We start from the raw sequence: 57,671 nt of genomic DNA, 5'->3' as shown, positions 1-57,671 counted from the left end.
GGCCGCGGGCCCGCCGCTCGCTGCGCGAGTGCCAGCCGATGTGCAGCTCGAACAGCAGGATGCCGACCGCGGCCGGGGCCGCGAACATGATCGACGCCTCGATGCCGTAGCCCTTGCCCGCCGCGTGCTCCCAGTTCAGGTACACGCTGCCCGCCAGCAGCGCGAGCAGGGCGAAGCGCGGGCCCGCGCCGGAGTACGGCGAGAGCGCGTAGCGGTGCGCCAGCCCGGCCACGATCAGCGCGGACGCGTCGAACACCAGCGACACGACGGCGGCCAGCGGCGTCGGGATGCTGAACGCGCGGGCGTACTCGAACAGCGACCACCAGGAGATGCCCATGGCCGCGACCAGCACCACGATCCAGGCCATGTTCGCCGACCAGGACAGCACCGTCGGCACCTGCGTGGTCAGCGGCGCGGCGGGTTCCACCAGCGGCGACTGCACCCGCTCGGCGCGCGCCTCGACGTAGTCGACCGGCTGCACGGCGGGCGCCTGCCCGGCCACCACGATCGCGTTGGACGCGGTCGGCTGCGCGGGTTCGGGGGTGGCCTCGGCGGGCGCCGGGTCCGGAGCGGTGTCCGCGGCCGGAGTCGTCACGGTGACGGATGCCGCCTGCGCCTCGGTCGCCACCGGCCGCACGTCGGCGGTCGGGTCCGCGGCCTGCTCGACGGCGGTCTCGGCAGGCGCGGCGGGCACAGTGTCGTCGGTGTCGACGGCGTCGGTGACGGTCAGGCGGGCCGGGTTGCTCATGGTCGCCGTGGCGGTCGCGGCGGCCGCCTGGTCGAGCGTGTCGGTTCTGTCGGTGTCCACGGTGTCCGAGTCGGGGTCGGGGCTGGCGCCACTGGGGATATCGGGGGTCGCGACCGCGGCCGGGCCGGTCGGCTCGGTGCTGGTCGACAGGTCGACGTCGGTGACCGGCTTGAGGTCGACCAGCGTCGGGTTCTCGTCCGCGGGGACCGGGTCGGCGGGCTCGTGCGAGCGCAGCGCGTCCAGCTCGGCCAGCAGCTCGGGGCTCATCGCCACCAGGTCCCCGGTGTCGCCGATCCGGTTCTCGCCGCGCCAGGTGTTGATGATGCCGGTGGCGTAGGCGCGGGTGATGGTGACCCCGTAGGCGGCCAGCCACTGCTTGACCCCGAGGGTGGTCGGCGGCTCGACGTGCCGGCAGGCGTAGCGGATCTTGTCGGCCAGGGAGAAGCGCTCGGCCAGCGCCACGGCGTGCTCGGGGTCTATGTCGATCTTCGGACTCACCTGCGCGGTCCTCCTCCGGCCGGTTGCGGATGAACGCGGTTCGCCTTCGTCGAGATGTGCGGATCGGGTGTCGAGGCGATATGGGGATCGGGTATGACGACTGAGTGTGTGCACTCTGTCGGACGGGCCGGGCGGACGTCCACCCGGGGGTGCCTTCGCGCGACGGCAGATCGACGATCTTCACCCAGTCGTGGCCGCGTTGTTATCGACGGCCCGGTCCGGCCCGGTTTGCGGGTCCACTGTGGACCTGTTCGCGGTGGTCAGCGACCCGCGCGCGGGGTGCGGACAAATACGGCATCCGGCCGCTCGCGTGATCGTGATCACGCCTCGGCTGCGTTCGGTCACCGACCGGGGTGTCGGTCGGGCCGGGTGGCGGGTTCTCGACGGGATCGTGCCCGAACGGCGGTAGAGGTCCGATCCGCGGTGCGCTACCGGCGCCCGCGGAGTCCTAAGAGGACCGCTCGACCGGCTCGACGGAGTCGAGCGCTGTGCCGGTCGCGGCAGTCTCGGTGGTCTCGGTGGACGCGCGGGCGATGCCGCGCTCGCGCAGGACCAGGAAGAGATCGGCCAGTCCGGGATCGAACTGGGTCCCCCGGCCGCGGCGGATCTCCGCGCGCGCCTCCGCTTCCGACAGTGCCGCCCGGTACGGCCGGTCCGACCGCATGGCCACCCACGCCACGCACACCGCGAGCACCCGTGCGGCCGGATGGATCATCTCCCCTTGTAGACCTTCCGGGTATCCGGTGCCGTCCCAGCGCTCCTGCTGCCGCCGGACCACCTCGGCCACGTCGGCGTGTCCCGGCACGACGGACACCATCCGCGCGCCGTGCTCGGGCAGCGCGCGCACCAGCTCCCACTCCGCCGGGCCGAGCCGGTCCGGTGTGGTCAGCACCGCGCGCGGCAGCACGATCCGGCCGATGTGGTGCAGCCGCCCGGCCAGCTCGGCGGTGCGCGCGGTCGCCGCGTCCGCGCCGGACTCGTCGGCCAGCAGTCGCGCCCAGCCCGCCACCGCGCGGCCGTGGTCCGGGTTCGCGGACAGCCCGTCCACCCGGTCGGCCACCAGGAACAGGTACTCCAGCCCGGACGGCGCGTCCGGGGCGCGGACATGGCCGACCACGACCCGGTCCCGGCCCGCGGCCTTGGCCGCGTAGAGCGCCCGGTCCGCGATCGACACCAGCTGGCCCGGATCGTCGTCGTGGTCCGGGTAGACGGCGGTGCCGATGGAGATCGTCACCGGGATGGTGCGCCGCGGCCCGACCACGATCGGCGTGCCAGCCACCCGCGCGCGCAGCCTGCCCGCGATCACCGGCAGGGTCTCCGCGTCCGCGTTCGGGATGATCAGCGCGAACTCCTCGCCGCCGTAGCGGGCCAGTACCTCGCCCGCGCGCACCGCCGCGCGCAGCCGCACCGCGATCTCCACCAGCACCTGGTCGCCCGCCGGGTGGCCGTGCCGGTCGTTGATCGTCTTGAAGTGGTCGACATCGGCGATCAGCACCGCAACCGTGCCGCCGGAGCGTTTCGCGCGGGCGATCTCCAGCGGCAGCTGCGCGGCGAAGAACCGGCGGGTGTGCAGGCCGGTCAGCGCGTCGGTGATGGCCAGCCTGCGCTGGTCGGACACCAGTCCGGCGAGCCGGGTGATGGTCAGCGCGAACAGCAGCGCGCACGCCCCGGCCACCACCGGCACGTCGCGGACCGAGCCGTCCGCCCACTCCACCAGCAGCACGCCCGGCGCCACCAGCGCGGCTGCCGACAGCCCGGCGATGCGCACCGGGTTCAGCGGCGCGTCCGGCACCGGGGACGGCTCGGCCAGCAGCCGCATGGTGGGGTGCAGCGCGCTCGCGCCCAGTGCCAGGTTGCCCGCCAGCCAGATGGCGTCCAGGAAGTTGCCCGCCTGGTAGGTGCCCGCCAGCTGTTGCAGCACGTAGATCGTGTCCGCGGTCATGATCGCCGCGAGCCAGCCGATGAACAGGAAGAACGCCCGGGGCCGGGAGCCGGAGCCGAGCACCAGCCCGAGCGCGACGGTCAGCAGCGCCAGGTCCATCACCGGGTAGCCCAGCGAGGCCAGCTTGACCAGCAGCGGGATCTCCAGCCGGGTCTGCGGGCCGATCACGTAGACCCAGGACATCATCGCCGCCACCACCGCGAGCGTCGCCGCGTCCAGCAGCCCGGCGAGGTCGCGGCCGGGGGTGCGGCGGCGGATCAGCAGCACGATGCCGACCACGGCGAGCGGGTAGTGCCCGAGGTAGAACAGGTCGGCCGGGGACGGGTAGGCGGTGAGGCCGAAGGCGTAGTGCGAGATGTAGAAGTAGCCGTCGGCGAGCGCGTAGACGAGCTGACCGGCCGCGATCATCACCCACGGCAGCCGGGGGCGCGGCCGGTTGCGCAGCACGCCGTAGCAGACCGCGACCGCCGCGGACGTGCTCACCAGGCAGTACAGCACCACGCGCAGCGGGAACCCGCCCGCGGTGACCGGGGCCAGGTAGTAGGCGACCACGGCCGCGGCGCCGACGACCAGGTACAGGACCCACATCCGCCCCGGACCGGCGGTCACCGGGCAGCCCCCGCGCGCACCGGTACCCGGGCCGGATATTCGCCTCGGGCGCGGGAAGAACGGGCGGATGCGGCGATGTCGACCACCCGGACAGAGTGGCACAGCGGGAATCCGACCCGGGACATGACCTTGCGATGACGGTTCGTTGAAATAAGAACGGCCCGGGTCGTCGGAACGGCGCTTCTCGACGACCCGGGCCGAACCCTGGGTCAGCAGCTCAGGTTGTCCCCGGGGACGACGCCGAGCAGCTGGGTGAACTTCTGGTAGGCGTTGATCCGGCTCTGCACCTGGGCGGGGTTGCCGCCGTTGCACTCCAGCGCGCCGTTGATGCTGCGGATGGTCTCGCCGAAGCCGCGGCCGTTGACGATGGCCTCGTGCGGGGTCATCGTGCCGGGGCCCTTCTGGGTGTTCCAGTACCAGAGTGCGGTCTTCCAGGCCACGGCCGGGTCCTGCTCGACCAGGAACGGGTTGCGCAGCAGGTCGATGCCGAGCGCGTCACCGGCGGCCTTGTAGTTGAAGTTCCAGCTCAGCTGGATCGGACCGCGCCCGTAGTACGCGGCCTGGCCCGCCGGGCAGCCGTAGGACTGGCTGGCGTCGCAGTAGTGCGGGTAGTTGGCGGTGTTGGTCTCCTTGATGTAGACCAACCCGCCGGTCTCGTGGTTGACGTTCGCCAGGAACGCCGCGGCCTCCTGGCGCTTCGTGGTCTCCGTGCCGGTGTTGGCGAACCCGGGGTAGGCGGCCAGCGCGTCGGTGAGGCCCTTGTAGGTGTAGAAGGTGTTCCGGCTGGGGAACATCTGGTTGAACTGCGCCTCGGACACGACGAAACCGCTGGTGTTGGGCGGTTGCGAGGTGGGCGGGGTGGTCGTCGTCGACGGGGGAGTGCCGCAGCTGGTGTAGGGGTCCCAGTACCAGGTGCTCACGACCGGGCTGTAGCCAGGGTTGTCGTGCTCGGCGATGTAGTAGTTGTTGTCGACGTAACGGACGATGTCGCCGGTCTTGTAGTCGCGGCCCTGCACCCAGTCCGGGTAGCTGCAGGTGCCGGGCGGCTGCGTGGTCGGCTTGGTCGTGGTGGTCGTCGGCGGGGTGCCACCGCCGCCACCGCAGGCGCCCGAGTCGGTCCAGACCTGTGCCTGTCCGGGCGTCTCGCCCTGGGTCCACCACTTGGCGGTCCAGTTGTGTCCGGTGTAGGACGCGGACTTTCCACCGGTGTAGACGGTACTGCTGCTCCACGGCGTGGCACAGTCGGCCGCCGCCTGCGCGGACACGGACGGCAGGATCAACGCCAGCCCGCCCGCCGCCGCCACCGCGGCCACCACCGCGACGATTCGGTTCCTCGACACGCGATCACTCCTCACAGGGTGCCGGTCCGGGACCAGACCGGCCGCAGGGTCATGGCCCATTCCCGCCGGGGACAGGCAGGATTGGACCGAAATTCACCTAAGCCGATCAGGCCAGTTCCCGTCAAGGTCTAGACCACTCGCCCGGCTGTCCGGAGATCTCTAGATGATCTAGTCTGACCGGGTCGACGCGGACGACCCAGGAGGCCCCGACATGACCCGATCGGCCAAGGAGCTGCTGGAGAAGGTGCAGCGCGAACTGCTCCCCGGCGAACACGACAACCGTTTCGTTCCGTTGGTCGCCTCGGGCGCGGCGCCACTGTCGGTCCTGGGTGCCTTGGCGGCCGAGCAACACCGCATCATCAACAGCGACTGGCGAACCTTCCTCACGTTGGCCGCGCAGGCGGTGGACCCGGCGGCGCGGGAGGTGTTCAGCAGCCTGGCCCAGGGGGAGGGGATCTCCCTGGTGAACCTGAAGGACTTCGCGGCGGCCTGCGGGCTGAGCGAGGACGACGTTCTGAACTACCAGCCGCAGCCCGGGTGCCAGGCGTATCCGGCGTACCTGGCCTGGTTGGCGTTGAACGGGAGTCCGCGGGACGCGTTGTTGGCCATCCTGGCGAACTTCGCGGCGTGGGGCGGGTATTGCGCGACGATCTCCGCCGGGCTGCGGGAGCACTACGGGTTCGACGAGAAGGGGACGGCCTTCTTCGACTTCTTCGCCGCGCCGGTGCCGGAGCTGGAGGAGTTGTACGTGGTGGCGTTGCAGCAGGCCTTGGATGACGGGTGGAAGCCGAAGACGTCGATCGGGTACGGACGGCTCCTGCAGGGATACGAGCTGATGTTCTGGAACACGCTGGCGGATCTCACCGTCTGACCGGGACCGCGTTCCAAGCGCAGGACGGGCCGCCGCCATGACGCGCGGAGGCCCGTCCGCTTGTGGTTATCGGGTGTCGTCCTCGTCGAAGATTCGCTGGGCCACCGAGAAGGCCGAGTTCGCGGCGGGCACGCCGACATAGGCACCGGAATGCAGCAGGATCTCGCCGATCTCCTCCCGCGTCAGCCCGTTCCGAATCGCCGCCCGAACGTGCAACGCCAACTCGTCGTGTGCCCGCAACCCCGTCAACAACGCGAGCGTCACCGCGCTCCGCGTCCGTCGGTCCAATCCCGGCCGGGTCCACAACGCGCCCCAGACCGATTCGGTGATGTATTCCTGGAATGGCCGGTTGAACTCGGTGACCCGGGTCCGGTCCACATGGGCGTCCCCCAACACCGACCGGCGCATCGCCTCCCCCCTGGCAGGCGGCAGCCCGGACAGGATCAGCCGGGCGAACTCCTCGGGCCGCTCCACGACCCCCAGGTGGGCGGCCCCGGCGACGACCTCGAACCGGGCCCCGGGGATCCCGGACGCGATCCGACGCCCGTGCTCCGCGGGCGTGGCCGGGTCCTCGGTCCCCGAGACGACCAGCGTCGGCGCCACGATCGAGGGCAGCTCGTCCACGAGGTACATCGACCCGATGGCCCCGCAGGCCCCCGCGTACCCCACCGCCGGAACCCGCAGCAGCATCTCCCGGAGCCGAGCGACATCCGCGTATGCCGGGGTGACCCACCGCCCCAACGACCGGTCGGCGATCGCCTCGACCCCCGATGCCAGCACCAGCTCGGCCCGGGAGCTCCAGTTCGCGGTGGGCCGCAGGTCGGCGGACGTGCAGCACAGGACCAGGTGCTGCACGCGGTCCGGTGCGTACCGGGCCATCCACATCCCCACCATGCCGCCCAGCGACACGCCCACGATCGACGCGCGCCGGATCCGCAGGTGGTCCAGCAGGGCGATCAGGTCGCCGCCCAGCTCGTCGAGCGTGTACGGGCCGGGGGGAACGGGCGAGCCGCCATGGCCCCGGTGGTCGAACCGCACGACCCGGTAGCCCGCCTCGACCAGGGCCGGGACCAGCGCGTCCCACATCGAGAGATCGGTGCCCAGGGAGTTGGCCAGGACGACCACCGGGGCGTTCGCACGGCCGGTCACCTCGTGGTGGAGTGGTATCGCGGACAACGGCCCTCCCGATTGGTCGCGCTCTTTCCCCGAACGCTACGTGAATGCGTTTCCCAGGCGCGGACCGGTTCCTTCCGGTGCCCCGACCCGTGCCCGCGATCGGTGGGGAACGAGCGGGCGGCGGGTGGTCCCATCGCGTGGTGTGCCGGGACCGGCTGACACGATCGCGATACGTACGCGATACGGAACACAGAGTGGTGATCACGGTCCGGCGCGGCCTTTCCGCTGCCGCGTCTCCGGTTTTCCGGCGCGTTTCCCAGGGGGCCGGTGCGTGTGAATGCGATCGATCTGCTGGTTTGTCCGTCCTGTGCCGGGACATCGCGCAGTTCGACGTGTTGTCCTCGCGCCATCGGGACACTTACACCGTGGGACTACTACAACGTGGGACAACCACACCGTCGGACAAGTCGAGAGCTGGTTCACACACAGCGGGTTCGCGCCGGTGCGCCGATACTGGTGGCCGGTGGGCGTGACCGGCAGACGTGACGCCCGACCGGGGTCCACATCGGAGCCTCGACCGGCCCGCGGCCGGGATTTCCGGAGTGGACACCGGCCGGGTCGCTCCGCGAGTGGTGCTTCGGGCTGCTAACTTCCACGCCAACCAGCAATTCACGCAACCCGTTGTGCAATGAGGTGCCGCATGGCTCAGAAGACCATCGTCCAGCTCTACGACGACCTCGACGGTTCGACCGGCGAAGACATCCGGTCGGTCGAGTTCAGCCTGGACGGCGTGACCTACGAGATCGACCTGACCGAGACCAATGCCGAGCGGCTGCGCGCCGACCTGGCCGACTTCGTGGCCGCTGCGCGGCGCACCGGCGGCCGGATCAAGCGGTCGGCCCCGGCCCGGCAGTCGGAGGCCCGCAGCAAGGAGCAGACCAAGGCCATCCGGGAATGGGCTCGGCGCAATGGCCACGACATCTCCGAGCGTGGTCGCATTCCCTCGGCCGTGGTCGAGGCGTTCGAGACCGCGCACGCCGAGCCGGAGCCCGAGCCCGCCCCGGCGAAGCCGAGGCGCGCGAGCAAGGCCCGCAAGGCGGCCTTCTCCGGCTGAGCCATTCGGCCGCCGATTCCGGTCGGTCTCGCACCGACCGGCCGCGCGCGGTCGAATCACCCGGACGTACCCACCGGCCCGCCCGCCCCCGCGAATCCAGCGGGCGCGCGCGGGCCGGTGGCGTTTCGCGCGTCTCCGAAAAGCGTTCACCACCCGAACCGGTCGAATCCTGGCGAGAATTCGTCGCGATCCCCGAAAAGTCACCGTTCGAGTGATGACGGGCATGTTCCGCTAACGCCGTCCTGGTGATCGAACGATCACCCAGGGGTAGGGGAAAGCGCACCGGGGAGGGAGTCCGGCGTGTCGTCCGTCCGTTCCGGGGATCGCGGCGCGCGTTCCCGGCTGGTCGACCGGGTCGGCGAGCGCCGTCCCGGGGCGATGGTCTGACATGGCCGCCACGGAACCCCGCGGGCAGTGCGCAGGCATGCTGTTCACCGACACCCCAGGCCTGCTCGACCTGGACGTCGTCGCCGGGATCACCGACCCCGGTGGGCACCGCGACCACAACGAGGACGCGATCGCCGTCGGCACGCTCGGTCCCGCCGCCGCGGCCGTGGTGTGCGACGGTGTGGCGTCCTCCCCGGGCTCGGGTGTCGCTGCCGCCGTGGCCGCCGAGGCGGGTTTGCGGACGCTGCTCGCCGCTGTCGCGCGCGGGGAGGAGCCGGTCGCCGCGATCACCGCGGGCATGGTCGCCGCCGCCGAGGTCGCGGCCGCCGTGACCGCGCCCGACCCGGACGACCCGCCGGGCTGCACGTACGTGTCCGCGTTGGTGGACGACACCGGCGTCACCGTCGGCTGGGTCGGCGACAGCCCCGCGTACTGGGCGGACCCCACGGGCACGCGCAGACTCACCGTCGACGACACGCCCGCGGGCGGACTCCTCGCCGACGGCGCCACCCCGGACGACCCGCGCCTGTCCGACCCCGCCGCCCACGCCCTGGCGCGCTGGCTCGGCGCCGACGCGGGCGACGCGCCCCCGCACGTGCACCGGTTCGTCCCGGACGGCCCCGGCCTGGTGGTCCTGTGCAGCGACGGCCTGTCCCGCTACCTCGACGCGGGCCTGATCGCCCCCGTCGACCACCAGGGCACCCCGGCGGACACGGCCAGGACCCTGCTCGACAGCGCGCTGGCCGCGGGCGGCCACGACAACGTCACCGTCGCGGTGATCGCGGCGAGCATTCCGGGAGAGGCGGCAGGCTGAGCCCTGCCCGTGCGTCCACGCAGGCGACTCCCGACCGTCCGGGACTCCGATGCCCGTCCACCACGTCTGGTCACCGGCCCGTCGTGCGGGATCGCTCCCGGGACCGGTCCGACCGGGAAGGGCGTCGACGAGCCGTACTCGCCTGTGGCGGCGCGCCTGTGGAGCGACCCGCGCGTGCCTTTTCCGCGCCAACGTGGTCTCCTGTGCCCGTGTGTGATGGCGAGGCGCGCCCCAGGCAGGGGCGGTTCCCGGTCCGGTTCGGCACGGCCGAGGTGCTGCGCGACCTCGACCGGTCGGACGGCTGGCTGCTCAGTGTGGACGGGGTGGCGCAGTCCTATGTGGATCTCGCGGACCCGACGCACCTGGAGTTCGACTACGTCCGGCGGATCGCCGATGTCGTGGACTGCGCGTGGCCCGCCGGTGCCGCCGTGGACGCCCTGCACATCGGGGGCGGTGCCTGCACCCTGCCGCACTACATCGCGGTGACCCGGCGCGGGTCCGCGCAGACCGTGGTGGACGCGGACCCGTTGCTGGTCTCGTTGGTGCGGGAGCAGTTCGGGGTGGACGCGGTGCCGGGGATGACGTTGCAGGTGGGGGACGGGCGCGCGCTGACCCGGTCGGTGGCGGACGCGTCCGTGGATCTCGTGGTGGTGGACGCGTACGAGAAGGGGGTGTTGTCCGGGGGGTTGTTCAGTGTGGAGTCGACTCGGGACCTGTCGCGGGTCCTGCGGGGGAACGGGGTCTATCTGGCCAACCTCTCGGATGGGCCAGGGTTGCGGTTCGCCGCTCGCGCGGTGGCCACGTTGTCGGCGGTGTTCGGGGTGGTGATGTTGGTGGCCGAGCCCGGGGTGCTGAAGGGACGGCGGTTCGGGAACATCGTGCTGGCCGCGTCGGCGGTGGAGCTGCCGGTGGCGGAGGTGGCCGCACGGGCTGCCGCGGCGGTGTTTCCTTCGCGGTGCGTGATGGCGGCGGAGCTGCGGGCGTTGGTGGGGCCTGCTCGGGTGCTGACGGATGTGGAGGGAGTGGACGTGCCTGTACCCCCCACCGACTCGTTCTGATCCGGCTGCCGACTCGGCCTGGGATCGGCAGCCGGTACGGCCGTCAAGCGAACAGGGACTCGCCCCAGTACGCCCCGGGCCTCAGGCCGGGCGGGCAGGCGAAGTGGCCAGACCCGGTGTGCTCCAGGTACTCCATCATCCGATCCTTGCCCGACAACGCCGTCTGCATGGGCACGAACTGCTTCCGGGTGTCCTTGTTGAAGCAGACGAAGAACAACCCGGCGTCCAGATGTCCGAACCCGTCCGACCCGTCCGTGAAGTTGTAACCCCGCCGCAGGATCCGGACCCCGCCGAGGTTCTCCGCGGAGGCCAACCGGATGTGCGAGTCCTCGGGGATCAACGGCACCCCGCCCGCGCCCCGGACATGCAGGTCCACCGCGTCGAACTCGGCGTCCTGCCCCAACGGCGCCCCGGTTCCCTTGGCCCGTCCCACGACCTCCTCCTGCTCCCGCAGTGAGGTCCGGTCCCAGATCTCGATGTGCATCCGGATCCGCCGTGCGACCAGGTAACTGCCCCCGACCATCCACTCGGGACCGTCGGCCACCCACACGTGATCCTGCAGGCCTGCAGGATCCTCGGCCTTCAGGTTGTTCGTCCCGTCCTTGAACCCGAACAGGTTCCGGGGCGTCGCCTGCGCGGTGGACGTGGACGAGGTCCGACCGAACCCGAGCTGGGACCACCGCACGGCCACCTTCCCGAACCCGATCCGCGCCAGGTTCCGGATCGCGTGCACGGCCACCTGCGGGTCGTTCGCGCACGCCTGGACGCAGATGTCGCCGCCGCTTCGCTTGGGGTCCAGGTCATCCCCGGGGAAGTGCGGCAGGTCGACCAACGCCTCCGGCCGTCGCGCGGCCAGGCCGAAGCGGTCGTCGAACAGGGACGGTCCGAAGCCGATCGTCAGCGTCAGGGCCGACGCGGGCAGGTCCAGTGCCTCCCCGGTGTCCGACGGCGGTGCCTCCGCGACACCGCCGACCGCGCCGCCCTCGGTCGCCTCGTGGCCCGCGGTCATGCGTTCGGCGGCCGCCGTCCAGTCCTTCAGGAGGTCGATCAGGTCCGCGCGGTCCCGGGTGGTCACGTCGAAGGCGACGAAGTGCATGCGGTCCTGGGCGGGGGTGATGATGCCCGCCTGGTGGTCGCCGCGGAAGGGGACGGGGGTGGCGGTGTCGGCGCGGGGGGCCGGGGCGGGTTGGTCGCCCGCGGCCAGTACCCCCGCGGCCGTGCCCACCCCGGCGACCGCGATGCCCGCGCCCGCCAGGCCGATGAGACCGCGTCGGGAGATCGTCACTTCTGGGCCACCACCTCGGCCACCTTGCTGATCGGCTCGCCCAGCGCGTCGACGGCCTCGGCGAAGGCCTTGACCTGGTCCTGGGACAGGTCGGTGTAGAGCTTGAAGCCGTCGGCGGTGCGCTGCTCGTCCAGCAGGCGGGTCACCGCGGCGAAGCGGTCGTCGATGGTCTTGGCCAGGGCGGCGTCGCGCTCCTGGACGACCGGCCGCAGCGCGGCGACGGCGGCCTGGGAGCCCTCCACGTTGGCCTGGAAGTCCCACAGGTCGGTGTGCGAGAAGGTGTCCTCCTCGCCGGTGATCTTGCCGGTGGCCACCTCGTCGAGCAGCTCCTTGGCGCCGTTGGCCAGCTGCAACGGGGTCAGCTGCACGGTCTTGGCGCGGGTGACGATCTCGGTGACGTCGGTCTGCAGCTGGTCGGCGATCTTGCCGCTGTCCGCCTGCAGGCCGGTGACCCACAGGTCCTTCTCCAGCCGGTGGAAGCCGCTGAACTCCTGGCCGGGCTCCAGGTCCGCCTCGCGCGCGTCGACCCGCGGGTCGAGGTCGCCGAAGCTCTCCGCGACCGGCTCGATCCGCTCCCAGTAGGTGCGCGCGACCGGGTACAGCTTCTTGGCCTCGTCGACCTTGCCCGCCTTGACCGCGGCCACGAACTCGCCGGTCTTGGTCTGCAACGGCTCGACCTGGTCGTTGACGTAGCGCTGGTAGCCCGCGGTGGCCTCGGCCAGCCTGGTGTCGGCGTCGACCTGCCGGGTGGCGCTGCCCTTGACGGTGAAGTCCGCGCGGATGCCGTCGCCGGTCATGCCGGGGCGGCAGGAGGTCTGGTACTTGCCGCCGTCGGGGACCTCGACGATCAGCTTTCGGGTCAGGCCGGGGGTGATGTTCTCGACCTCGCCCATGATCCGGTCGCCCTCGGCGTACAGGTAGAACTCGGTGACCCGGGTGCCCTTGTTGCTCACCTCGAAGGTGATCTTGCCCGCGTCCGCCTCGGCGCGGCCCACGCCGCAGCTGTCGTCCTTGGCCTCGACCGCGATGGGTCCGCCCGCGGCGGCCTGGGCGGTGTCGGCCTTGTCGCCGCTGCCGCAGGCGGCGAGGGCGGCCAGCGAGAGGGTCGCCAGTCCCGCGAGGCACGCGCGGGCGGTCACTGCGGTCACTGCTGTACTCCTTGGACGGTGGCGGGCCTGGCCGCGGGCTTGCGCGCGGGCCAGAGGAAGAGCGTGAGCACGACCACCACGTAGCCGAGCCAGGCGTAGCCCTGCAGCTTGGTGGTCTGCGCGGAGTAGTTGAAGATCCCCTTGAGCAGGGCGCCGTACCAGGAGTCCTCGGGCATCGGGCCGGACAGGTCGAAGGCCAGCGCGTCCAGGCCGGGCAGCACGCCGCCCTCCTGCAGGTCGTGCAGCCCGTAGCCGAGCACGCCCGCGGCGATGAAGACGAGCAGCACGCCGGTGACGGTGAAGAACCGGGTCAGGTTGATCTTCACCGCGCCCCGGTACATGGCCCAGCCCAGCGCCACCGCCAGCACGATGCCGATCAGGAAGCCGACCAGCGGGCCGAGGTTCTCGTGCGCGGACTCGGTGGTCGCGTAGAAGAAGACGGCGGTCTCCAGGCCCTCGCGGCCGACCGACAGGAAGGCGACCACGACCACGGCGAGCGGGCCGATGGCGATCGCGTCGGACAGCTTGCCGCGCAGCTCGCCGCTGATCTTGCGGGCGGTGCCGCGCATCCAGAAGATCATGCCGGTCACGAACGCGACCGCGACCAGCGACATCGCGCCGCCGAAGGTCTCCTGCGCCTTCCAGTCCAGCGTCGCGCTGGTGTAGGTGATCAGCGCGCCGACTGCGACGGACAGCACCACCGCGGCGGCCACCCCGGCCCAGACCCAGCGGAGGGACTCCCGGCGGCCGGTCTTGACCAGGTAGGCGAGCAGGATGGTGACCACCAGCGTCGCCTCCAGGCCCTCCCGGAGCCCGATCAGCGCGCTGCTGAACACGTATTCCACGGTCACCCTCTCGCGAGTTCGGTCAGCCTTACCTGGCAAACGTTAGGTAAGCCTCGCTTCAGATGTCCAGTGCGACGTGCGCGACACCGGCCGTTCACCCGGTCGATACATCCGTATTGTCCGGAATTTTCGTGATTTAGTCGGCACTCTCGCGGATAACGAATCGGTAGCCTGCCATGATCGGACGCGCGGCCACGTCAGCCCTGGTCACCCTGGGTGTGAACGACGTGCGCGGTCAGTGTCCGGGGGCGAACATGTCGGACAGGCCGGTGATGGCGAACACGCGCTCAAGGTTGGGGTCGAGCGCGGAGACCGACAATCTGCCGCCCAGGCCGACCATCCGCTTGTATGCGGCGAGCAGTGCGGACAGGCCGCTGGAGTCGCAGAAGGCCAGCTCGCCCAGGTCGAGGGTGAGGGTGGCGCCGTCGACGAGCGGCAGCGCGGCGACGGCGGCGGTGAGCTCCGGGGCGGTCGTGTAGTCCAGCTCGCCGCTCAGGGCCAGCGCGCCGTCGCCGAGACGTGTGATGGCCAGTGCGTGGGGATCGGTCTTCACCTGCTGGGGCTCCTCGTTTCGGGTGCGCGCCAGCGGAAGTACCCGTTTCCCGGGGTTGCCACACCTCGATGGGGTGGTGGCACGAAAGAGACCGAGCCGTCCGCTATCGGCCGCCGGGAGTGGTCGAAGGTTCACTGGTGTGGACGGTGTCATCGCCCTGGCGGAGCCATACCTCGGCGTGCTCGACCGGGTTCACCAGCCGGTCGCCACCGTCCTTGGTGTCGCCCTGGTGGACGACGAAGCCGACCTGGTGCGCGCCGGGCAGCAGCCGGATCGACGCCACCCGTCCGTATGGTGTCTCGCCTGCCAGCGGCAGCGGCGACTGCCACGACGTCGGCGACTCCACATCACCCCACACGTGCAGGCCCCAGCCCGCGTAGTCGCCCGCCGGGCGGTTGTAGTGGACGACCAGCCACTCCGGGGACGGCGGCAGCGGCGGGGCGGTCACCAGCGTCATCGCCGCGCCGTCCGCGCCCAGCCGGGACCCGTCGTCGGCGACCGCCCGGAGCTCGACCCGTTTGCCCGCCGCCGCTCCCGGAAGTCCGGCCACGTCGGCGAACACCCGGTACGGCGCCGCGTCGTCGGTGCCCAGCGGGGTCCACTCCCGACGGCCTTCGACCCGGGCGGCGAAGCTCACCCGGGCGAAGGCCGAGGTCACCCCGTCGGCGCGCAGTTCGACCCGGTTGTCCAGCACGGTCCCGGTGGGCGGGAGCGCCAGGGTCGGGGCGGGCGCGCTCGTGTCAAGCCGGTCGTCGGCGCGGTAGGCGGTCAGGGACAGTGGCGGCACGGTCACCCGTACGGTTCGATCATGGCCTGCCGTCGGCCCCGCGCTGTCCAGGGCGGTCGGGTCGGCGGTGGGGGCGGTGGACAACTCGGGGTGGAAACAGCGGGAGGACACCGGGATGTCCACTGTGGCCGGTCGGGTGCCCGCGTTGACGACCACGAGGTGCTCGCGGGCGTCGGCCCGGCTGAACGCCAGGACGTCGCCCTGGGCGTAGCGAAGCGTTTGCGCGCCCCGGCGCCACACGCCATCACGGTCCACAAAGGATGACAGGGACGCCAGCTGTCGGTACAGCGGATGGTCCGGGTCGAAGTTGTCCTGCGCCCCGGTCCGGTCCGCGCCGACGAACTTCTCGGCCGCGTACTCCGGGGTCCGGCTGGCGAACATGTCCTGCCGCGCGAGCTTGTCCCCGCCGCCACCGGCGAAGCCCTGCTCGTCGCCGTAGTACACCACGGGATTGCCCCGCCACAGGTACATCAGCGCGTTGCCCAGTTCCAGCCTGCGCAACAGTTCCGGCTCCGGGACGCCTCGGTCGCGCAGCATCCACGCGAGACGGCCCATGTCGTGGTTGCCCAGGAACGTCGGCAGCGAGTAGGCGTTGGAGTCCGCGTCGGTGTAGCGGTCGTCGTCGAGCAGGACCGACGCCAGGTGCGTGGACCCCTTGCCGGACAACAGGTCCAACGCGCCTGCCCGGAACGGGAAGTCCAGTGTGGCCTGCATCCGCCCGCGCGTGGTGTAGTTCGAGGTGACGGTCGGGTCGGCGTCGTAGACCTCGCCAAAGACGAAGAAGTCGGGCTTGCCGTGCGTTCGCGCGTACGCCTTCACATACGGCGACAGGGCCTGCCAGAACTCCAGGTTGACGTGCTTGACCGTGTCCACCCGGTAGCCGTCGATGTCCAGGGTGTCGATCCACGAGGTGAAGATGTCCTCCATGCCGCGCACGACCCGCGGATTCTCCGTCATCAGGTCGTCCAGGCCGGAGAAGTCCCCGTACTCCGTCGACTCGCCGGTGAAGGTCGAGTCGCCCCGGTTGTGGTAGAGCGTCGGGTCGTTCAGCCAGGCGGGGGACTTCGCGTGCGGGTCCGACACCACCGGCGTGTAGGGGAAGGCGGTGATCTCCGGGAAGTCCGCCCGGCCCGCCCGTTCCTTGACGTCCACCGGGCTCCCGGCCCGGTCCCGGTAGGGGAAGTCGCGCGTGTTGCGGTACTCATGGCTGTGTTCGGCGTAGTCGATCACGTCGGCGGTGTGGTTGGCGACGATGTCGAAGAACACCCGCATCCCCAGCCGGTGCGCGTCCGCGATCACCGCGCGCATGTCGTCGGTGGTGCCGAAGTGCGGGTCCAGCCGGGTGAAGTCGGTGGTCCAGTACCCGTGGTAGGCCGCGGAGACGTCCGTGCCGGAGCCCTGCACCCACTTGTTGGCGAACATCGGCGTCATCCAGATGGCCGTGGTGCCCATGCCCTTGAGGTAGCCGAGCCGCGCGCGCAGCCCCGCCAGGTCGCCGCCGTGGTAGAAGCCCTTGTCGGTCGGGTCGAACCCGGTCACCAGCCGATCGGTGCTGGGGGAGCCGCCCCGGTCGTTGCCGGGGTCGCCGTCGGCGAACCGGTCCGGCATCACGAAGTAGAACCGCTCCCCGCCCGGGTCGTCGCGCAGCGGCGGCCGGTCCAGCGCGTGATCACCCGGTCGGGTACCCGGCGCGATGTCGACGACCTCGCCCACCGCCAGCCGGGGTCCCGTCGCGGCCCGCGCGGGCTCCGTCAACGCGGTCAGCGTGCCTGCGAGCAAGAGCAGTACGAGGGCGAGCCGACCCATCCAGACCTCCCGCGGTCGTGTGGCGAAACCGGTCGGCCTCCGACCGAACCACGCCCGCGGTCGCGGCGGCTAGGGCCGACCGGAGGGGGCCGCGTCCCCGTCGTTCGACACCCGGCGCAGCCCCAGCCGGTGCAGCTCCAGGTCGGCCAACACCCGGATGGCCGCCGGGTCGCCCGTCCGCCAGCCGCCCGCGACCGGGCCGGTGTCCGCCAGCGTGCCCAGCGGCTGGGTGGCCAGCGCGCGCAGGGCCAGCACGTCGTGGCCCGCCGCGCCGAGCGCACGCAGCCGCAGCGCGCCGGTGGCCTGGCGGGCGTAGCGCACCCGCAGTGGCAGCCAGGTGGTCAGCACCAGCACCACCGGCACCGCGACCAGCACGAACGTCAGCCAGAACGCCAGGTTCTCCACCGCTGCGATCTGCCGCCACCCGGCGTCCATGATCCGGGTGCCCGCGTCCGAGCCCGGCCGCAGCGCCCGCGCCAACGCGTCGCCCACCAGCGGCAGCTCCTCGGCCTTGGCCGCGGCGGTGTCGAACGTGCCGCGCAGCGCGGTGCCCGCGTCGATCAGCCGGTCGCCGGGCGCGCGCAGGTCGAGCACGGTGTCGCGGACGTGCAGGGCGAGCCAGACCGACAGCACCACCACCAGCACCGCCGCGGCGTCGGCGAGCAGCTGCGCGCCCCGCCGCGCCGGGCGGTCGGCGTAGATCTTCATGCGGGCGACCCCTATCCGGCGAGGACCAGTCCCGTCCAGAATGCCGCGATCCCGCCCGCCACGGACACCCCGATGTTGACCAGTGCCCGCCGCCGGGACAGCAGCGTGGTCTCGTAGGCGAAGGTGGAGTACGTGGTCAGGGCGCCGCAGAAGCCGGTGCCCAGCAGCAGCCGCCACTGCGGGTCGGCGGTCGCGATCACCACGCCCAGCACGAAGCTGCCCAGCAGGTTGGCCACCAGCGTGCCCCACGGAGTGCGCAGCCTGCGGCCGATGACGTACCGCAGCGGCGCCCCCACGGCCGCGCCCAGCGCGACGACCAGCACGTTCACTCGACCACCCGGCGCGTCACGGCCGCCCCCAGCGCGGCGGCGGCCAGCGCGCCGACCAGCGTCAGCACCATATAGAGGCCGCCCTCGACCGAGCGCCCGGTCGCGAACAGGTGCTGTACGTCGCCGCAGTAGGTGGAGAAGGTGGTGAACCCGCCGAGCACGCCGGTGGCCAGGAACGGCCGCAGCCGCTCGGGCACCGCCACGATCACGCAGCCCATGACCAGGCAGCCCACCAGGTTGATCGCCACCGTGGCCCACGGGCCGGGCCAGGCCACGCCGATCCCGTACCTGGCCAGCGCGCCGAGCACGCCGCCCGCCGAGACGGCGGCGACGGTGCGTGCCGGGATCGGTTCGTTGCGCACCGGCATACCGTGCCACACGGCCTGCCAGGCGAAACCGTGCCCGTCCTGACCCGGGCGGGGTGTTCGATCGGGCAACAGGGTTGCCCGTGTCCACGTGGTGCCCGCCGCGGGCGGTCTGCTATACCTACGGTGCATACCGGCCGCCGCGCGCCGGTGCGGCCGGGTCGGGGCGGTTGCCCGCGGATTCGGCGCCCAATCCGCGCGGTCGGGACAATGCGGCGGGATCGTGGATCTTGCCCGGCAACAATGGCGGTCCGCGGCTTTCCCACGGCCGCCCCATGCCCTTGTGTGCCATTCCGCGCCCGCTCGTCGACAATCCCGATCCCCGGTGGATCTTGCCCGGGGGCGGCCACCGGTTCGGGTGAGGACATCTGATGTCCGACATTAATCGGCCGGAATCCGCCGCGGGCTGCCGGGAATGGCGTTCCGGGCGCCCGTCGACCGCTTCGGGTCGGCCGCGGTTACTTCTCCACATCGGAACACCATCGGGGGTCGGATCGTTGGAGAAGGCGGGGGAGCGGCGCGGACGGGGGTCCCGGAGCGCTCTCCGCCGACGAGCCGCTTTCCCTGGCTACGGAACGAAGTCGGGCGGGTCCCGCACGGTTGACAACGCCTCGGTGACAGCTCTGTTGCGATTGGACCGCGGCGCCCCGCCGGAGCCGCGCGCGACCGTTCCGGGAGCGTGTCCACCGAGAAGGATCCGACAAACCGGAACCGATCCGACCGACGGGTAACCGCGACCGAAACGGCATACTCTGGTGTCTTCCGACGACACCGTCAAGTGGCAAAATCACCCGATCCGGCACGCGGTGGTGCGTTGGAATCTGGCATGATCCAGTTCGGTATCAGTGCTGGCCAAGCGGATATCCCCGGAGTATGGTCTAGACCAAATCACCCATCTGTCCGATTGCCCGGCCAGGGGGGCCGCCCCGATAGTGGGCGGGCCTCGCGAACCGGTCGCGTGACGGTCGAAGGAGCCCCGAACATGTCCGCGCTACCGCAGAATCCCAGTCGCCGAACGATGCTCAAGGGGCTGGGGATGGCCGCGCTCGCGGCCGGTCCGCTGTCGGCCTGTGCCTTCGGGTCCTCGGACTCCGGCACCCCGTCCACCACCGCGCCCGCGGGCCCGGTCTCCGCGGAGAACCCGTTCGGTGTGAAGGCCGACGCCCCGCTTGAGGTCGTCATCTTCAAGGGCGGTCTCGGCGACGCCTACGCGACCGACGTGCACGAGCCGATGTACAAGAAGGCCTTCCCGCAGGCCACCATCAAGCACGTCCCGACCCAGCAGATCGCGCAGACCCAGCAGCCCCGCTTCGCGGGCGGCGACCTGCCGGACGTGATCGCCAACTCCGGCAGCGACCTGATGGACGCGGGCGCCCTGCAGTCCGAGAACCAGCTGCTCGACCTCTCCCAGCTGTTCGACGCCCCGGCGCTCGGCGGCTCCGGCAAGGTCCGCGACACGCTGATGCCGGGCACCATCGAGGCGGGCCTGATCGCGGGCAAGCCGTTCCAGATGAAGTACATCTACACCGCGTACGGCCTCTGGTACGACTCGGCGCTGTTCGCCAAGAACAACTGGACCCCGGCCACCACCTTCGAGGAGTTCGACGCCCTCCTCGGCAAGATCAAGGCCGCCGGCCTGCAGCCGTTCGCCTACGCGGGCAAGAACGCCTCGTACTACATGTACTGGATGATCGCCATCACCGCCGCGAAGATCGCGGGCAACCAGGTGCTCATCGACATGGACAACCTCAAGGACGGCGTCTGGACCTCCGACCCGGTCCGCCAGTCGGCCGAGAAGTGGGCCGCGATCGGCAAGAAGTACCTCGACCCCAGCTTCGAGGGCCTGACCCACACCGAGGTGCAGACCTCGCAGAACCAGGGCCACGTCGGCTTCTACCCGTCCGGCTCCTGGCTGGAGAACGAGCAGAAGGAGCAGACCCCGGCGACCTTCCAGTACGCGCTCACCGCCACCCCGAGCGTGTCCTCCTCGGACAAGCTGCCCTTCGGCGCCCTGCGCGCCGCGGCAGGCGAGGCCTACATCGTGCCGTCCAAGGCGAAGAACACCGCCGGTGGCCTGGAGTACCTGCGGATGATGCTGTCCAAGGACGGCGCGCGCGGCTTCACCGAGAAGACCGGCAACATCACCGTGGTCAAGGGCGCGGCCGACGGCCTGCCGCTCTCGCCGGGCAACAAGAGCACCAACGACGCCCTGAACAAGGCCGGTAGCAACATCATCACCTACAACCTGTTCGAGGACTGGTACAAGGAGTTCGAGACCGAGCTGCGCTCCAAGACCAACGCGCTGATGTTCGGTCGCATCAACGCCGAGCAGTTCTGCAAGGACGTGCAGGCCAAGGCCGACGCCGTGCGCAACGACTCGTCCGTGACCAAGCAGAACCGCACCTCGTGAGGATGCCCCGCGGCGGCGCCAGGTTCGTCATCGGCTTCCTGGCGCTGCCGGTCATCCTGTACCTGGTGTTCGTCATCGGGCCCTACTTCCAGGCGTTCTACCTCGCGTTCACGGACTGGAAGGGCTTCTCGAAGCCCCCGCAGTGGGTCGGGTTCAAGAACTTCGAGGACCTGTTCCACAACGACGCGTTCAAGGCCGCGGTGGGCCACCACCTGCTGCTGCTGCTCTCGCTGCCCGCGGTGACGCTGGTCATCGCCCTGTTCTTCGCCTTCCTGCTGAACATGGGGGCGGGCACGAGAGGCGTGAAGGGCTCACGCTTCTACCAGGCCGTGTTCTTCTTCCCGCAGGTCCTCGCGGTCGCGGTGATCGGCGTGCTGTTCCAGGCGGTGTACCGCCCGGACAAGGGCGGCGTGCTCAACGGCATCCTGGACATCTTCGGCATCGCCCCGGTCGGCTGGCTCACCCAACCCGGCCTGGCGCTGTGGGCGCTGATCGCGGTGCTGATCTGGCAGCAGGTCGGCTTCTACGTGGTGCTCTTCGCCGCGGGCATGTCCTCCATCCCCAAGGAGGTCATCGAGGCCGCCGAGCTGGACGGCTGCACCCGGATGGGCATGTTCTTCCGGGTCACCCTGCCGCTGCTCTGGGACACCGTCCAGGTCGCCTGGGTCTACCTGGGCATCCTGGCCTTCGACGGGTTCGCCATCGTGTCCACGCTGTCGGTGGACCAGGGCGGCCCGGACGGCTCGACCACCGTGCTGCCGCTGGAGATCTGGCGCACCTTCCGGTTCTCCAAGTACGGCGTCGCCTCGGCGATGGGTGTCGCGCTGTTCGTCCTGAGCCTGCTGTTCGCCGTGCTCACCCTGCGGGTGACCCGGCGGGAACGGATCGAGTACGCATGACCGCCAACATGACAGCCGAACGCCCCGCCGAGCCCGCGCAGCCGACGCGGGCCGCCCCGGGGCGGGCGGAGCGCCGGAGCAACCCCGTCCTGGGCGGTCTCTCGCACGCGGCGCTGGTGCTCTGGGCGATCACCGTGATCGCGCCGATCCTGTGGACGTTCCTGGCCTCGTTCAAGACGAACACGCAGATCTTCACCGACCCGCTGAGCTTGCCCACGTCGATAAAGTTCGACTCGTGGGGTCGCGCGTGGGAGAAGGCCAACATCGGCCAGTACCTGTGGAACAGCGTCCTCGTGGTGGTCTGCTCCACCGCGGGCACGATGCTGCTCGGCTCCATGGCCGCGTACGTGCTGGCGCGGTTCCGGTTCCGGGGCAACCGGCTCATCTACACCCTGTTCGTCTCCGGCATGGTGTTCCCGGTGTTCCTGGCGCTGGTGCCGCTGTTCTTCGTCGTGCGCAACCTGGGCCTGCTCGACACCCACCTCGGGCTCATCCTGGTGTACATCGCGTACTCGCTGCCGTTCACGGTCTTCTTCCTGTCCGCGTTCTTCCGCAGCCTGCCGGTGTCCATCGCGGAGGCTGCCATGATCGACGGCGCCTCGCACACCAGGACGTTCTTCCAGATCATGGTGCCGATGGCCAAGCCGGGCCTGATCAGCATCACGATCTTCAACGTGATCGGCCAGTGGAACCAGTACCTGCTGCCGATCGTGCTGCTGTCCGGGTCGGTGCCGGACAAGTGGGTGCTCACCCAGGGCATCGCCAACATCTCGACGAACGCGGGCTACCAGGCCGACTGGCCCGGCCTGTTCGCCGCGTTGAGCATGACGATCATCCCGGCGCTGTTGGTCTACCTGGCCTTCCAGCGTCAGATCCAGGCCGGACTCACCTCGGGAGCCATCAAGTGAAACTCGCGGTCGTCGGCGGCGGCTCGACCTACACCCCGGAGCTGGTCGACGGCATCGCGCGGCTGCACGCCGAGCTGCCGGTCAGCGAGCTGGTGCTGATCGACACCGACGAACACCGGCTGGAGCTGGTGGCCGGGGTGTCCGGGCGCATCCTCGCGCGCGCCGGACACCCCGCCCGCCTGCGCACCAGCACCGAGCTGGAGCTGGGCGTGGCGGGCGCGGACGCGGTGCTGGTCCAGCTCCGCGTCGGCGGCCAGGCCATGCGCCACCAGGACGAGACGGTGCCGCTGGAGTGCGGCTGCGTCGGGCAGGAGACCACCGGGGCGGGCGGGCTGGCCATGGCCCTGCGCACCGTGCCGGTGGTGCTCGACGTGGCCGCCCGGATCGCCGCGGTCGCTCCCCGGGCCTGGATCGTGGACTTCACCAACCCGGTCGGCATCGTCACCCGGGCCCTGCTGGACGCCGGGCACCGGGCGATCGGGTTGTGCAACGTGGCCATCGGCTTCCAGCGGCGGTTCGCCGCGCTGCTGGACGTCGACCCGGCCAGGGTGGCGCTCGACCACGTCGGGCTCAACCACCTCACCTGGGAGCGCGCGGTCTACGTGCGCGGCGAGGACGTGCTGCCCCGGCTGCTCGACGAGCACGGCGCGGCGGTGGCCAAGCAGGTCGGCCTGCCCGAGCACGTGCTGCGCAAGCTGGGCGTGGTGCCCTCCTACTACCTGCGCTACTTCTACGAGCACGACGCCGTGGTCGAGGAGCAGCGGGTGTCGCCGACCAGGGCCAGCGCGGTCGCCGACGTGGAGCGCAAGCTGCTGGAGCTCTACGCCGACCCGGCCGTGGACACCAAGCCGGACCTGCTGGGCAGCCGCGGCGGGGCGTTCTACTCGGAGGCGGCGGTGGCGCTGCTGGCGTCGCTGTTCGGCGAGGGCGGCGACGTGCACGTGGTCAACGTCCGCAACAACGGCACGCTGCCGTTCCTGCCGGACAACGCGGTCGTCGAGGTGCCCGCCACGGTCACCGCCGCGGGCGCGCAGACCTGGCCGGTGGCCCCGGTGTCGCCGCTGATGGCCGGGCTGATCGGGCACGTGTCCGCCTACGAGACGCTGGCCGTGCGCGCCGCCATCACCGGTGGGGCCGACCTGGTCACCGAGGCGCTGCTGGCGCACCCGCTGATCGGCCAGGTGTCGGTGGCGGAGAAGCTGGCCGCGCGGCTGATCGAGGTCAACCACGAGTTCCTGCCCTGGGCACCGGTCAAGTGACCGTGCACCCGGCGGGCAGGACGCTGCTCGCCGTCGACGGCGGCAACAGCAAGACGGACATCGCGCTGCTGCGCGCGGACGGGACCGTGCTCGCGCGCGGGCGCGGTCCCGGGTTCGAACCGCACTCGGTGGGCGTGGCCGCCGCCGTCGACGTGGTGGTCCGCACCGCCGCCGAACTGCTGTCGACCGAGGCGCCGTTCGCCGACCACGTCGCCGCCTACCTCGCGGGCGCGGACCTGCCCGAGGAGGAGGTCGCGCTGCGCGAGGAGTTCCTGCGCAGGCGGATCGGCACCACGGTCGAGATCGGCAACGACACCTTCGCCCTGCTGCGCGCGGGCACCACGCGCGAGTGGGGCGTGGCCGTCGTGTGCGGCGCGGGCGTCAACGCGGCGGGCGTCGGCCCGGACGGCCGCGTCGCCCGCTTCCCGTCCCTCGGCTCGCTGACCGGCGACTGGGGCGGCGGGGGACACCTGGGCAAGCTGGTCCTCTGGCACGCCGTGCGCGCCGAGGACGGCCGCGGCGAGCCGACCGAGCTGGTCGACGCGGTGCGCGCGCACTTCGACGCGGCCAGTGCGACCGAGGTCGCCATCGCGATCCACTGTGGTGAGATCCCCCGGCACCGGCTCACCGAGCTGACCCATCCGCTGTTCGCTTCCACCGACCCGGTCGCGGTGTCCCTTGTGGACCGGATGGCCGAGGAGGTGTGTCTGCTCGGCCTGTCGGTGATCCGCCGGTTGGACCTGCTGGACACGCCCACCGATGTCGTACTGGGCGGCGGCGTGCTCACCGGCGGTCCCGCCCGGTTGATGTCCGCGGTCGAGGCGGGCTATGCCGCCCGCGCCCCGCACGCCCGCCTGCTGGTCGCCCGGACGCCCCCGATCGTCGGCGCCGCCCGGCTGGGTCTGGACCAGCTGGGCGCCGACCAGTCGGCCCACGACCGCGCCACGGCCGAGTTCGCCGCGTGATCCCACCCGGCGCGCGTCGGGTTCGCCAGGTGTAGGTCTTCTCCCCGGAGTCCACACATTACGTCCACATGCGACTATTCGGTTCGGCTGAACCGGGTCGAGGTGGACGGGGGCGGTGTCCGTGGCGATGCGCTGGTCGGACTGGATCGTGTTGGTGTGCGCGGGTGTCCAGGTGTACATCCTGTCGCTGGTGGACGTGGGCGGCCCGTCGCCGGACGACCCGTCGGGTGTCGGCGGCAACCCCATCGAGGACGGGATCCTGGGCCTGCTGGGGCTCACGGTCATGGCGCTCACCGCCGTCGTCGCCGTCGTGCTGGTCCGCCTGATGCTGGGCCTGCGCGCGTGGCGGTGGGCACCGCCCGCATACGCCGCGTTCTTCGGCTTCTTCCACGCCGTCGCCTGGTCGCCCGTCGCCCTGCTCTACGCAGCCGCCCTGGTCACCTTGGTCGTCGAGACGCTCGTGGCGCGCCGCCGGGCCGCCGCCATCCCACCTGTCGCCCCATCCCCCATCCTCGACGGGTTCTGGACTCCGGTCGTCCCGCCGGAGCAGAAGGATGCCGACTGACTGACGTACACAGTGGACGGTCCTATTTCACCCCGCCCGCCGTCAGCCCCGCCACGATCCGGCGTTGGAACAGCAGTACCAGGATCACCAGCGGGATCGTCACGATCACGCCCGCCGCCATCTGGGTGCCGAACGGCGAGTCGAACCGGCTGGTTCCGGTGAACTGGCTGGTGATCACCGGCGCGGTCTTCAGCTCCTGCCGGTTGACCACCGACAGCGCGATGATGAACTCGTTCCAGGCGGCGATGAAGGTGATGATCGCGGTGGTGAACACCCCGGGCGCGGCGACCGGCAGGATGACCCGGATGAACGCCTGGCCCTGCGTGCAGCCGTCGATCTGCGCGGCCTCCTCCAGCTCGTGCGGCATCTGGCGGAAGAACGCGGTCAGGTTCCACACCGCCAGCGGGAGCACCGCGCCCATGTTCGGCACGATCATCGCCTGGTAGGTGTTGATCCAGCCGATGTCGGAGAACAGCCGCAGTAGCGGCACCAGCAGCGAGATGCCGGGGAACATGCTGGTGGCGATGATCAGCGCGAGCACCGCGTTCTTGAACCGGAACTCCACCCGGGCCAGCGCGTAGGCGGCCAGCGTCGCGAACAGCAGCACCAGCGCCGTGGTCACGCCCGCGACGATGAAGCTGTTGAGCAGCGCCCGCAGGAAACCGTTGCCGGGCGCGAAAGCGGCCGTGTAGGACTCGAACGACAGCGGGCTGGGCCACGGCGAGGAGTCGAAGATGTCGTTGGTGCGGCGCAGGCTGGACACCAGCATCCAGTAGAACGGCGCCAGGCAGTACACCACGATCGCCGCGATGCCCAGGTAGCGCGCCCTCATCGCCTGCTCCCCAGCACGTCCGCGCCCAGCAGCCGCACGAACACGAACGCCACCACCGCCACGTACGCGAACAGCGTCACCGCGTACGCCGAGGCCGGGCCGAACCGGCCGAAGGTGACCGCCTCCTCGAACGCCAGCACCGTCACCGTGTCGGTCGCCTCCTTGCCCGGCCCGATCAGCGTGTAGGGCAGGTCGAACATGCGCAGCGTGTCCAGCACCCGGAACAGCACGGCCACCAGCAGCGTCGGCTTCACCAGCGGCAGCGTGATCGAGAAGAACGCCCGCCACCCGGTGGCGCCGTCCAGCCGGGCCGCCTCGTGGATCTCGTTCGGGATCACCTGCAGCCCGGCCAGCACCAGCAGCCCGATGAACGGCGCGGTCTTCCACGTGTCGGCCACCACCACCGCCACCCACGCCTGGAACCCGTCCGTGGTCCACAGCACCGGCGGGCCGGGCAGCAGGTCGTTGGCCACCCCGTCGGCCTGGAACACCCACCGCCACAACAGGCCCGCGATGGCCGTGGGCACCGCCCAGGGCACCAGGATGCTGGCCCGCACCAGCGCCCGGCCGCGGAACGCCCGGTGCATCACCAACGCCATCAGCACGCCGAGCACGACCTCCAGCGACACCCCGGCGAGGGTGAACGTGGTGGTGTTGGCCAACGCGTCGAGGAACCGGCCCGTCGAGTCGCCGCCGAACATCTCGGCGAAGTTGTCCAGGCCGACGAACCGCTCGCCCGCGCGGATCAACCCGGTCTCCGGGTCGATCCCGTCCTCGCGCCGGTAGAACGCCAGCCGCACCGCCGAGATCACCGGGTAGGCCACCACCAGCGCCAGCACCACCAGGGTGGGGGAGACCAGGCCCGCCGCGAGCCGCCCGGACCCGCGCCGGGTCATCGGGTGAGCGCGTCGAGCTTGCCCTGCAGCGTCGCCAGCGCCTGGTCCACGCCGGTGGTGCCGCTCATCGCCCCGTAGGCGGCCTCCTGGATGGCCACCGAGACCTCCTGGTACTTGACCACCGCGGGCCGCCGCTTGGCGCCCAGGATGCTCTTCTTGAGCTCGGTCAGGTACGGGAACCTGGCCACCAGCGCGGGCTCGTCGTAGAGCGAGGCCCAGGATGGGGCCTGCGAGGTCTTCTCCAGGTTGGCCCGCTGCTGCTGCTCGCCGGTCAGGAACTTGATCAGCTCCAGGCCGGACCGCTTGTTCTTGGCGAACGCGCTGACCGCCAGGTTGTGACCGCCCAGCGACGACACCCCGGGCCCGCTCAGCCCCGGCAGCGTGGCCACGCCGAACTTCCCGGCCACCGCGGACGAGCCGTCGGTCGCCTGGGCCTTGGCGTACTGGTATGGCCACTGGCGCTGGAACAGCAGCTCACCGGCCTGGAACGCGCGCCTGCTCTCCTCCTCCTTGAAGGTGCGCGCCTTCTGCGGGATCTCCCCGGTCCGCACCCCGTCCACCAGGAACGACAGGCCGCGCCGGGCCGCCTCGGTGTTCACCGTCGGCTTGCCGTCCTCGCCGACCACGCTGCCGCCCGCCGAGTGCACCGCCTCGGCGAAGTTCACCGTCAGGCCCTCGTACTTCTCGAACTGCCCGGCGTAGCAGGACACGCCGGGGTTGGCGGGCAGCACCTTCGCGCAGTCGGCGGACATCTCCGACCAGGTCTTCGGCGCGGTCAGGCCCGCCGCGTCCAGCAGGTCCTTGCGGTAGTAGAGCAGGCCGCCGTCGGAGTTCATCGGGACGGCGTAGAGCCGCTTGAAGTACCTGGCCGTGTCCACCGTCGCGGGCACCAGGCTGCCCAGCGGGAACTCGGCCTCCGGCAGCTGCACCACCCACTGGTTGGCGGCGAACTCGGCGGTCCAGACCACGTCCAGGTTGAGCACCGTGTAGGCGTCGGACCGGGTCTGCGCGTTCTGCACCATCTGCTGCCGCTGCGCGTCGGCGTTCTCCGGCAGTTCGATGAGCTGCACCGGCTGGTCGGGATGCTGCCCGTTCCATTCGTCGAGTTGGTGTTGCAGGTTTCCGGAGAAGTCTTTCCCGGTGACCAGCGTGATCGGCCCGACACCGGCCAACGCGGGCGGGCTCGGGGAATCGGGGTTCGCCGATTCCGAGCCGCACCCGCTCACGCCCAGCACCAGGGCGGAAGCGGCGGCGGAAATGCGGACGACGAGACCGTGCTTGCCCACGAAGCCTCCCGAAAGCGTTGCCGCGCCCCGGGTTCCGGCCGGGCGCTCCGGCCGCCGGGGTGTGTTCGGTTTGCTCGCACTGTTCTCGCGGAGATGTCGCCGGGAAATGCACAGTGGCACGTCGTTATGACTTCGTGACAGCCCGGTGCGGCATCCGGCTGACGTTTCCCGGAACAGGGGTCGGGTTCCCTGGCGCGCCCCGCCGCGGTGCGGCATCCTGGAGGATCCGCCCGCGCCGGGAAAGGCAGCGGGTTACCCGGTCGGCCGAGTCCGGCCCACCGGATGGTCGCCCGGCTGCCCGCCCCGGCCGTCGCGGGCCTCACTGTCCACTGTGTACCGGACCGGGTGATCGCCGGGCCGGGGTCGGTCGGCGGGCGGGATCCGTCCCGGCCGACCCCGGCGGCACCCGGTCCGGGCGTCCGACGTTCCTCTCGCGCTCGGTGGAGAGATCGACACGCACCGCGACCGGCCCGCCCGGATGCAGGCGGCCGGGTGCGGGTCGGGCGGGCAGGCGCGCGCCGCGGCGACCGTTCGTGACCGTCCAGGCCGGTTTCGGCATCCGCGCGTGATCACTCCCAAAAGGCTTCACCGTGTAGATATCTCGCTGTTCCCCCAGGTGGGCGCTCCGGTTGCGGTTTTGTTCACCGGGCGTCGGAAATTCGACACCTGCTGGTGGTGTGACCCCGGTCATGAGTAAGGTTTGCTCCTTCCTCATGGGATGCGCACAGGGTCACTGCGCGACTTGTCCTGGAGCGAACTTATTTTTTATTTTTAGCGCACGGACGGTCGGATCCGACCCTCTCCGCGCACCCCTGGGTGGGTCATAGCATCGGATGAATGGTCGAGTACTATGCCCCTGAGCTGCAGGAATGGATCTGCAAGTTGCAGATTTGGCATTGCGGAATTGGTCGAATGATGCGCCGTTTGGGCGCGTTATGGCGGTAAGGTGGTGTAATGACGACCGTTGGCGGGTTGGCTCGCGAAAAAAAGTGCGGGCCAATTCACCCGATCGTGATCACCTCGTGGTGTTTGAGTGGCATTCTGGAACACGTGACCGGCAGTGAGTCACACCCGAGGGGGTGGGGGGTATGCACGAGAACATATACGGCGACACCGGCCACCTGAGGTCGACGCACGATCCCGTCATTGTCGACCGCGCCGACGCGGCCGAGGCCCTACTGGGGTACTTCCTCGCCAACGCCGACGCCAACGACCACGACGCCAACGACTACCTCGTCGAGGAGTTCTGCCGCAGACTCAGGGACGCGCGCACCGTCCCGGCCCCGGCAGCGCCGCCTCGGATGGAGTGCGAGTCGATGGTCGACTGCGACTGACGGGCAGGCAGTACGGCAGCAGTACAGCGGTACTGATCGACCGATGGATCGACCGGCGACCGAGCTGTGTGGTCGTGCTGGTCCAACCGGACCAGACGGACTGGACCGTCCGGCGGGCCGGCCCACCGACCCGGCGACGGGCGGGGTCCGGACCGGAGGGTCCGATCGGGAGCCGGGGCACGGCGCGCGACGCCCTGGGGGTCGAGGCGTTCGCATCGCGGCTTTCCCGCCGCCGCCGTGCTGTTCGATAGTCGTCTGATCGCAGGTCGGACCCGGACGCGGGTCACGTGACCACGTACGCCACGGCCGCTCCTGTCGAGGCGACCGTTCGCACGTGGTTCCACGCCGTCCACCGCCGGAGGTAGCCGGCCCAGTAGTCGGCTGCCTCGGCGGTGTTCGGTGCCAGCGCGTCCAGCTCGTTGTTCCACGGCACGTTGCGCGCGCCGGTCACCACCAGCACCCCGAGCACGTAGAGGGCCCCGCCGACCAGGCAGCTCGGCGGCCCGATGACGGCCAGGACCGCGCCGAGCACGCCCACGCCCAGGAACAGCAGCAGGAACAGCGGCGTGAGGATGGTCCGGTTGAGCGCCTGCATGGCCGCGATGCCCCGCTCGGCGGGCAACGAAGCGAGTGCCCGCATCACGAACACCGAGAACGCGAAGAAGATCCCGGCCATCAGCCCACCGCCCACGGCGGCGGCGACCGTCAACACCCGGAGAGCGTCCACGGTGTACACCGTAACCAGTGGGCCGGACCGACGGGCCCGCCGGATGTCCGAACCCGAGGGTCGACCCGACGGGGGCCGGTGTCCGGGGGTGGTGTCCGCCGGGTTCGGTGTCGGCTGGGTTCGGTGTCGGCCGGGGAGCGTCCGGATGGGACCGCGTGCCCGAAACGGCTTCGCATCACCGACTTCGGCCGGGCGGCGTCCGACTCGGACCGTGTTCCGGCACGGACCGCGGTCCGCGCCACCGCGCCCGGGGGTCTGGTCGCGCCCCTGCATAACGCGACCAGACCCGGCGCTCGGGTGGGTCTCGGCGAGGGCTCGGACCCGCGAACGCGTTCCGGCGGTCGGGCGCCCGCCCGCGGAACGGTTACACCATAGAGTGTACGACCGGGTCTGTGTCAGGGGTTTCGGCGGAAAAGTTCTCGGGATTCCCGTCGGGTTCCAGGATGCGGACCGTCGTGGGGCGCGCGGGTGGCCGCGAACGGGGCGAGGGCCGGGCGCGTGAGGGTGCGCCCGGCCCTCGCGGGCAACCTCCCGGCGGGCGCAGGCATCGCCCGCGGGGAGGTGGGGGTGCCGCCGCCCCTGTCTCGACTGGGCGCCCCCGGTGGTGCTCAGGTCCCGTACGGCCGCGCGGTCTTGGTGCCCGCGTAGGTCAGCATGGACTTGATCTTCGGCCAGAACGTGCCTGCCTGGCAGGAGTACGCCGGGGTGAACCCGGAGCAGCTGCCGCTGGACCCGCCGATCTCCCAGACGAAGCTCGCCACGCCCAGGTCGTCGTAGACCCAGTCGTCGGTCGCGCCGCCCGCGTTGTAGAGGACCTCGCCCGGCTGCCCGTAGCGCCAGCCACCCGCCAGCGACGCCATCTGCCTGCCCATCGCGCGCAGGCTCGCGTCGTTGCCCGACCGCACCGCGGAGTTGAAGCCCCACGGGAACAGCACCAGGTTGGAGTAGCTGTGCATGCTGATGACCATGCCGGTGGTGTCCGCCGGGGCGGGCGCGGCGGTGCCGGTGCCGCGCCGGTCACGATAGAGCGAGCGCCACAGCGACTGCAGCGCCTTGGTCTCCGGCTCCGAGTTGGCGGCGGGCCCGCGGTAGGTCTCCGAGCAGGGCTGGGTCGAGCTGCCCACGCCGTAGCCGGAGTCGGTGTTGCGGTTGAGGTCGATGCCGACCTGGCTGGATCCGCCGGTGGTGCCGCAGCTCGGGCCGTTGCTGTTGTTGCCGTTCTTGCGTTGCAGGTAGGGGCGCCCGCCGCCGCGCTGGACGATGTCGACGCCGTCCGGGTTGGCGATCGGCACGACCCACACCTCGGTGCTGTCGAGCAGCGCGGTCACCTGGGCGTCGGTGCCGTAGTTCTGCACCAGGTGGTCGATCCAGCGGTAGGCCATGTCGCCGGTGGTGATCTCCCGGGCGTGCAGCTGGCCCATCACGAACAGCCGGGGCTTGGGCGCGTTGGGGTTCAACGCGCAGTCACCGGCGTTGCGCTTGGTGACGCAGACGGCCTTGAGGTCGTAGCCGCCGGAGCCGCGCGTCTTGCGCCACGAGTCGCCGTAGTCGACGACCGTCGCCAGGTCCGCGTGCGCGCGGGCGACCTGGTCGAGGTGGGCGTACTGCGCGTTCACGGTCCGGTAGCCGCCGTAGTAGGTCTCCTCGGCCACCGAGGCGTCCAGCGATGGGGCCTGACCGCTGCGCGCGGGCGGGGTCCAGGAGACGGCGGGCAGTGTCTGGTCGACCCGGGGCGCGAAGCCCGCGGCACGCAGCTCGCCCGCGGTCTCGCTTCCGCCGAGCACGAACAGGTCGTCGCCCGCGCGGTCCTCCAGGATGTCGAAGCCCAGTCGCTGCAGCTGCTCGGCCCGCGCGACGCCACCGGGGACGCGGTAGACGTAGGTCGCGCCGGGCGCGGGGGACTGCGCGGCGACGGAGTCGGGTGTGGCCGGGGCGGCGGCCCCGGGGTACACCCCGGCCAGCAGCGCGGCCGCGGCCATGGCGGCCACGGTCAGCGCGGGCACAGGGCGGCGGGTGATCGGCACCCTCGCACCTCCTCGCGGTTCGCGGCCCGGCGAACCCTCGCGGCAGGGCGGGGCGGGTCCGGCGCGCCGCAGATCGGTTCGCGCACCGCGGTGCACAGCGCGCGATCGGGACTCACCGAGCGTGCCCTACCCCGTACGGTCTCCACCCATCCCAACAATGCATAGCGGACACCTATGGAGCGGTTGGGAAAATGGGATCGACACCCCGAACCGCCCACCCGGCACCGGCCTGGGAATAGTCCAATAAGGACGGTAGTTGTCGCCGGTTCACCTGATCGTCGGATGATCGGTGACAAAGAACCAGTGAGACTGGGAAGGAAAAATTGGTCTAGACCGGTTGAGTTGGCTGGTTTAGACCAATTACGATCACCAGAATCCCTGCAACCCTGCACCAAGTGTCCCCAGGAGGTGAAGCGTGGTCAGAAAGAGCCTTCCCCTGCTGTTCTTGCTGGCTCTGCTCTCCGGTATCACCGTGGCGGTGGCCGCCACCGGCAGTACCGTCGCCCAGGCCGCCGACCAGTCCGAATGTCGACCGGACGGCTTGGCCACCACCGGGAACCTCGCGGTTCCCTACTGCCTCGCCTACGACACCGACGGCCGCGAGAAGATGGGCGCGGACCATCCGCGCCGCGTCATCGGCTACTTCACCAGCTGGCGCGACGGGAAGAACGGCACCCCCGCGTACCTGGCCAACAACATCCCGTGGGACAAGATCACCCACATCAACTACGCGTTCGCGCACCTCGACGGCCAGGGCAAGGTCTCGGTCGGCGACCAGACCCCGGACAACCCCTCGATCGGCGAGGAGTGGCCGGGCGTCCCCGGCGCGGAGATGGACCCGTCCTTCCCGTACAAGGGCGAGTTCAACCTGCTCAACAAGTTCAAGAAGCTGCACCCGAACGTCAAGACGCTGATCTCGGTCGGCGGCTGGGCGGAGACCGGCGGCTACCTCGGCGCGGACGGCAAGCGGGTGGCCGACGGCGGCTTCTACACCATGACCGACACCCCGGCGAAGATCAACACCTTCGCCGACTCGGCGGTCGACTTCATCCGCAAGTACGGGTTCAACGGCGTGGACATCGACTACGAGTACGCCACGTCGATGAACAACTCCGGCAACCCGGACGACTTCAACTTCTCCAACCCGCGGCGCGCCAAGCTGATGGCCAACTTCGTCACCCTGATGAAGACGCTGCGCGAGAAGCTGGACGCCGCCAGCACCGCGGACAACAAGTACTACATGCTCACCGTGGCCGCGCCGTCGTCCGGCTACATGCTCCGCGGCATGGAGACCTACCAGATCACCCAGTACCTGGACTACGTCAACATGATGACGTACGACCTGCACGGTGCCTGGAACAACTTCGTCGGTCCGAACGCCGCCCTCTACGACGACGGCAAGGACGCGGAGCTGAACTTCTGGCAGTACTACACCACCCAGCAGTACGGCCAGCTCGGCTATCTGAACACCGACTGGGCGTACCACTACTTCCGCGGCGCGATGGGTGCGGGCCGGATCAACATCGGCATCCCGTACTACACCCGCGGTTGGAAGGACGTCTCCGGCGGCGCGTCGAACGGTCTGTGGGGTCAAGCGGCCCTGCCGGACCAGACGAAGTGTCCGGCGGGCACGGGTGGCACGGTCGGCTCCAAGGTCCCCTGCGGCAACGGCGCGATCGGCGCCGACAACCTCTGGCACGACCTGGGTGCCGCGGGTGACGAGGTCGCGTCCGGCTCGAACCCGTTGTGGCACGCGAAGAACCTGCAGGACGGCAAGATCGGCGACTACGCCGAGTCCTACGGGCTCGACCCGGCCAACGACCCGACCGACCGCGTCACCGGCACCTACACGCCGCAGTACGACTCGACCCTGGTCGCCCCGTGGCTGTGGAACGCGCAGAAGAAGGTGTTCCTCTCCACGGAGAACGAGCAGTCGATCGGCACCAAGGCCCAGTACGTCATGGACCGCGGCATCGGCGGCGTCATGATCTGGGAGCTGGCAGGCGACTACGCCTATGACACCGCCAAGCAGCAATGGGGCATGGGCAACACGCTGACCAGCCTGCTCTACGACAAGTTCAAGGCGGCGACCCCCTACGGCGCGGCCAAGGCGAAGATCTCCATGCCGAAGGACACGCTGGACGTGAAGCTCAGCCTCGGCGGCTTCCCGGTCGGCGACGCCAACTACCCGATCACGCCGAAGGCGACGATCACCAACAGCTCCACCCAGACGCTGCCCGGCGGCACCGAGATCCAGTTCGACTACGGCACCTCGGCCCCGCCGACCATCGCGCAGCAGTCCGGCTGGAGTCTGTCGGTGGTCTCCACCGGGCACACGGGCAACAACGTCGGCGGCCTCAAGGGCGACCTGCACCGGTTCTCCCTGAAGCTGCCCTCGTACCAGACCCTGGCCCCCGGCCAGAGCGCCCAGGTGCAGCTGTCCTACTACCTGCCGATCACGACCCCGTCGAACATCACGATCACCTTCGGCGGCAAGTCCTACACGGCGGCGCAGGAGTACCTGCACGGCACCGGCGGCACCCCGCCGACGTCCACGACGACGACCACGACCACCACGACGACCGGCACCCCGCCGACGTCGACGACCACCACGACCCCGCCGACGTCGAGCACGACCACGACGACCACCACCACCACCACCAAGCCGCCGACGTGTGCCGCGGCGGCCTGGGACGCGGCGAAGGTCTACACCGGTGGCCAGACGGTGTCCTACAACGGACACCAGTACAAGGCCAAATGGTGGACGCAGGGCGACCAGCCCGACAAGAGCGGCCAGTGGGGCGTGTGGCAGGACCTCGGGGCCTGCTGAAGTCGAGATGAGTTGAGGTAAGCCACGCGGAGCGGCCGTCGGTGTACCCGGCCCGGCGGCCGCCCCGCGGTCCACTCGAACCGGTCCCCGGACTTCTCGTCCGGGGGCCGGTTCTCTTCGTGTGCAACGGCTATCCGCGCCGGGAACGGCCCGGGATGGCGGCGCGCGGGTCGGCACCGGCGAAGAACAGCCGGATCACGAAGCCCGCGACCTCCTCCAGTTGCCTTGCGCTGTCGAGCTTCCCGAAGTGCCATGGCTCGGCCCCGGTGTCGCGCACCAGACCCGAGACGACCGCCAGCGCGCCTTCGTCGTCACCGCTGAGCGGGACGACGACACCGCTGGTGTCACCGTTCCACTGCTCGGCGGGATAGAGGTGGAACGCTTTCACCACCTGCGCCCCGATGGCGGTCTCCGCGACGTGCTCGGCGTTCGCGCGGTGCAGCACGCCGATGCCGTGGTCGACCGCGTTCGTCGCGTCCATCAACGGCTTGCCCGACAAGGTGCCCTCGGCGGCGCCCGCCAGACGCAGCATGTCGTCCACCCCGTCCCACAACACCGCCAACAGCACGGCGTCGCTCTCCACGGCCACCTCGCGCGGTGTCGCCGCCCGCGCGCCCCATTCCGCGGCGAGCGCCCGCGCCTTCTCCGGTGACCGCCCACCGACGACGACCTCGTGCCCGGCCCGCGCCCACGCCGACCCGAGCGCCGTGGCGACCATGCCGGTCCCCAGGATGCCGATCCGCATCTTCGTTCCTCCTGTGTCCGTCCGGACCTCCGACGATAGGGATCCCGACACGCACCGAACGGTGCGCACATCCGGCGCCACAATGGTCGTGTGCTCGGATACCGAAGGGCCCGCGACGAGCTTGTCGCGGACTGCCCCCTGCGCGCGGCCACCGACCTGCTCGCCCACCGGTGGGACCCGGTGGTCCTCCTCGCCCTGGGCGTGGGCGCCCGCCGCCGCGTCGACCTGCGCGCCGACATCGGCGGCGTCAGCGACAAGGCCCTCACCGAGTCGCTCCGCAGGCTCGTGCGGAACGGCCTGGTGGGCCGTGCCGAGTACCCGGCCGCGCCGCCCCGGGTCGAGTACGCGCTGACGGCCCTGGGCAAGAGCCTGGTGGCTGGACCGATGCGCGCGCTGGGGGACTGGGTGACCGAGCACGGCCATGAGCTGCTCGCGGCGCAGGGGGATCCGGAGGAGTGACGCTTTGTCTGGGAAATCCCCACTTGGCCGGTATGTCGAGAGTGGGGCCGGTGCCGTCACCAGCGAGTATGGCTGTGTGACCCAGGTAATAAGGTCGCGTTATGTGGTCAGGCTATATCTGTGTGTGATCGTGGTTTCTAGACTCGGCCTGCCGATGTCCCGTCGGCGCTCTCCCTGTGGACCGAGGAGTACTCATGACCCTGCGTCGCTTCACGCGGGCCCTTGTGCTGGGGGCCGCTTTAACGCTCGGCCTGGCGGGTACCGCCGTGGCCGAGGCCGCTCCCCAGGCACTGGCCCGGACCGTGTACTACAGCGCTTCGTCGTACAGCGCCCAGGCCGATCAGGCCGCCCAGATCTGGAACTCCCGGGTTCCGAACCTGCGTCTCGTGCGTGGGGGCAGTGCGACCATTCGGATCGCTGCCACCACCGGTGGCGGGTCGCGTGCGTATCCGTGCGGGTTGGGGTGCGCGACGATCTACATCGACACCCGGGACGTGGCCGCCGGGAACGACGCGCTGCGGATCGTGGCGCATGAGATGGGGCACGGGCTCGGGTTGCCGGACAACTACAACGGGGTGTGCTCGTATCTGATGTCCGGTGGTAGTGCCGGTACCTCGTGTCGGAACCCGTACCCGAACTCGCAGGAGGCCGGGCGGGTGAACCAGCTGTTCGCAGGCGGGTTCCTGGCGCGTGAGTCGGTTTCGGAGACTCGGGTGTACGCGGGCTGACGGCCTGTGTGGACTGCCCCGGCGAGCCCATCCTCGCCGGGGCGGTTCTGTGTGCGGGGGATTTCGGCCGGGGTGTCGGCTGTGCGTGGAGGCCGGTCGCCTGCGGGTTCCTGGTACCCGGCGTGCTTGTCGCGGTACGCGTCGTCACCGGTGCTGACCTGGACTTCTGCCGGATTCATGCGAACATGTGTTCGTGCTGAGCGAGGGGCCGATCCTGCATGCCGACCTGGACGCGTTCTATGCGTCGGTCGAGCAGCGGGACGACCCTGCGTTGCGCGGGCGGCCGGTGATCGTCGGTGCGGGAGTGGTGCTTGCCGCCAGCTACGAGGCCAGGGCGCGGGGGGTTCGGACCGCGATGAACGGGCGGCAGGCTCGGGCGCTCTGTCCGGAGGCGATCGTCGTCCAGCCGCGGATGTCCGCCTACTCCGCCGCGTCCAAGGCGGTGTTCGAGGTCTTCCGGGATACGACGCCGCTGGTGGAGGGGGTGTCCATCGACGAGGCGTTCCTGGACGTCGGCGGGCTGCGCGCGATCGCGGGCACGCCCGCCGTGATCGCCGCCGGGCTTCGTCGGGCGGTGGCGGACCGGGTGGGGTTGCCGATCACCGTGGGGGTGGCTCGGACGAAGTTCCTGGCCAAGGTGGCCAGTGGGGTGGCCAAGCCGGACGGGCTGCTGGTCGTCCCGCATGAGCGTGAGCTGGACTTCCTCCATCCGCTCCCCATCGAACGGCTGTGGGGGGTGGGCAAGGTGACCTCGGCCAAGCTGCGTTCGCACGGGATCCGCACGGTCGGGCAGGTCGCCGGGTTCGACGTGCGGGAGCTGGTCTCGTTTCTGGGGCCTGCGGCGGCACGGCACATCCACGCCCTCGCGCACAACCGTGATCCCCGGCCGGTGCAGGTGGGACGGCGTCGGCGGTCCATCGGTGCGCAACGGGCTCTCGGGTCCCGGCGTCGGACGCCGGGTGAGCTGGATGTCGTTGCCGCCGAGCTGGTCGATCGGTTGGCGAGGCGTCTTCGGCAGGCCGAGCGGACCTGTCGGACGGTCACGCTCAGGCTGCGGTTCGCCGACTACACCAGGGCGACGCGGTCGCTGACCGTGCCTCGGCCGACCACGAGTACCGAGGTTCTCCTGGCCACTGCCAGAACACTGCTCGCCGCCGCGCTGCCGTTGATCCTGGACCGGGGGCTCACCCTGCTCGGGCTCTCACTGTCCAATTTGGATAATAGTGGTCCGCATCAGATGGAGCTCCCGTTCGCCGGTCCGGATCTCTCGACATTGGACACCACGCTCGACGCCGTCCGGACCCGGTTCGGCACGGCCTCGGTCACGCGGGCGACGTTGCTGGGCCACGCGCCGCTCGTGAAGATTGTTGCTGGAACTGTGATGCGCTCTACCGGCAGGCGGTAGACCTGTCGCCTGCACGTGAAAGACGGCTAGTGCGGGCCCTTGCCTCGGCTGTGAGCGAGCGTCTTCTTGGCCGGAGCTGGGCGCGCTCGGACGGAAGTTATTGATCGGAGGGCGAGAGAAGGCTTGTAGCCTTGTAGCCGCGAACGAAAGGGGCCTGCTGTCTCAGCGTGAGACAACAGGCCCCGTCAGATGTTTCCTAGGCGCCGGGTTCTTCGATGGTGGTGTCTCGTAGTTCGCGCACCAGGGTGTAGGCCACGGTCCAGGGCAGGCGGTAGTCGGTGAACTCGCGTATCCCCGCTTCGGATTTCTCGCTGTGGCGGGGGTTGTAGGTGATGCCGTGTACCCCGATCACAGTACAGTCGGCGACTCGGACCAGCGCGTACCCTCGCCGCAGCGCTGGACAGACACGCGCGGAGTGCTCCGCGCAGGCCCGACAGATCGGGGGCTCGGTGACCCCCATCCCGGCGGGCCAGTCCGGCCAGTCGGCGCGGAAGTCCCGCAGCATCCACAACACTCCGTTGGCGTTGCGGTCGGCGGGGCCGCCGCACACCTGACACAGCAACCGGCGCATCGCGCGTCGTTGCCGCAGGGAGTGAACGGCCGCGAACATCGGCTTGCCGTGCCCGGGGGTGGACGGGGTACGGGCCCAGAGAATGCCACGTGTGTCTCGGTCGGTCATGGTTTCGTCGGCGAACCCGATTCCCCGGCTGCGTGGGATGACCTTTGGTTTGGGTGCTTCGGTCTCGCTGCTCCAACTCGCAATGTAGGGAACATGGCGGCCGATAACGTTTCCGGTGATATTCACGTGGGTTCCTCGGCCGTGGGAGTAAGCGGGTTGTCCTGGAGCCAATGCACACATTCCAGGATGTGTTCTGCGGTGACCTGCAAATCGGCGACGGCAATGTGTATTTCTGGAGTGTTGAGGTCCTCGCTGTCGTTGCTGTCAAGCGCCGTGGAGATGCGTTCGACGATGACTGTGAGGTCGCTCAAACGTCCGGACAGGAAGGGGAGCGACCATGGCCGCCGCGTGACAACTTTGTCGACGAACTCCTGTAGGCGGCAGTCGATGATTCCTAGTCGGACCAGGATCGATTCTTTCTCGGCGCGGCGCCGTTCTTCCGAGGTAGTGCCACGCGCGATCAGGAGAAGGTGCTCAGGCTGAAAACCCAAGGCGGTCGACAGCGCGCGCAGGGTTTGGCGGCAGCGGGGGCGCGTGGCGTCGTGTCGTTGGATGGATCGGACAGTGCTCAGCGAAAGGCCGGAGTAGTGTGCGAGGTCTTTGGCCTTCCACCCAAACTGCGCGGAGCGGACGCGCACGGCGCGACTCACCGCCCCCCAGTCCATTGTAGATTGTGTCATCGTGGTGAGCGCTTTTCTGTTGATGTGGCGGGAAAAATCGTGCTGGTGATGCCATGGGGGATGGCGTAGGCAGAGCGAACCGACCGCAGAACCGTGCGTTCCGGGTCGGGTGGGGGCAGGGTCATCAGCCACCGCAGAACCCACCCGGCGGGGCCGCCGTGGTCGTCGGCGACCCAGTCGGGCCGGAACGGGTCGTGGCCGTCGAGCTGGGGAGTGCGGTAGGCCAGGGCGGCCGCCGCGCTCCAGATGACCCCGACATCCACGACGCCCCGCCGGCAGCGGGTAGCGCCCAGGGCCAGCGGCCGGGCCCGGTCACCGAACAGCTGGATGCGCCATCGGCGGTGCCGCAGCTCGCGCAAGCACAGGTTCGGCATCAGCGCCCCCAGCGCGTCGTCGGTGGTGGTCGGCTTGGCCATGTGGTCCTCCCCGTTCGGGTTCGGGTGGCGCGCGACCGGCGTGGATTTCGCGGAAGGTTGCTGGGATAGCTGGGCCGCCAGGGCCACGCCGCCGCGCGCCGTGGTCAGGCTGTCCCCGGTATGGGATGCGCGCTCGCGGAAAGCTCTATGCCGTTGAGCATTGGCTACCGCCATGCCGTTTATGTGCCGTGGATATGTAGTTGGCACATAAACCCCGCCGGGGAACGCCAGCCCGCTCCGAATGGGTCACAGTGCGCTATCGGTCAGCTACGGTGGGACGGGACGCGCCAGGCAGCACCCGGAGGTAGACAGGTGAACGTCGGTGACGATGACCCCAGGGCCCCGGTTGACCCGGAACTCTGGAGTGCCCCAGAGATGCGGGCCGCCCTGGCCGCGCATGACATCGGCACGGTGTTTCAGCTGCTCAAGCGGGCGGGGGTAGCGCAGAAGCGGATCGCCGCCCTGACTGGTCACGCCCAACCGGAGGTGTCGCGGATCATGAACGGCCGCCACCTGGTGCAGGCCTATGTGGTGCTGGAGCGGATCGCCGAGGGGTTGGGCATCCCCCGTGGGCTGATGGGGCTGGCCTACGCACCGGGGTCTGACCCGCTAAAGATCGATATGCCCGGCGACGTGGCGCTTCACGGCGACCGGGAACCTTGGGAAGGAGACGCCGCTATGCAGCGACGGGCATTTATCGCGTTGGTAGCCCAGGCCGCGATCGTGGGAGGCCTGTCGGACGCAGATCGAGAACGCCTTGTGGCCGTGGCAGGCTCGCCAACCACGGCCGCGCTCCCGGGTAAGGTCGGCAACTCCGATGCCGAGGCCTTGGAGAACGCCGTGCGTTCTCTGCGGGCGCAGGACGGCCAGGCCGGCGGGGGCGCAGTGCGGGCGGCCACGGCCGGATACCTGGGCTGGGCTGCGACGCTGGCCGGAGCTCCCGCCACCGATGAGGTGAAACGACGCATTCAGGTCGCGCACGCCGACCTCTACAGCGTCGCGGGTTGGACGAGCTTCGACACTGGGGACCACGCGTCGGCCAAGCGCTACCTTGGTACCGGGTTGGCGATCGCCAAGGACGCGGAACAACCCGACTTGGCAGCGACGATTTTGTACCGTCTCGGCCGTGTCTTCCTGCATGAGAACGATCCCGACGCGGCGCTGAAAATGTGGCAGTTGGGTCAGGCCGCCGCCCAAGACGCCGATAGTCCGCATGCACTTGCTCTCCTGCACCTCAATTCCGCGTGGGCCTATGGCGAAATGGGTAAACCACAGCATGTGAAATCGCTACTCGCGCGAGCATCGGCTGAATTGGGGCGCGACCGCGGAGATGCTCCGAATTGTTTGGTGTTCATGAAGCAGTCCGAAATCGACGGCATTGCGGGGATGGCTTACACCGCATTGTCGTCGCGGGATCGGTCGTTTGGCGAGCTCGCGCTGCAACACGCCACAGCCTCTCGCGACGCTCGGCCGGAAACAAACGCGCGAGCACGCGCTAGCGATGGTTTGGCTATTGCGGCGGCCACGCTGCGTGTTGGCGGCCCTGACGCTGGAGTGGAAGCGGCCAACACGGCGGTTGCCGCTGCATCGGCTGTCCGTTCGTCACGCTTGACCGACCGCCAGGCGTGGATCGTGCAGGCCGCCAAGCTCTACCCGCGCCACTCCGGCGCGCGGGACCTGGTGGCGTCGCTGGCTGGCACCACCAGTACGTAACCCGCTGGCCACCGGTTTGTCACGTCACGCTTCCACCCGGATGGGTGGGGGGCGTGGTATCACCTGGGCGTGGTACGTGTTCGCACATATGTACAGGCTCCTCCGGACGTGGTGGTGGTGCTGCCGTGGCCGCGCGCGGGTGTGGTGGACATCCGGTCGGTAGTGGACCAATGCACACCTTTGACGTGATCGTGTCCGCTGGCCCCGGTGGTGTCTGCCGCCCGGCCACTCGCCGCAATATCGCCTTCCTTATGACCGCCAGCGCGGGCATTTAGCTGCGCAATAGCTTGGCGTAGGCATCCACGCATAGCGTGACGCGCGTCCCATTAGTCACACTGTGGACAGAGCGACCACCCCCCGCTCCCCACGGGTGAGGCCATCCGCCCCGCCCCTTGGACTGTTCCGGTGACGACAGGCCGTTACTGCCCGACTGATGCCGAAAAGTAGTCCCTGGCTTCACAGTCGCAGGTGATGCCCAGGACGGTCAGGGACCGGGCCGCCCGGGGCCACCCCGTGCCGCGCGCCGATGCCCACTCCTCGGTCACCAGGAACTTGTCCGAGCATTCGACGTCTGCCAGGCGTGCCACCAGGTCGCGGCGGTCGTCCGTGCTCCAGTCCAGTCGCCGGGAGGCCCGGTGGCGTTGGTCCGCGTGGAACTCGTCCCGACGGATCCGGGACTCGGTCTCGGCCAAGCCCGCCGCGCGCAGCCGGGCCTCGAACACCTCCGTCCGGAACCGTTCCAGGGACAGGATGGCCGTGAAGGTCCCGTCGGTCGGGAGGACCGCGATCTCGTGGCCCTCCTCGTGGTACCACTCCAGCAGGTCGTCCAGTACCTCGTCCAGCGCGATCGGGGTGACCGGGCCGGGGTCGTGGCCCATCGCCGCCGCCGACATCTCGGCCAGGCGGCGGTGCGGCCACAACGGGACCAGGGCGTGGTCCAGGTCGTCCCGTTCCAGTCCGCCGTAGCCCTCGTCCCACGCCCACACGATCCCGGTCGTCGCGACGGTCGTGAAGAAGTGGTCGCGTCGCGCGGTGCTGTCGGCTGCCCAGACGCGCTGTACCTCCTCGTCCGACAGTGCTTCCTCGTCCGACAGCGGGAATTCCGTAGTCATGGTGCCCACCCCCCAAGCGATGTTGTGCGGCAGCCTAACGAGCCATCATCCGACCACCTCGCGGTGACGTGGGTCACGGGCGGTCGAGGGGCGCTCGAACGCCGGTCGAGGCGGCTCCGTCGTGGACGGCCGCGGAGGTCGTTTTCCGTTGGACCACAAGGCTTGTCGGGTCCAGGCCGGGTTACCACCAACGGGTGATCCAGCAGGGTGGAACATGGCGTCCGGCCGGAGGGCATCCGGTAGGGTGGAGTGCCGAGGCCGAGAGGCGCTGCAACGGGTCCCGAGACCCGCCACGCTCGGCTCGCTCCACTCACCGCAAAGGGCGCCTCCGGGATCAACGGAGGTGTGCGTGTCCGCTCGTATCGACGGTCTCCGACAGCTGCTCGACCAGCGCGTGGCCGTGCTCGACGGCGCCTGGGGGACGATGCTGCAGGCCGCCTCGCTCACCCCGGAGGACTACCGCGGCGATCGGTTCCGCGACCATCCCCGGGACGTGACGGGCGACCCCGACCTGCTCAACCTCACCCGCCCGGACGTCATCCTCGACGTGCACCGCCAGTACCTGGCCGCGGGCGCGCACATCACCAGCACCAACACCTTCACCGCCACCACCATCGCCCAGGCCGACTACGGCCTGGAGGCGTACGCCGCCGAGATGAACCTGCGTGGCGCCCAGCTGGCCCGGCAGGCCGCGGACGAGGTCGGCGGCTGGGTGGCGGGCTCGGTCGGCCCGCTCAACGTGACCCTGTCGCTGTCCCCGCGGGTCGAGGATCCGGCCTACCGGACGGTCACGTTCGACCAGGTCAAGGCCTCCTACGCGAACCAGATCGAGGCACTCGCCGAGGGCGGTGTCGACCTGCTGCTGATCGAGACCGTGTTCGACACGCTCAACGCCAAGGCGGCCATCGCCGCGGCCCGCGAGGTCGCCCCCGAGCTGCCGCTGTGGATCTCGGTGACCATCGTCGACCTCAGCGGCCGGACCCTCTCCGGACAGACCGTCGAGGCGTTCTGGCGGTCCATCGAGCACGCGAACCCGCTGGTCGTGGGCGTCAACTGCTCGCTTGGCGCGACCGAGATGCGTCCGCACGTGGCCGAGCTGTCCCAGCTCGCGGGCGTCTACACCGCCAGCCACCCCAACGCGGGCCTGCCCAACGCGTTCGGCGGCTACGACCAGACCCCGGCCGAGACCGGCGCGCTGCTCGCCGAGTTCACCGAGTCCGGCATGGTCAACATCGTCGGCGGCTGCTGCGGCACCACCCCGCCGCACATCCGCAGCATCGCCGAGGCGGTCGGCGGTCTGGAGCCGCGCCGGGTGCCCACCCCCGCCCCGGCGACCCGGTTCAGCGGGCTGGAGCCGTTCGCCATCGGCCCGGACACCGGGTTCGTCATGATCGGCGAGCGCACCAACGTCACCGGTTCGGCCAAGTTCCGCAAGCTCATCGAGGCCGACGACCACCAGGCCGCGGTGGACGTGGCGCTGCACCAGGTGCGCGGTGGGGCCAACCTGCTCGACGTCAACATGGACGCCGACCTGCTCGACAGCGAGCGGGCGATGACCACGTTCCTGAACCTGGTCGCCACCGAGCCCGAGGTGGCCCGGCTGCCGATCATGGTGGACAGCTCGCGGTGGAGCGTGCTGGAGGCCGGGCTCAAGTGCGTGCAGGGCAAGGGCGTGGTCAACTCGATCAGCCTCAAGGAGGGCGAGGAGCAGTTCCTCGACCACGCAGGCAAGGTCCGCGACTACGGCGCGGGCGTGGTCGTGATGGCCTTCGACGAGAAGGGCCAGGCAGACACGGTCGAGCGCAAGGTGGAGATCTGCGCCCGCGCCTACGACCTGCTCACGCTGAAGCTGGGCTTCCCGCCCGAGGACATCATCTTCGACCCGAACGTGCTCGCGGTGGCCACCGGCATCGCCGAGCACAACGGCTACGCCAAGGCGTTCATCGACGCGCTGCCGCTGATCAAGCAGCGCTGCCCCGGCGTGCGCACCAGCGGCGGCATCTCCAACCTGTCGTTCTCCTTCCGCGGCAACGACACCGTGCGCGAGGCCATGCACTCGGCGTTCCTGTTCCACGCCGTGCGCGCGGGCCTGGACATGGGCATCGTCAACGCGGGCCAGCTCGCCGTCTACCAGGACATCCCGGCCGAGCTGCTGGAACTGGTCGAGGACGTGCTGTTCGACCGGCGCGAGGACGCCACCGACCGGCTGGTGGAGTACGCCGAGACGGTCAAGGGCTCGAAGACCAAGCGGGTGGTCGACCTGTCCTGGCGCGAGGCCCCGGTCGCCGAGCGGCTCTCGCACGCGCTGGTGCACGGCATCGTCGACTACATCGAGGCCGACACCGAGGAGGCCAGGCAGGCGCTGCCGCGGCCGCTTGAGGTGATCGAGGGCCCGCTGATGGACGGCATGAAGATCGTCGGCGACCTGTTCGGCGCGGGCAAGATGTTCCTCCCGCAGGTGGTCAAGAGCGCGCGCGTGATGAAGCGCTCGGTGGCCTACCTGGAGCCGTACATGGAGGCGGAGAAGGAGAAGGCCCGGCTGGAGGGCCGCGTCGACACCAGGCGCGGGCAGGGCAAGGTCGTGCTGGCCACGGTCAAGGGCGACGTGCACGACATCGGCAAGAACATCGTCGGCGTGGTCCTGGGCTGCAACAACTACGAGGTCATCGACCTGGGCGTGATGGTGCCCGCCTCGGTCATCCTGGACACCGCGGTCGCCGAGGGCGCCGACGTGGTCGGCCTGTCCGGCCTGATCACGCCGTCGCTGGACGAGATGGTGTCGGTGGCGGGCGAGATGCAGCGCCGCGGCCTGAAGCTCCCGGTCCTCATCGGCGGCGCCACCACGTCCCGCCAGCACACCGCCGTGCGCATCGCCCCGGCCTACGACGGCACCACGGTGCACGTGCTCGACGCGTCCCGGGTGGTCGGCGTGGTGTCGGACCTGATGGACCCCACCCGCGCCGACGCGCTGGACACGCGCAACCGGGCCGACCAGGACGTGCTGCGCGAGCAGCACGAGAGCAGGCACGCTCGCCCGCTGCTCGACCTGGCCGCCGCGCGCGCCAACCGCGAGGTCGTCGATTTCACCGACCTGCCGGTCCCCGCGTTCACCGGCGTGCGCGTGGTCAGCCCGACGCTGGCCGAGCTGCGCGCGATGATCGACTGGCAGTTCCTGTTCCTGGCCTGGGAGCTCAAGGGCAAGTACCCGGCCATCCTCGACCAGCCGGTCGCCCGCGAGCTGTTCGACGACGCCAACACGATGCTCGACGAGATCGGCTCCCGCTTCACCTTCCGGGGCGCCTACGGCTACTGGCCCGCGCACTCCGACGGCGACGACATCGTGCTGGGCGAGACCGGTTTCCCGATGCTGCGCCAGCAGACCGAGAAGCCCACCGGCCGCCCGAACCGCTGCCTGGCCGACTACGTCGCCCCGTCCGGCGACCACCTGGGCGGCTTCGCGGTGACCGTGCACGGCGCCGACGAACTGGCCGCCGAGTACGAGGCCGTGAACGACGACTACAAGGCCATCATGGTCAAGGCCATCGCCGACCGCCTCGCCGAGGCCTTCGCCGAGTGGATCCACCTGCACGCCCGCCGCGACTGGTTCGAACCGGACGCGGACCCGGCCATCGAGGACCTGCACGCGGAACGCTTCCGCGGCATCCGCCCCGCCCTGGGCTACCCGGCCAGCCCCGACCACAGCGAGAAGCAGACCCTCTTCGACCTGCTGGGCGCCACCGACCTGGGCATGGGCCTCACCGAGTCCTTCGCGATGACCCCGGCGGCCAGCGTCAGCGGCCTGATCTTCGCCCACCCCGGCTCGCGGTACTTCACCGTCGGCCGCCTTGGCCGCGACCAGATCACCGACTACGCGGAGCGGCGCGGCATGGAGGTAGCCGAAGTGGAGCGCTGGCTGCGCCCCAACCTGGCCTACGACCCCCAGTGACGTCCCGGGGCGGGGTGTCCGGCCTGCTGTCGGACCGGGCTCCCCGCCTCGGTCAGCCTCAAAGCCAGTCCTTCCGTTTGAACATCAGGTAGAGGGCGCACGACGCGACCACCATGACGGCCGTCGACACCCAGAAGCCCCAGGGCTCGCCGGTGCCGGGGTAGGGGACGTTCTGGCCGTAGAAGCCGGTGATGGCGGTCGGGATGGCGATGATGGCGGCCCAGCCGGTGACCTTCTTCATGATCAGGTTGAGCCGGTTGCTCTGGATGTTGAGCTGGGTCTCCCGCAGCGCCGTCACGTGGTCGCGCAACGACTCCGTCCACTCGGCCGCGTGCGTCACGTGGTCGCGGATGTCGGCGAAGTAGGGCTGCAACCGGGCGTCGATCAGGTGGGTGTCGCGGGGGAGCTCCGTCATGATGTCCCGCATCGGCAACACCACCCGCCGCAACGATGACAACGACCGTCGCACGCGGACGGTGTTCTGTTGCAGTTCCCGGACGTTGGGGCGGTCCTCGAAGACCACGCCCTCCAGGTCCTCGGTCAGTTCGTCCAATGCGGACGCCGCCTGCAGGTGGCCGTCCACCACGACGTCGATCAGCCCGTGCAGCAGCACGCCCACCCGGTCGCACTCCAGCACCGACTCGTCCCACCGGCGGGCCACCTGGGTCATGTCGTAGCCGTCGTGCACCGTGACCAGGGCGCGGGCCGTCACGAACACCGACAGCTCGCGGACCGACAGCGAACCGTCCTCGGACAGCGAAGCACCGTAGATCGACAGGAACTGGTGGGACCTGTAGTGGTCGATCTTCGGCCGTTGCCCCCGCTGCCGCGCGTCCTCCAGCGCCAGCTCGTGCAGCCCCAGCTCCGCGCCGACCATCGCCAGGTCCGAGTCGTCCGCGATGTCCACCCAGGCCACGGTGTCCGGTTCGGACAGTCGTTCGCCCAGTTCGGACAGTGGGAAGTCCTCTTCGGACAGGCGACCCGCGCGGTAGAGGCGGGTGGTGGTCATGCCGTCCGCCGCAGCAGGGTCGTGTACAGGGTCAGTCCGGGTCCGAACGCCATCGCCACCGCCAGGTCTTCCGGCCGCACGTCCAGTTCGCGCAGCACCAGCACCACCGTCGCCGACGAGCAGTTGCCCCGCTCGGCGAGCACCGCCCGCGATGCTGCCAGGGCCCGCTCGGGCAGGCCCAACCCGGTCCCCACCGTGTCCAGGATGCGCGGCCCGCCCGGGTGCACCGCCCAGCCCGCCACGTCCTCGATCACCGCCCCGTGCCGGGCCAACAGCTTGTCCACCACCGGCCGCACGGTCGCCGCCAGCACGTCCGGCACCCGCGCGGACAGGCCCATGCGGAAGCCGTGGTCGGTGATCCGCCAGGTCATCATGGCCGCCGCGTCCGGCTCGGTGTGCGCGGCGACGTCCAGCACCTCCCACCCCGGCACCGCCGGGGTCACCGGGGCCACCGACGCGGACGGGGCCACCACCACGGCGGCCGCCGCGTCCCCGAACAGCGCGTGCGCCACCACCTGCTCCGGGTCGTCGTCCGGCGGCTGGACGTGCAACGACGTCAGTTCCACGCACACCAGCGCGGCGGGCAGGCCGCGTGCGTCCACGAAGTCGGCCACCGCGCCCAGCCCGGGGAGCGCGGCGTAGCAGCCCATGTGGCCGATCACGATCCGTCGCGCGTCCGCCGCCAGTCCCAGGTCCGCGGCCAGCCCGATGTCCAGGCCGGGCGTGGTGTAGCCGGTGCACGACACCACCGCCAGCAGGCCCAGGTCGGCTGGGGACAAACCGGACTCGGCGAGTGCGTCGCGCAGGGCGGCGCGGGCCAGTGGCGGGGCCTCCTCGGCATAGCGGGCCATCCGACGCCCGGTCGACCACCCGGCCACGCCCTCCGCCGTCGGGTCCACCACCGCGTGCCGCGACCGCACGCCGCAGTTGGCGAACACCCGGCGGGCCAGGCCGCGGTCGCGGAAGTGCGCGCGGAAACCGCGTTCCCACAGCACGTCCTGGTCGTACGACCGGGGCAGCGCGGCACCGATCCCGGTCACGACCGCCATCCGGCCTCCTTCACGCCAACGCCCTGGAACAGCACGGCGGTCGTCGGCACGGGCATCATCCGCACCGGCCGGACCGAGCCCAGTGCCCACCCGGCCAGACCGACCGACGACGGTCGGATACCCCGCAACCGCAAACCCACTCCCTGCTTAGCACACTCGCGCACCAACACCGCCCGGTCGACCAGCAGGGCCGGGTCGTGCACGCCCCGGGGGACCGACGGCAGCCGTTCCGCCACGGTGATCGCCAGGAACCGGCACAGCGCGGTGTCCGCCAGGGTGTCGAGCACCAGCAGACCGCCCGGCCGTAACAGCCTGCACGCCTCCGCGACCGCGCGCGGCAGGTCCGGCACGTGTTCAAGGATCTCCCCGGCCACCACCACGTCCGCGCATCCCGTGCGCAGCGGCACGGCCAGCACGTCCCCGCGTATCGCCGTGACACCGTGTTCGGCTGCCACTCGCGGTCCGGTGTGCGACAGGTCGATCCCTATGTGTGCGTACCCTTTGCTCGCTATGTGCGGCGCCAGCAGACCACCGCCGCAACCCAGGTCCACGAGCACCGCCCCCGGTCTTGTCGCGGTCGGGACCAGTTCGGCGCGCGCGGCGGCGAGCCAGCGCAGCATCGCGAACGCCCCACGCGGTCGCCACCAGTGCCCGGCGAGGTCGTCGTAGAGCGCGGTCACCGTCCGAGGCTGACACACCCGACGGGACGCCGCTTGACATACCCTGGCGTTCGATGACTGCACCGCCCACGCGACTCCCACTGCTGCGCGCCGCCCATCCGGAACCCGCCGTCGCGGTCACGCTCGCCACGGCCGCGTTGTCCGTGGGGCTGGGGCAGAACGCGTGGCGCGTGGTACTGGTGGCGGCCGCGGTGTTCGCCGGGCAGCTGTCGGTGGGGTGGCTCAACGATGTCGTCGACGCTGCGCGGGACGCTGCCGTCGGTCGCGCGGACAAACCTGTTGCGACAGGACAGGTATCGGTCGCCGTGGTGCGGATGTCGTTCTGGGTTTCCGCTGTGCTCGCGGTCGCTTTGTCCTTGTTTGCCTGCCTTTTCGCGGGGCTCGCGCACATTGTGGCGTTGTTGTCCGCGTGGGCGTATGACCTGCGGGTGAAGGCGACGGTGTTCTCGATCGTCCCTTATGCCCTCTCGTTCGGACTGTTGACGGCGTTCGTCACGCTCGCCCTGCCCGACCCCTACTGGCCGCCGTGGTGGCTGACCGCGACCGCGTCGCTGCTGGGCTGCGCCGCCCATTTCGCCAACACCCTCCCGGACTTCGCCGACGACCGCGCGACCGGTGTTCTCGGCCTCCCGCACCGCTTGGGCGCCGCCGCCTCTCGCACTGCGGCCGCGCTGCTCGTCCTGGCCGCCTCCGCCACACTCGTGTTCGGGCTTCCCGGTGATGCACGGCTCCTGGGCCTGGTGGCGCTCGGGGTGGCCACCGCGGTCACGACCGTGGGACTGGTGCGTGGCCGTCGCCCCGGCTCGCGCGCGGCGTTCCACGCGATGCTGGGCGTGGCCCTGCTGGACGCGGCGGTGCTGGTGATCTCCATTCGGTGAACCCCCGGCCGGGTGACCCGCCGGATTTCACCCGTTCGACGAGCCTGCCACCGATCGCGCTATCCCGAGGCGTACATCCAGTGCTTCCCCGGCCGCGGACCCCCACCGCCCGGGGTTCGCTCCCCGGTGCGCGCGGGGCGGGTGGGTCGGTGAGAGGTATCTGCTTGCTTAATCACACAAGGTGCGCGATTGGTCACGGGGCGTCGTCGCTGCTAGCTCTTGGGGCAGCCCGAGCACCTCGCGACCCGACCAGGAAGGGCTTTCCCCTGATGCACACCCCTCTGTCGCGCACCCTGGCTGTGGGTCTGGCCGCCCTGGCTGCCGTGGGCCTGACCGTCACCAGCGCGACCGCGGCGGACGCGGATCCCGCCGAGCGTCTCGCCGCGCTGTCCGATCAGTTGGCTGCCGCTACCGAGCCCGTGCAGGTTCAGGCGGTGCTGGCCGATCTGCCGCCGGTGTTCGATGACCTGCGGGAGATCACGGATAGTCCGGATGCGCTGCATCTGTTGGCCAACACGGAGGCGTTCACGCAGACGGCAGGCGATCTGCCGGTGGCGGTGGCGGCCACGGTGGTTCCGGCGTTGTTGGACGTGGTTGACGTGGTTGTGGATCGGGATTCGATTTCGCTGTCCGATCTGTTGCCTGGGATTCTTTCTCTGCCGCGATGACGAATTGGCCGCTGCCGCTGCACTGACCCCGCGCGGCGCGGCGTGTGGAGGGCCCGCGACCCCGATGCTCCCGGTCGATTCGCGGGCCTGTGGTGCCCCGCTTCCGGATCCCTGGGCCGGAAGCGGGGCCTTGGCGGATCACGCGGTCGATCGGGTCACGCGTTCCGGTTCGCGGTGCGGCAGAAGTCGGCGAGATCGCGGGGGGATAGGCCGAGTGCGGCGGCGATCTGGGCGGCGGCCACGATCTCCTCGCAGAGTCGGGCACCGCTTCGGCTACCGCTCCGCGGCCGCCTTCTGCCGGGCCGTCAAACGCACCTTCGGCATCTCCCCGGGCGCCCTCCGCCGCCCCGCCTGACCTGCGGTTGAACGCCGGACGACGATCAGCGGACCAGTCGCTCCCGATACCATTGTGGACACACCGGCGCACCTACCGTCTCGGCCATGGAACACCCTGGGGCGAACGAGAACGACGGGCCCTCCTTCGACGAGGCCTGGGTCGATGACGCGAAGCGCACCGAGTCCGACACCCGCCGCTACCACACGACGCCACAGCACAGTCCCATGCCGTGGCGCACGTGGACACCCCCGGAACTCCCGGCGCCCGTCGCACCCCGTCCCGCCGACCACAACGCCAGAAACGTCGTCTTCGTCCTACTCGCCGTGACCGCCGCCGTCGCCCTGGTCGCGTGGCTGTACCCCACCGGCGGCAGTAAGACACCCGTGGCGGGCAGCTCGACCACCACGACCATCAAGCCCACACCGTCCGTGCGGAACGCCGACCCCGCCGCGGTCGACCCGGCGGCAGCCGATCCCGGGGTGGCGGAGCCTGAACCCACCACCCGCACCAAGGTCCCGCCCGCCACCCGGCAGCCCTGGACCCCCGCCCCCGCAGCCCCTCGGTCCGGTCCCGACGCCACCAAGGCCGACGTCTTCGCCACGCTGAAACCGGGATCCTGCCTGGCCACGAACACCAACCTGGACCCGATCACGGTCGTCCCGTGCACCGGCCCGCACACCGAGGAGGTCACCCTCCTCCGCGACCTGACGTCGAGCTTCCCGAACACCCCGACCCATCGGCCAGATGAACACGCTCAGCAGCGAACTCTGCGGCCCCGCCGCCGAAGCGTGGGTCGGCGACCTCGATCGCCGCTACCACCCGGGCTACCTCTGGCAGTTCGAGAACGGCACTCCCGGCACGGCGGTCCGCGCCTTCGTCTGCACGGTGACCCTGTCCGGTCACAGCCCGTTCACCGGAACCCTGCGCCACCCCACGACCTGACCACCGGCCCAACCGGTCGCGCACAGAGCGAGATTCCCCAGTAGGCGGACTACTTATCGCGCTTGTACATGCGCTGAACCTTCCCGGAAAGGTCGGCCTCCAGGTAGGTAGCCCCATAATCATCATTCACATAAAGTCTCATCGAAGCGGACCCGTCAATGATGTCGGTGTCGATGATGATATACCGCATGGTGGGAGCGGGCACGCCCAACTCCTTGTTCGCCTTGTCCCACAACCCGGGCAGTGCATCCCAGTTCACCTTGTTGAGATCCAACACCGCCCGATCGGAATCCACTCCGTCCGCCCCCTCCCGGGTAGCGGCCCCATCCCGATACTCGAAGTTGTCGAACCCGTTCTTCACCGTCGCGACCGGGGCCGTCGCCCGCGCGTAGTCCTCGTAGATGTACAGCTCCGACACCTTGGAACCGCCCATCACCGGACTCAACGCGCCGACCAGGGCGCGCCCACCCGCGGGGGTGCGCAAGTCCGTCGGCGCGTCGGCGGTCGGCGGCGCCGCGCTCGTGACATTCGGCTGGGTCGCCTGAGGCTGGGTCGCTTGGGGTTTGGTCGTGTTCGGCTGAGGCGTATCCGTCCGAGCCTGACCGGTCGAGTGCTGGGAAGTGGATTCCGATCCACCCCCGTCCCCGGGCCCCACCGCGTTATCCGACGACCCGAGCACACGAACGAGCACGATCGTCAACGCAAGAATCCCCAACACCGCGGTCAACGAGAACACAATGGCCCCCGTGCGCTTGCGCCCAGGCGCGGCAACCGGCCGCGGCCCTGAGTCGGGCGTCTGGGAATTGGGATACTGCCAGGCCGCGGTCGTCCTCGCCGGAAAACCCCCGCTGGGCGTGCCCTGCGCCGGGAACCCCTGAGCAGGAAACGACCCACTCGGCGGGCTCTGCGCCGCGAACGACCCACTGGGCGGGTTCTGTGCCGGGAACGCGCCACTGGGCGTGCCCTGCGCCGGAAGCGGCCCGCTCGGCGTCCCCGGCGCCGCGAACCCCGGACCGGCCTGCCCGAACGGCACCCCGCCGCCGTGCTCGGCCGCCGCCAGCATCCGGTCGAACACCTCACCCGACGGCCGTGCCATCGGATCCGCCACCAGCACCGCCGCCAGTGCCTGCCCGAGCGCGCCCGCCCGACGCGGCGGTGGGACCGGTTCGGTCATCACCGCCGCCAACGTCGCCATCGTGGTGGCGCGCCGCAGCGGGTGATACCCCTCGACCGCCACGTACAGCAGCATCGCCAGCGACCAGAAGTCCGAGGCGGTCTTGGTCTCGTCCCCGTGCAGCCGCTCCGGCGCGATGTACTCCGGCGAGCCGATCACCTCGCCGGTGGCGGTGAGCTGGCCGGAGTCGTGCAGGGCGGCGATGCCGAAGTCGGTGAGCACGGCGCTGCCGTCGTGCCGCAGCAGCACGTTGCCGGGTTTCACGTCGCGGTGCATCACCCCGGCCGCGTGCGCCGCGCGCAGGGCGGCGAGCACGCCGCGGCCGACCCTGGCCGCCTCCGGCGGGGTCAGCGTGCCGTGCTGCAGCCGGGTGTCCAGGGACATGCCCTGGACCAGCTCCATGACGATCCACGGGTACGGCGAGTCGGGCGACTCGATGATCTGGTAGATCGAGACGACGTTCGGGTGCTGCAGCCTGGCCAGCGCGCGGGACTCGCGGAGCACCCGTTCCCGCTGCTGTGCGGCCAGCGCCGGGTTGTTCTCGTAGAGCGCGGCGTCGGTCGGCCGCACCTCCTTGATGGCCACCTCGCGGTGCAGGCCGATGTCCCTGGCGCGCCACACGGTGCCCATGCCACCACTGCCCAGCCGCTGCAGCAGCTCGAACCGGCCGTCCACCACGCGACCGGTCTGTTCTCTCTCCGACACCGCGCACACGCTAGCAACCGGTCCGGAGTGGTCGACCGCCGATCCGGCGGCCCGTTCGCACTGGTGAACGGGTCAGCGCTTGAGCCAGCTGGTGCGCCGCAGCGCGGACTGGAACGCCTTGGTCGCCGGTTCGATGTCGCCCAGGTACTCGCCCAGCTGCTCCGGTCGCGCCGAGAGGTCCGGTTTGGGCTCGGGGAACGCGGGCAGCCACGACACGTTCGCGCTCGTCGCCGCCACCCGCCGCCACCAGGCGATCACCTCGGCCCGGATCTGCTTCTCCTCCTCCCTGGCCTTGGCGATGGCCCGGTCGGCCGCGGAGATCTCGCCGACCAGATCGACCGCCCGCTTGCGCTCCCGGTCGGCGTGCCTGCGCGCGGCGTGCCTGGCCAGGTCGAGCAGCTCCCGGTACTGGGCGAGCGGGTCCGGCTCGCCCAGCGGGATGGTGTCCTCGGTCACCGGTCCTCCAGCGCGCTCGCGGTGTCGAACGGGATCAGCACGTCCGGTCGGCTGTGCGTGGACCGGTCGAAGTGGATCGCCCGGTGCGGTCGCGGCGACCAGTCCACCAGCTGCCCGGCCGAGAGCGTGTTCAGCTCCGCGCCCTGCACGTCCAGGGCCACCCATGCGCCCACGTCGTCCGCGCCGCCGAAGCCCAGCGTCTCCTTGAGCCTGCTCACCCCGCGCCACCAGCCGAACGTGTGCACGTGCTGGGCCGGGCCGTGCTTGAGCAGTGCCCGCAGCCGGTCCACTCCGGCCGAGTCCAGTCCGGCCGCGTCCACTGCGTAGAAGAACACGAACCGCGGCCCCTCGGTCAGCTGGACCTTCTCCGCGGTGAACTCCGTGTCGACCCGGTGTCCGATCCGCGTCAACGCGTCGGCCACGGTCTTGACGTGCGGCTCCAGCGTCTGCACCGGACACCACAGCGAGAACTCGACCTCGCCGGGCCGGACCAGCCTGCCGAGCGACAGCGCCGCACTGTCCATAACGGACAGAGCGTCCTCCTGGGCGGTGCCCAGCACGGCCAGGTTCCGGCCCGGCACCGGCGCCACCCGGAACGTCGCCGCGCTGTCCGCCACCGCGATCACCTGGCCGAGCAACGGTCCCTGTCCCGCCCGGTAGGCGGCCGCCCCGGCCAACTCGGGTCTGCGCCCGCCGTCGAACAGCCGCGGCTGCACGGTCGGCCGCAGCCGCTCGTAGAGCTCCCGTTGCAGGACGTCGAACGTGCCCCGGCTGGACGCGTCCGGCACGTGCGCGATCTCGTTGCCGTGCGGTACCCCGGACTCGTGGTTGACCACCGCGTGCCACCGCGGCAGGTCCAGCGGGGCGAAATTGTTGTCGGTGAGCACCCGCTTCGCCTTCGGCATGGCGATGCGCAGCGTGCACTGGTCGTAGACCGCGGGCTTGCCCCAGAACGCCTCGATCCCGGCGATGTCCTGGCTGGCCAGCACCAGGTGGATGCCCTGCGAGCGCCCCCGCCGCGCCACGTCCTCCAGCAGCGACGCGGCCTGCTGGGTGATCTGGTCGCGGGCGTTGAACAGCGCCTGGAACTCGTCGATCACCGCCACGATCCGCGGCCACGGCACGTCCGGCTCGGCCTCGCGCAGCTCCGCCAGCTTGGTGACCTCCTGCCGCTTGGCCGCCTCCGCGCGCCGGGCCAGCTCGCGGGCCAGGAACCGCAGCAGCGCCAGCCCGAACTCCCGGTCGGTGTTGACGTTCACGCCCACCAGCCGCGCCTGCGGCAGCCAGCTCTCGTCCTTGCGGCCCGGGGTCAGCCCGGCGAACGACACGCCCTCCTTGAAGTCCAGCAGGTACAGCTCCAGCTCGCTCGGCGGGTACCGCGCGGCCAGGCCGCCGAGCAGGGCGTAGAGGAAGTTCGTCTTGCCCGACCCGCTCGGGCCCGCCACCAGCGCATGCGGAGTGGCGTCGCCGAGCACCAGGTCGATCGGGTCGCCCTCGTCGAACCCGATCACCGTGCGCAGCTCGTCGCGCGAGCTGCCGGTGCCCAGCCGGGCGGGCAGCAGGTCGGTGAAGGAGCGCTCCCGGCCGCGCATCGCCTTGGCCTCGGTGCCGACCATCCCGGCCGCGCGGGAGACCCGGGCGGCGGGCAGCGGCGGGTCCGGCCGCACCTCGATGCCCACCCCGGTCACGCTGGCGGTCGCGGTCTCCGCGCCGGTGAACGTGATCGTCTCCATCGGCCCGCTCGCCGACACCGGCATGTCCACCAGGATCAGGTGCACGCCCGCCTCCGGCCCGGTGCGCGCCACCCGGTTCAGCTCCCGCCACAGCTCGTCGTCGAGCCGCTCGCCGTTGCCGAACAGCACCGCCACCCGCCACGGCTCCAGCCGGTGCCCGGCGAGCCGCGACCCCTCGCGCAGCGTGGCCACGCCCTCCCGGCGCAGCTTGGCGTGCACCTTGCGGATGTGCAGGGCCAGCGCGGCCAGCAGGCTGTCCAGCCGGGTCGCGTCGTGCACCGCCATCAGCCCGTTGTCGCTGAACGCCTGCAGGTTGGGCAGCGGGTTGATCAGATGCCCGATGTCCCACAGGTGTACCCGCAGCAGGCCGGGGGTGAACGTGCTCAGCAGCCGCAGCAGCAGAGTCTCCACAATGGACTCGACGGCCGGTCTGCTCTCCGGCACCGAGTTCAGCCGCAGGTTCGCGTGGTCCAGCAGCGGCACCGCCAGCGGGAACTCGTCGCCAGGATCGGCCTCCTCGACCCGCGCCGTGCCCACCCGCCACAGCCGCGGCGAGCTAACCCCGGGATCGGTGCCCACCCGACCCAGCCACTCCGACCAGGGCCGACCCGACGGGCCGGGCGTCTCGTTCGCCACCAGCGCGCGCACCGGGTCCAGCCCGGCCGCCCGCCACTCGGCGTAGCTGTCCGCGCGCTCGGCCGCCAGCCGCGCCCACACCTCGGCCAGCTCCGGATCCGCGCGCAGCTCGGCGATGTCCTGGTCACGCGCGGCGGCGACGAACCCGACGCCGTGCACCCGGCGCTCGAACTCCAGCCGCCGCTTGGCCGACTCGGCCGCCTCCCGCGTGCCCGCGGCCGCGCCCAGCGCCTGGTTCAGCGTGGTGCGCAGCCTGCGCAGCG

At 70.6% G+C, this 57,671-nt stretch carries 50 protein-coding genes (2 of these 50 only partly in view); 21 read left to right on the top strand and 29 right to left on the bottom strand.

Going from position 1 to position 57,671, the window contains the following annotated elements; translation table 11 throughout:
* On the bottom strand, positions 1-1,246 hold the 5' portion of the coding sequence (locus tag C503_RS0125595; RefSeq protein WP_026316697.1) for a DUF2637 domain-containing protein. Its footprint begins 158 nt before the window's first position; the window shows 1,246 of its 1,404 coding nt (coding positions 1-1,246); the start codon lies at positions 1,244-1,246; the stop codon falls past the left edge of the window.
* 190 nt (positions 1,247-1,436) lie between these two features.
* Between C503_RS0125595 and C503_RS47405 the strand changes: the two genes are divergently transcribed.
* Complete coding sequence (locus tag C503_RS47405; protein WP_156893472.1) at positions 1,437-1,655, top strand: hypothetical protein; 219 nt, start codon at positions 1,437-1,439, stop codon at positions 1,653-1,655.
* A 39-nt stretch (positions 1,656-1,694) separates the two neighbouring features.
* Here the strand turns inward: C503_RS47405 and C503_RS40825 are convergent, their stop codons facing one another.
* Positions 1,695-3,797 (bottom strand): diguanylate cyclase, encoded by a 2,103-nt coding sequence (locus C503_RS40825; protein ID WP_245572584.1) that lies wholly within the window; start codon positions 3,795-3,797, stop codon positions 1,695-1,697.
* A 209-nt stretch (positions 3,798-4,006) separates the two neighbouring features.
* The gene (locus C503_RS0125580; protein ID WP_018685077.1) at positions 4,007-5,137 is read right to left on the bottom strand and encodes a glycoside hydrolase family 19 protein; all 1,131 of its coding nucleotides are present in this window, start codon (positions 5,135-5,137) and stop codon (positions 4,007-4,009) included.
* A 211-nt stretch (positions 5,138-5,348) separates the two neighbouring features.
* On the opposite strand from C503_RS0125580, the gene C503_RS0125575 reads away from it, so the two are divergent.
* The gene (locus C503_RS0125575) at positions 5,349-6,008 is read left to right on the top strand and encodes a thiaminase II/PqqC family protein (RefSeq protein ID WP_018685076.1); all 660 of its coding nucleotides are present in this window, start codon (positions 5,349-5,351) and stop codon (positions 6,006-6,008) included.
* 66 nt (positions 6,009-6,074) lie between these two features.
* Here the strand turns inward: C503_RS0125575 and pcaDC are convergent, their stop codons facing one another.
* The gene (pcaDC, locus tag C503_RS49070; protein ID WP_018685075.1) at positions 6,075-7,157 is read right to left on the bottom strand and encodes a bifunctional 3-oxoadipate enol-lactonase/4-carboxymuconolactone decarboxylase PcaDC; all 1,083 of its coding nucleotides are present in this window, start codon (positions 7,155-7,157) and stop codon (positions 6,075-6,077) included.
* 667 nt (positions 7,158-7,824) lie between these two features.
* Between pcaDC and C503_RS0125565 the strand changes: the two genes are divergently transcribed.
* The 3 genes from C503_RS0125565 (at position 7,825) to C503_RS0125555 (ending at position 10,497) form a co-directional block, all read left to right on the top strand.
* Entirely contained in the window at positions 7,825-8,238 is a 414-nt protein-coding gene (locus C503_RS0125565) for a histone-like nucleoid-structuring protein Lsr2 (protein WP_018685074.1), read from the top strand.
* A gap of 388 nt (positions 8,239-8,626) precedes the next feature.
* A complete protein-coding gene (locus tag C503_RS0125560; protein ID WP_156893471.1) occupies positions 8,627-9,439 on the top strand; it encodes a PP2C family protein-serine/threonine phosphatase in 813 nt (270 codons plus the stop codon).
* Between the two features lie 203 nt (positions 9,440-9,642).
* Positions 9,643-10,497, top strand: coding sequence for a spermidine synthase (locus C503_RS0125555; protein ID WP_018685072.1), 855 nt, complete (start codon positions 9,643-9,645; stop codon positions 10,495-10,497).
* Between the two features lie 43 nt (positions 10,498-10,540).
* On the opposite strand, the gene efeB is transcribed toward C503_RS0125555, so the two are convergent.
* The 8 genes from efeB to C503_RS0125515 form a co-directional block, all read right to left on the bottom strand.
* Positions 10,541-11,782 (bottom strand): iron uptake transporter deferrochelatase/peroxidase subunit, encoded by a 1,242-nt coding sequence (gene efeB, locus C503_RS0125550; RefSeq protein ID WP_018685071.1) that lies wholly within the window; start codon positions 11,780-11,782, stop codon positions 10,541-10,543.
* On the bottom strand, positions 11,779-12,930 hold the full coding sequence (gene efeO / locus C503_RS0125545; RefSeq protein WP_018685070.1) for an iron uptake system protein EfeO: 1,152 nt from the start codon (positions 12,928-12,930) through the stop codon (positions 11,779-11,781). Before efeO ends, efeB begins: the two co-directional genes overlap by 4 nt.
* The gene (efeU, locus tag C503_RS0125540; protein ID WP_018685069.1) at positions 12,927-13,781 is read right to left on the bottom strand and encodes an iron uptake transporter permease EfeU; all 855 of its coding nucleotides are present in this window, start codon (positions 13,779-13,781) and stop codon (positions 12,927-12,929) included. Before efeU ends, efeO begins: the two co-directional genes overlap by 4 nt.
* Positions 13,782-14,010: 229 nt before the next feature.
* Entirely contained in the window at positions 14,011-14,328 is a 318-nt protein-coding gene (locus tag C503_RS0125535; protein WP_018685068.1) for an STAS domain-containing protein, read from the bottom strand.
* Between the two features lie 103 nt (positions 14,329-14,431).
* The gene (locus tag C503_RS0125530; protein ID WP_018685067.1) at positions 14,432-16,921 is read right to left on the bottom strand and encodes an alpha-amylase family glycosyl hydrolase; all 2,490 of its coding nucleotides are present in this window, start codon (positions 16,919-16,921) and stop codon (positions 14,432-14,434) included.
* A 69-nt stretch (positions 16,922-16,990) separates the two neighbouring features.
* Positions 16,991-17,629 carry a hypothetical protein gene (locus C503_RS0125525; protein WP_018685066.1) on the bottom strand — a complete coding sequence of 213 codons (639 nt, stop codon included), beginning with the start codon at positions 17,627-17,629 and terminating at the stop codon, positions 16,991-16,993.
* Positions 17,630-17,640: 11 nt separating this feature from the next.
* Positions 17,641-17,958: a fluoride efflux transporter FluC gene (locus tag C503_RS0125520; protein ID WP_018685065.1), complete on the bottom strand. Its 318-nt coding sequence runs from the start codon at positions 17,956-17,958 to the stop codon at positions 17,641-17,643.
* Positions 17,955-18,326, bottom strand: a complete 372-nt coding sequence (locus C503_RS0125515; protein ID WP_018685064.1) for a fluoride efflux transporter FluC — start codon at positions 18,324-18,326, stop codon at positions 17,955-17,957. Before C503_RS0125515 ends, C503_RS0125520 begins: the two co-directional genes overlap by 4 nt.
* A gap of 979 nt (positions 18,327-19,305) precedes the next feature.
* Between C503_RS0125515 and ngcE the strand changes: the two genes are divergently transcribed.
* From ngcE to C503_RS0125485, 6 genes are all read left to right on the top strand, one after another.
* Complete coding sequence (ngcE, locus tag C503_RS0125510; protein ID WP_026316692.1) at positions 19,306-20,733, top strand: N-acetylglucosamine/diacetylchitobiose ABC transporter substrate-binding protein; 1,428 nt, start codon at positions 19,306-19,308, stop codon at positions 20,731-20,733.
* 2 nt (positions 20,734-20,735) lie between these two features.
* Positions 20,736-21,632, top strand: a complete 897-nt coding sequence (locus C503_RS0125505; protein ID WP_026316691.1) for a carbohydrate ABC transporter permease — start codon at positions 20,736-20,738, stop codon at positions 21,630-21,632.
* Positions 21,629-22,540, top strand: a complete 912-nt coding sequence (locus C503_RS0125500) for a carbohydrate ABC transporter permease (RefSeq protein ID WP_018685061.1) — start codon at positions 21,629-21,631, stop codon at positions 22,538-22,540. Before C503_RS0125505 ends, C503_RS0125500 begins: the two co-directional genes overlap by 4 nt.
* On the top strand, positions 22,537-23,799 hold the full coding sequence (locus C503_RS0125495) for a 6-phospho-beta-glucosidase (protein ID WP_018685060.1): 1,263 nt from the start codon (positions 22,537-22,539) through the stop codon (positions 23,797-23,799). The genes C503_RS0125500 and C503_RS0125495 overlap by 4 nt, the downstream gene beginning before the upstream one ends.
* Positions 23,796-24,764: an N-acetylglucosamine kinase gene (locus C503_RS0125490; protein ID WP_018685059.1), complete on the top strand. Its 969-nt coding sequence runs from the start codon at positions 23,796-23,798 to the stop codon at positions 24,762-24,764. Before C503_RS0125495 ends, C503_RS0125490 begins: the two co-directional genes overlap by 4 nt.
* A gap of 115 nt (positions 24,765-24,879) precedes the next feature.
* Entirely contained in the window at positions 24,880-25,329 is a 450-nt protein-coding gene (locus tag C503_RS0125485; protein ID WP_018685058.1) for a hypothetical protein, read from the top strand.
* 22 nt (positions 25,330-25,351) lie between these two features.
* Here C503_RS0125485 and C503_RS0125480 read toward each other — a convergent pair whose 3' ends face one another.
* The 3 genes from C503_RS0125480 to C503_RS0125470 are packed head-to-tail and all read right to left on the bottom strand — an operon-like array spanning position 25,352 to position 28,343.
* On the bottom strand, positions 25,352-26,161 hold the full coding sequence (locus C503_RS0125480; RefSeq protein WP_018685057.1) for a carbohydrate ABC transporter permease: 810 nt from the start codon (positions 26,159-26,161) through the stop codon (positions 25,352-25,354).
* A complete protein-coding gene (locus C503_RS0125475) occupies positions 26,158-27,057 on the bottom strand; it encodes a carbohydrate ABC transporter permease (protein ID WP_018685056.1) in 900 nt (299 codons plus the stop codon). The genes C503_RS0125480 and C503_RS0125475 overlap by 4 nt, the downstream gene beginning before the upstream one ends.
* Positions 27,054-28,343, bottom strand: coding sequence for an ABC transporter substrate-binding protein (locus C503_RS0125470; protein WP_018685055.1), 1,290 nt, complete (start codon positions 28,341-28,343; stop codon positions 27,054-27,056). Before C503_RS0125470 ends, C503_RS0125475 begins: the two co-directional genes overlap by 4 nt.
* Before the next feature lie 1,088 nt (positions 28,344-29,431).
* On the opposite strand from C503_RS0125470, the gene C503_RS0125465 reads away from it, so the two are divergent.
* Complete coding sequence (locus C503_RS0125465; protein ID WP_018685054.1) at positions 29,432-29,677, top strand: hypothetical protein; 246 nt, start codon at positions 29,432-29,434, stop codon at positions 29,675-29,677.
* A gap of 283 nt (positions 29,678-29,960) precedes the next feature.
* Here the strand turns inward: C503_RS0125465 and C503_RS0125460 are convergent, their stop codons facing one another.
* Both C503_RS0125460 and C503_RS0125455 read right to left on the bottom strand, forming a co-directional pair.
* Positions 29,961-30,404, bottom strand: coding sequence for an anthrone oxygenase family protein (locus C503_RS0125460; RefSeq protein ID WP_245572583.1), 444 nt, complete (start codon positions 30,402-30,404; stop codon positions 29,961-29,963).
* A gap of 608 nt (positions 30,405-31,012) precedes the next feature.
* On the bottom strand, positions 31,013-32,428 hold the full coding sequence (locus tag C503_RS0125455; protein WP_018685052.1) for a M14 family zinc carboxypeptidase: 1,416 nt from the start codon (positions 32,426-32,428) through the stop codon (positions 31,013-31,015).
* A 415-nt stretch (positions 32,429-32,843) separates the two neighbouring features.
* Between C503_RS0125455 and C503_RS0125450 the strand changes: the two genes are divergently transcribed.
* Positions 32,844-35,258 carry a chitinase C-terminal domain-containing protein gene (locus C503_RS0125450; protein WP_018685051.1) on the top strand — a complete coding sequence of 805 codons (2,415 nt, stop codon included), beginning with the start codon at positions 32,844-32,846 and terminating at the stop codon, positions 35,256-35,258.
* A gap of 130 nt (positions 35,259-35,388) precedes the next feature.
* Here C503_RS0125450 and C503_RS0125445 read toward each other — a convergent pair whose 3' ends face one another.
* Complete coding sequence (locus C503_RS0125445) at positions 35,389-36,054, bottom strand: NADPH-dependent F420 reductase (protein WP_425393535.1); 666 nt, start codon at positions 36,052-36,054, stop codon at positions 35,389-35,391.
* Between the two features lie 39 nt (positions 36,055-36,093).
* Here C503_RS0125445 and C503_RS0125440 point away from each other — a divergent pair, with 39 nt between their 5' ends.
* From C503_RS0125440 to dinB, 3 genes are all read left to right on the top strand, one after another.
* The gene (locus C503_RS0125440) at positions 36,094-36,462 is read left to right on the top strand and encodes a winged helix-turn-helix transcriptional regulator (protein WP_018685049.1); all 369 of its coding nucleotides are present in this window, start codon (positions 36,094-36,096) and stop codon (positions 36,460-36,462) included.
* Positions 36,463-36,656: 194 nt separating this feature from the next.
* Positions 36,657-37,190, top strand: coding sequence for a snapalysin family zinc-dependent metalloprotease (locus C503_RS0125435; protein ID WP_018685048.1), 534 nt, complete (start codon positions 36,657-36,659; stop codon positions 37,188-37,190).
* A gap of 187 nt (positions 37,191-37,377) precedes the next feature.
* Positions 37,378-38,595: a DNA polymerase IV gene (dinB, locus tag C503_RS0125430; RefSeq protein WP_018685047.1), complete on the top strand. Its 1,218-nt coding sequence runs from the start codon at positions 37,378-37,380 to the stop codon at positions 38,593-38,595.
* A gap of 196 nt (positions 38,596-38,791) precedes the next feature.
* Here dinB and C503_RS44110 read toward each other — a convergent pair whose 3' ends face one another.
* The 3 genes from C503_RS44110 to C503_RS0125415 are packed head-to-tail and all read right to left on the bottom strand — an operon-like array spanning position 38,792 to position 40,544.
* A complete protein-coding gene (locus C503_RS44110; RefSeq protein ID WP_084477312.1) occupies positions 38,792-39,400 on the bottom strand; it encodes a hypothetical protein in 609 nt (202 codons plus the stop codon).
* Positions 39,397-39,924, bottom strand: a complete 528-nt coding sequence (locus tag C503_RS43590; RefSeq protein ID WP_156893467.1) for a helix-turn-helix domain-containing protein — start codon at positions 39,922-39,924, stop codon at positions 39,397-39,399. Before C503_RS43590 ends, C503_RS44110 begins: the two co-directional genes overlap by 4 nt.
* A 26-nt stretch (positions 39,925-39,950) precedes the next feature.
* Positions 39,951-40,544: a hypothetical protein gene (locus C503_RS0125415; protein WP_156893466.1), complete on the bottom strand. Its 594-nt coding sequence runs from the start codon at positions 40,542-40,544 to the stop codon at positions 39,951-39,953.
* 138 nt (positions 40,545-40,682) lie between these two features.
* Between C503_RS0125415 and C503_RS40815 the strand changes: the two genes are divergently transcribed.
* Positions 40,683-42,083: a helix-turn-helix domain-containing protein gene (locus C503_RS40815; protein WP_245572582.1), complete on the top strand. Its 1,401-nt coding sequence runs from the start codon at positions 40,683-40,685 to the stop codon at positions 42,081-42,083.
* A gap of 419 nt (positions 42,084-42,502) precedes the next feature.
* Here the strand turns inward: C503_RS40815 and C503_RS0125405 are convergent, their stop codons facing one another.
* The gene (locus C503_RS0125405; protein WP_018685042.1) at positions 42,503-43,195 is read right to left on the bottom strand and encodes a DUF2750 domain-containing protein; all 693 of its coding nucleotides are present in this window, start codon (positions 43,193-43,195) and stop codon (positions 42,503-42,505) included.
* Between the two features lie 349 nt (positions 43,196-43,544).
* Here C503_RS0125405 and metH point away from each other — a divergent pair, with 349 nt between their 5' ends.
* A complete protein-coding gene (metH, locus tag C503_RS0125400; protein WP_018685041.1) occupies positions 43,545-47,141 on the top strand; it encodes a methionine synthase in 3,597 nt (1,198 codons plus the stop codon).
* 58 nt (positions 47,142-47,199) lie between these two features.
* On the opposite strand, the gene C503_RS0125395 is transcribed toward metH, so the two are convergent.
* From C503_RS0125395 to C503_RS0125385, 3 genes are read right to left on the bottom strand one after another with little or no spacing between them, the layout of a single operon-like run.
* The gene (locus C503_RS0125395; protein WP_018685040.1) at positions 47,200-48,150 is read right to left on the bottom strand and encodes a magnesium transporter CorA family protein; all 951 of its coding nucleotides are present in this window, start codon (positions 48,148-48,150) and stop codon (positions 47,200-47,202) included.
* Positions 48,147-49,199 (bottom strand): type III polyketide synthase, encoded by a 1,053-nt coding sequence (locus tag C503_RS0125390; protein ID WP_018685039.1) that lies wholly within the window; start codon positions 49,197-49,199, stop codon positions 48,147-48,149. The genes C503_RS0125395 and C503_RS0125390 overlap by 4 nt, the downstream gene beginning before the upstream one ends.
* Entirely contained in the window at positions 49,187-49,879 is a 693-nt protein-coding gene (locus C503_RS0125385; protein WP_018685038.1) for a methyltransferase domain-containing protein, read from the bottom strand. Before C503_RS0125385 ends, C503_RS0125390 begins: the two co-directional genes overlap by 13 nt.
* Positions 49,880-49,932: 53 nt before the next feature.
* Here C503_RS0125385 and C503_RS0125380 point away from each other — a divergent pair, with 53 nt between their 5' ends.
* Complete coding sequence (locus tag C503_RS0125380; RefSeq protein ID WP_018685037.1) at positions 49,933-50,757, top strand: UbiA family prenyltransferase; 825 nt, start codon at positions 49,933-49,935, stop codon at positions 50,755-50,757.
* A 269-nt stretch (positions 50,758-51,026) separates the two neighbouring features.
* Positions 51,027-51,425, top strand: a complete 399-nt coding sequence (locus C503_RS0125375) for a hypothetical protein (protein ID WP_018685036.1) — start codon at positions 51,027-51,029, stop codon at positions 51,423-51,425.
* A 533-nt stretch (positions 51,426-51,958) separates the two neighbouring features.
* Here C503_RS0125375 and C503_RS0125365 read toward each other — a convergent pair.
* Complete coding sequence (locus C503_RS0125365; protein WP_156893465.1) at positions 51,959-52,453, bottom strand: hypothetical protein; 495 nt, start codon at positions 52,451-52,453, stop codon at positions 51,959-51,961.
* 53 nt (positions 52,454-52,506) lie between these two features.
* On the opposite strand from C503_RS0125365, the gene C503_RS0125360 reads away from it, so the two are divergent.
* Positions 52,507-52,704: a hypothetical protein gene (locus C503_RS0125360; RefSeq protein WP_018685034.1), complete on the top strand. Its 198-nt coding sequence runs from the start codon at positions 52,507-52,509 to the stop codon at positions 52,702-52,704.
* A gap of 49 nt (positions 52,705-52,753) precedes the next feature.
* Here the strand turns inward: C503_RS0125360 and C503_RS48610 are convergent, their stop codons facing one another.
* From C503_RS48610 to C503_RS0125345, 3 genes are all read right to left on the bottom strand, one after another.
* The gene (locus C503_RS48610) at positions 52,754-54,583 is read right to left on the bottom strand and encodes a serine/threonine-protein kinase (protein ID WP_026316686.1); all 1,830 of its coding nucleotides are present in this window, start codon (positions 54,581-54,583) and stop codon (positions 52,754-52,756) included.
* A gap of 72 nt (positions 54,584-54,655) precedes the next feature.
* Positions 54,656-55,039, bottom strand: coding sequence for a hypothetical protein (locus C503_RS0125350; RefSeq protein ID WP_018685032.1), 384 nt, complete (start codon positions 55,037-55,039; stop codon positions 54,656-54,658).
* Positions 55,036-57,671: the 3' portion of an FtsK/SpoIIIE domain-containing protein gene (locus C503_RS0125345; RefSeq protein WP_026316685.1), read on the bottom strand. Its footprint extends 37 nt past the window's final position; only the last 2,636 of its 2,673 coding nucleotides appear in the window; the start codon falls outside the window, past its right edge; it ends in the stop codon at positions 55,036-55,038. The genes C503_RS0125350 and C503_RS0125345 overlap by 4 nt, the downstream gene beginning before the upstream one ends.

It is taken from the genome of Actinokineospora enzanensis DSM 44649, assembly GCF_000374445.1.
GTDB lineage: Bacteria > Actinomycetota > Actinomycetes > Mycobacteriales > Pseudonocardiaceae > Actinokineospora > Actinokineospora enzanensis.
This window is presented reverse-complemented; position numbering and strand designations above follow the sequence as displayed.

What these genes read in the sequence shown, in the direction of transcription:
- C503_RS0125575 (WP_018685076.1), top strand. Translation starts at nt 5,349, where the DNA reads ATGACCCGATCGGCCAAGGAGCTGCTGGAGAAGGTGCAGCGCGAACTG.
- C503_RS0125565 (WP_018685074.1), top strand. Translation starts at nt 7,825, where the DNA reads ATGGCTCAGAAGACCATCGTCCAGCTCTACGACGACCTCGACGGTTCG.
- C503_RS0125560 (WP_156893471.1), top strand. Translation starts at nt 8,627, where the DNA reads ATGGCCGCCACGGAACCCCGCGGGCAGTGCGCAGGCATGCTGTTCACC.
- C503_RS0125530 (WP_018685067.1), bottom strand. Translation starts at nt 16,921, where the DNA reads ATGGGTCGGCTCGCCCTCGTACTGCTCTTGCTCGCAGGCACGCTGACC.
- C503_RS0125525 (WP_018685066.1), bottom strand. Translation starts at nt 17,629, where the DNA reads ATGAAGATCTACGCCGACCGCCCGGCGCGGCGGGGCGCGCAGCTGCTC.
- C503_RS0125515 (WP_018685064.1), bottom strand. Translation starts at nt 18,326, where the DNA reads ATGCCGGTGCGCAACGAACCGATCCCGGCACGCACCGTCGCCGCCGTC.
- ngcE (WP_026316692.1), top strand. Translation starts at nt 19,306, where the DNA reads ATGTCCGCGCTACCGCAGAATCCCAGTCGCCGAACGATGCTCAAGGGG.
- C503_RS0125505 (WP_026316691.1), top strand. Translation starts at nt 20,736, where the DNA reads ATGCCCCGCGGCGGCGCCAGGTTCGTCATCGGCTTCCTGGCGCTGCCG.
- C503_RS0125500 (WP_018685061.1), top strand. Translation starts at nt 21,629, where the DNA reads ATGACCGCCAACATGACAGCCGAACGCCCCGCCGAGCCCGCGCAGCCG.
- C503_RS0125480 (WP_018685057.1), bottom strand. Translation starts at nt 26,161, where the DNA reads ATGAGGGCGCGCTACCTGGGCATCGCGGCGATCGTGGTGTACTGCCTG.
- C503_RS0125475 (WP_018685056.1), bottom strand. Translation starts at nt 27,057, where the DNA reads ATGACCCGGCGCGGGTCCGGGCGGCTCGCGGCGGGCCTGGTCTCCCCC.
- C503_RS0125465 (WP_018685054.1), top strand. Translation starts at nt 29,432, where the DNA reads ATGCACGAGAACATATACGGCGACACCGGCCACCTGAGGTCGACGCAC.
- C503_RS0125435 (WP_018685048.1), top strand. Translation starts at nt 36,657, where the DNA reads ATGACCCTGCGTCGCTTCACGCGGGCCCTTGTGCTGGGGGCCGCTTTA.
- C503_RS0125415 (WP_156893466.1), bottom strand. Translation starts at nt 40,544, where the DNA reads ATGGCGGTAGCCAATGCTCAACGGCATAGAGCTTTCCGCGAGCGCGCA.
- C503_RS0125405 (WP_018685042.1), bottom strand. Translation starts at nt 43,195, where the DNA reads ATGACTACGGAATTCCCGCTGTCGGACGAGGAAGCACTGTCGGACGAG.
- C503_RS0125395 (WP_018685040.1), bottom strand. Translation starts at nt 48,150, where the DNA reads ATGACCACCACCCGCCTCTACCGCGCGGGTCGCCTGTCCGAAGAGGAC.
- C503_RS0125390 (WP_018685039.1), bottom strand. Translation starts at nt 49,199, where the DNA reads ATGGCGGTCGTGACCGGGATCGGTGCCGCGCTGCCCCGGTCGTACGAC.
- C503_RS0125380 (WP_018685037.1), top strand. Translation starts at nt 49,933, where the DNA reads ATGACTGCACCGCCCACGCGACTCCCACTGCTGCGCGCCGCCCATCCG.
- C503_RS0125375 (WP_018685036.1), top strand. Translation starts at nt 51,027, where the DNA reads ATGCACACCCCTCTGTCGCGCACCCTGGCTGTGGGTCTGGCCGCCCTG.
- C503_RS0125360 (WP_018685034.1), top strand. Translation starts at nt 52,507, where the DNA reads ATGAACACGCTCAGCAGCGAACTCTGCGGCCCCGCCGCCGAAGCGTGG.